Here is a 57,671-nt window from a genome sequence, read left to right on the forward strand (position 1 = left end):
AGGCCTCCCGCTGAAAACCGTATCCGTAAAGATAACAAGGGGATGGCATACCGCTTACATCGCTCTCGGCTCCAATCTGGGAGACAAGAAGGCATACCTGGACATGGCAGTGGAGGAGCTTGACAAGACGACAGGCTGCAAGGTCTTAAAAGTCTCAGATTACCTGGTGACAGCGCCCTACGGCGGTGTGGAACAGGATGACTTCCTGAACGCCTGCCTCAGTATGCGGACTCTGTACAATCCTCACGAGCTTCTGGATCGCATGCACGAGATCGAGCAGGCCGCCAAAAGAGAACGCCTGGTACACTGGGGGCCCAGAACGCTGGATCTGGATCTGCTGTTATTTGACGATGAGATCATAGATACAGAGGAACTGATCGTGCCTCATGTGGAAATGCATCTGCGGGATTTTGTGCTGAAGCCGCTGGCGCAGATCGCGCCATGGAAAAGGCATCCGGTGCTTCTGAAAACCATAAAAGAGCTGGAGGCTGAACTCAAATAAGCGAAAGCGGATGGACGGGCCATTCCACCTCTATTTCTCAAAAACGCAGTGGCAGAGAAAACCAGGGTTGTGTGGAGGGGGCGGGAGCACAGCCCCCTCCACACAACCCGTTCATTTCTTTATCCCCCTCCCGCCATCTGTCTTTTACCCCAGCAATTCTCCAAACGCCTCTATCAGCGCATCATTTTTCTCAGGACTCATAACACAAAATCTCACATAAGAAGAATCCAAAAACGGAAACGTAGAGCAGTCACGTATCATTAGTCCCTTCCGGATGCAGCAGTCAAACAGCATATCCGATGTCACATCCTCCTTCAATATTTTCATAAGGATAAAGTTCGTACAGGAAGGATACACCTTCACAGTATCCCAGGCAGAAAGTATTTTGAGAAGACGTTCCCGCTCCGTAGTGATGAGGGTGCGGGTCTTTTCAATGTATTCTTTGTCGGAGAACATGATACAGCCCGCGATCTCGGCCAGGCTGTTGATCGTCCAGGGGTTCTTTTTGGTGTTGATGTATTTCAAAAGATCAGGGTTTCCCGTGACTGCATAGCCCAGCCTGAGACCGGGAGCGGCAAAAAATTTGGAGATACCGCGCAGGACGATCAGGTTGTTGTAATTGTTGGTAAGGGGAATGGAAGAAATCTTCCTGTCATCAGGGGCGAACTCTGCATAGGTCTCGTCCACCATGACAGCAATGCCGAACTGCAGGGCAGCGTCCAGAATCTTGCGCATGTCTTTTCTGGAGATGGCAGAAGCTGTGGGATTGTTGGGGTTGCAGAGTACCAGCAGGTCCAGGCCGTCTTTCATCTGAGCACACAGGTCGTTTACATCCATCTGGAAGTTATTTTCCTCCTTCAGGGGGTAATAGAGCGTGTGGCCTCCTTCCAGGGCAATCTCGCGCTCATATTCTGAATAGGTGGGGCCCAGGATCAGCGCTTTTTCTGGGTGTGTGGTCTGTATGAACAGGGAAATAAGCTCAGTGGAGCCGTTGCCCACAATGATGTTCTCGAACTGGGCGCCGGTGTATGCACAGATACTTTTGCGCAGCTTTGTGTAGTCTCTGTCCGGGTAGGTGGTGATGGCGTCCACGTGGCTTGCCAGTGTCTCCCGCAGGAGGGGAGAGATGCCGAGGGGGTTTACATTTGCGGAAAAACTGGTGATGTCTTCTTTTTTGATTCCGTAGATTTCTTCGATTTTTTCCAGGTCGCTGCCGTGAAAATGGTCTTTATGTTTCAGCATGAAAATGCCTCCGTTTCCTTTGATTTTCCTATTTATAGAGTTGTTGAAGGGGCGGCAGAGGTTGCACCCCTTGCATTTGTAGTGTATAATTGTACTATTCAGGACTCTGTCCTGAAATAATATATACTAACACATATTATAGCGGGATATAGAAAATAGTTCAACAAGATAAATAATAGTAACAGTTCAGACAAGCTGAACTGTTACGCATCCATCCATTAAAAATCGCTTCGCGATGGGCTGGATGCCTGCCAGCACTACATATTCGTACGGTCAGCGCAGTAAATGCGCAGACCTGCCTGAACTGTTACAAATAATAATCAATCGGAGATTCTCCCGCCCTTTCCGGGCAGGGAGATAACGGGGTAGAATACATTGAAGAGAAGAATAGAACAACTGATAAATGGAAGATTTGAATACGAGGTTCCGGGTCTTTTGCTGTCCAGGGAAGATATCAGGGAGAGCACAAAGGCCGGGGAAAATATCAGGGGAGAGCTGATTATAGCAGCAGAGAATGGGAGCCGGATAAAAGGGATCGCCTATTCCTCCCATCGCCGTTTTCTTCTGGGAAAAGAGCGTTTTACCGGGGAGAAGATAGAGATTCCCTACGGGGCAGATGTAAAGGGCCTGAACCCCGGAGATTCCTTTGAGGGAGAGCTGGTTCTCAGCACCAGCATCGGAGAGTACAGGGTTCCCTTTGCCATACAGGTGGAACCGTGCCGGATCAAGACATCTGCAGGCTCCATCAGGGATTTGGATGCCTTTGCGGAGCTGGCGAAAAAAGATTTTAAGGAGGCGTACCATCTGTTCCTGGATGATTCCTTTCCGGAGCTTCTGAAAGAAGAGCAGGAGGTACTGCCCTATTATTATGCCATGGCGAAAAATCCTGTGACCTGGCAGCATCTGGAGGAATTTCTCATCGGCACGGGAAAAAAGGACCCTGTGAAGCTGCATCTGGAACAGGAGAATCTGGAGATCTATGAGGTGCAGAGTTCCCTTATGGATACTGTCCGGGTGCGCAGAAGCGGCTGGGGCTATCTGAAAGCAAGTGTGACCGTGGAGGGCGATTTCCTGGAAGTAGAGAAAAAGTCCATACGGGACGAGGATTTCATCGGCAGTGTATATGAGCTGCAGTATATTATCCGCAGAGAGAATCTGGGAAAAGGCAGAAATTACGGAAGAATCTGTATCAAAACCGTTTACCAGACCCTTGTTTATGAAGTGATGGCCTCCAAAAGCGGTAAGATCCAGGTAAATGTTGCGGCATACGAGAAGAAAAAGAAACTGGAGCTTTTGAGAGATTACCTGGACTACAGTCTGGAGAAGCTGTCAAAGAGCCAGTGGGAGAGCAGGACACTGGGACTTCTCACAGAACTGCGGGAGACCGGGCATTACACCACGGAGCACCAGTTGTTTGAGGTCTGGTTCTACCATGAATGCGGGGAGGACAGCAGAGCAAAGGACGCCCTGGATAAGTTAAAAGACAACAGCCGGATTCAGGCGGAGGAGGAGCTGGAGGGCGTATATCTCTACCTGGAGGATGTGCTGGGATGCGGTCAGGAGATCCGGGAGAAGATGGTGGTGCGCCTCCATCAGCTTTACCAGCGCAGGGAGGACAGCTTCCTTCTGTTATATATTCTTCTGAAAACAGATTCCGAGCAGGTGCGTACCCAGTCAAAGAAGATCTATCTGCTGGAGGAGCAGTACAGAACCGGCTGCAGAAGCCCGTTTCTGTATCTGGAAGCATGCCGGATAGCAGCAGCGGACGGAGCGCTGCTCAGGAGGATCAGTCCCTTCACCATTCAGGTGCTGCTCTTTGCCATGCGGCATGATATTATGACAGAGGAGATGGCCTTCCGCGCCACAGACCTGGCGGGGCAGATGAAGGATTTCAGCCAGAAGGTATATGAGATACTGGAATACATCTACGAAAAATATCCCTCCACAGCCGTGGTGCGCTCTATCTGTATGCTGATCATGAAGGGCGACCCCAGGAAGAAGGAATATTTCCGGTGGTATGAGCTGGCAGTGGAGAAAGAGCTGAAGATCACAAGGCTGTACGAGTATTATATTGAGACCATGAGCCGCAATTACCAGAAAATGCTGCCACGCATGATACGCATGTATTTCAGTTATAACAATACGCTGAGCGACGCGAAAAAGGCATTTGTGTACAGCAATGTGATACGTAACAAGGAAGTGGATAAAACTACTTATTTAAGCTATAAAAGCAGTATGGAACAGTTCGCCTGTGAGAAGCTCAAGGAAGGCAGGATGAATGAGGACTTTGCTGTGGTGTACCAGGAGTTCTGCTTAAGCTCCCATGATCCTGCAGTTAAGAGAGCCCTTGCGAAGGTGCTTTTCACCCACAGGCTTTACTGTGATGATCCCAAGATACGGCGGGTGATTGTCCGCCATGCGGCATTTTGTGAAGAACAGACGTATACCTGTACGGATAAAGTGGCCTATGTGTCCATTTACACACCGGACGCCAGGATTGTCTTTGAGGATGACAGGCAGAGGCGCTATATCCAGACCATAGATTACAATATCCAGCCGCTTTTGGAGAGAAAAGAGCTGGCAAGGCAGCTTCTGGCGGAGGGAATCCGGACACCGGGGCTTCTCCTCTATACCTGCGGGGAACTGAACCATGAGAACCCCATAACAAGAGAAAATATCTCCTGTATCCAGGATGTGTCCGGGGAGGACTGCTTTTCTGAGGATTACAGGCAGAGGGTGCGCAGGCGCCTGCTTCTCTACTATGAGGAGCATATGGATAATGACAATCTGAAGGATTACCTTCGGGAGATGGATTTTCACAGCTTTGCAAAAGTCAACAAGAGCCTTCTCATCACCATTTTGATCAAACAGGGCATGTATGTGGGGGCCTATGACCTGCTGTGTGAGTACGGCTATGAAGAGATCGACCCAAGAGACCTGTTAAGGCTGTGCAGCCGCATGATCCTCAATCTGGAGTTTGAATATGAGGAGGAGCTTCTTCTTCTGGCTCACCATATATTTAAGGAGAACACCTATGATGAGGTGGTTCTCGAATATCTGACCAAGTATTTTGAGGGACCTGTGGATGAGATGATTCGGGTGTGGGAGCGCTCCATGGGATTTTCCATAGAGGCCTACGAGCTGGAGGAGGACATCCTGACCTACAGCATGTTCACAAGAATCTACCATCCGGGGGATGCGGCGGTTCTGAAGGACTATGTAAAATTAAGCGGTAAGGAACAGGTGATACTGGCTTACCTGACCTTTGCATCCTTCCAGTATTTTATCGGGGGAAAAGAGGCGGAGACGTTTATTTTCCGCTCGCTGGAGCATGTGAGGAAAAAAGGATGGGAGTATGATATTATCTGTGACCTGGCCCTTCTCAAATATTATGCACAGGAAAAGAAATGGGAGGAAACCAGGCTGGAGACGGCCCGCGCCATCTTATCCGTATGTGCCAGGACAGGGCTTAAATTTGCCTTTTTCCAGGAGCTTCCCAGAACCCTTCTGCAGAGTATGCAGCTTGAGGACAAGGTGTTTGCCCAGTGCCAGGCCAGTCCCAGGGCGGATGTGACCATTCACTACCGCATGCTGCAGCCGGACAGGGAGCCGGGAGAGTTCAAAAGCGAACCGCTGAAAAATCTGTATCAGGGTATCTACAATAAAGAATTTATCCTGTTTTACGGGGAGGTACTGGAGTACTATTTCACTGTGGCAGGCCGCGGAGAGATACAGCAGACGGAAAAGAACAGGCTCACCGTTCCCGAGGCAAAGCTGGAGGGGACTACAAAATACCAGATGATCAACCGTATGCTGGCGGCGAAACAGCAGGGAAGAGAACAGGAGCTTATGGAACTGCTGGGACAGTACAGACAGCAGGAAGCGTGGGTTTCCTCTCTCTTTGAACTGATAGAATAAGGAGGCAGACAAGGGCATGAATGAGACAAGAAATATTATCGCGGGCCTGGAACTGGGGAAGGAGTTTTCCCAGATCTGCTATTATGACAGAAAAGAAAAAGAACCGGTCTCTCTTTCCGTGAAGACAGGAAGCAATCAGTATACATTTTCCACCAGACTTTCCAAAAGGCCCAGGACAGAAGTGTGGCACTTCGGTATGGAGGCGGATTATTTCTCCATGCACGAGGGGGAAATCCCGGTGGATAACCTGCTGGAGATCTGGGGCCAGGGGGAACCGGTGGAGATTGACGGCGGCTGGTACAGGCCGGAGGAGCTGCTGGAGATCTACTTAAAAGGCTGTCTGTCCGTGCTTGGCGTGGCAGAGCCGGCGAGACAGATCAAGACCCTGATGATCACGGTTCCGGACCTGAACCGGGTGCTGGTGCGCAAGCTGCAGAGAGTGTGCAGCCGCCTGAAATTTACTTCCGGGCAGGTGCTTCTGCAGGATTACGAGGAGAGCTTTTACTATTATGTGATGAGCAAGAGACTGGATAACTGGAACCGTATGACAGGACTCTTCACATTTGATAAAGGAAAAGTATCTTTTTCCCGCATGGTGGTGGACAGCCAGAAAAAGCCCATGCTGGTCACAGTGGAACACGGCAAGACCATAACCCTGCCGGAAGACCCGGACCAGAAGGACGTAGACTTTTACCAGTTGATTGCAGATTCCTGCGGAAATGATACATACGCGGGGATTTACCTGGTAGGGGATGGATTTTCCAAGGACTGGGCTGTAAGGAGTGTACCGCTTCTGTGCAAGAACCAGCGCCATGTATACTATGGAAACAACATGTATGTGAAAGGGGCCTGCTATGCGGCAAGGGAGCGGACCGAGGAGAAGCTTCTGGGCACATATCTGTATGTGGGAAATGCCCTGGTCCAGAACCATGTGAGCATGGAAATGCTCATCCAGGGGAAAAAGAAGAACTATACCGTTGCTGAGGCCGGAAGAAACTGGTATGAGACAGAGCACGAATTTGAACTGCTTCTGGACGGCAGGGAGAACCTGGAATTCATGGTGAAGCCCATGGACGGCGGGGAAGTAAGACATTACTGCATGAAGCTGCCGGGGCTTCCGAAAAGGCCTGACAGGACCACGAGGCTTCGTGTGCACATTATGTATGAATCAGCGGATACCTGCATTATTCTGGTACAGGATCTGGGATTCGGGGAGATGTTCCCCTCAAGCGGCCTGATGTGGACCGAGAGAGCAGCGTGGTAGGAGGAAACAGATGAGCGGATACATATTATGTCAGATAAAACGGGCTTCCCTTCCGTTTTATATTGAAAACATCAGCACAAATATCTACAGTATAGAAGAATTATGTTATTATCTCTACCACAACATCTATCTGCTGGACGAGACGATCATCAATGAACATCTCTGTGACTGGATAAAAAACGAGCTGGGACTTTTAAAGCTCTACCAGAAACTGTATCGGATTCTGGAGGAAGAGCGTGGGGCAGGGGATTTCATCCTGGCTGTTTTCAGGGAGATCAATTACCTGACCCATGAGCAGTTTAAAAAATTAAATGAGGAGCTTGTGGTCCTGGAACAGCTTCCCGAAGTGGCCCGCAAGAAGAAAAAGGGCGACTATCTGGTGGACAACCGGATGTATGTGAATGCCATCCGCATTTACGAGGATGCCCTAAGAAGTGTGGATACCGGAGGTCTTGGCGGACAGTATGAGGGGGAGATCTTCCACAATATGGGCTGTGCCTATCTGCACCTCTTCCAGATAGAGGAGGCTAAGGAATGCTTTGAAAAGGCATATGAAAAGCTTCACACCAAGCTGATCCTGAAGCATTACCTGTGCGCCTGCAGGATGCTGATGGAGGAAGCCCAGTGGCAGGGAGAATGTGCCAGAATGGGTGCGGATCTGGATACCTGCAGAGAGATCCAGAAAGAGATGGAAGCCAAAAAGCCGGATGCTTCCCGGGAAAAACAGGAAGACATGGGGGCTCTTTTGGAAAAATACACAAAAGAATATCACAGAAGTACCGGATTTTAGGCTTGTGTTTTGAAAACCGATGTTATATAATTCCTTGTGTATCGTAACGTTTCTCTTTTGAGAGAACTCAATATTATGGAAAAAGGACAGGTGTACGAAGGTGAAGAAGTTAGAGCAGCTTTATGAAGGAAAAGCAAAGAAAGTATTTGCAACAGATGTAGACGGCGTAGTGATCGTAGATTACAAAGATGATGCCACGGCATTCAACGGCGAGAAAAAAGGCACGATCACAGGTAAAGGCGCTATCAACAACCGCATGACAAACTATGTTTTCCAGCAGCTGGAAAAGGAAGGCGTTCCGACTCACTTCGTAGAAGAACTGAGCGACCGCGAGACAGCCGTAAAAAAAGTGAGCATCGTTCCTTTAGAGGTAATTGTTCGTAACGTGGCTGCAGGAAGCTTCTCCAAGAGAATGGGAGTAGAAGAAGGAAAACAGCTTCTCTGCCCGATCTTAGAGTTCAGCTACAAAGATGATGACCTGGGCGACCCCTTCATCAATGATGACTATGCACTTGCATTAGGACTGGCTACGCAGGAAGAAATCGACACCATTAAAAATTATACAAGAAAAATCAACGAATTTTTGATCAAATATTTCCTGAACGCAGGAATGAAGTTGATCGACTTCAAAATCGAATTCGGTAAATTAGCAGACGGAACCATCATCCTGGCTGATGAGATCTCACCGGATACCTGCCGTCTGTGGGATGTAGAGACAAATGAGAAGCTGGACAAAGACCGTTTCAGAAGAGACATGGGCAACGTAGAAGAGGCATATAACGAAGTGTTCAAACGTCTGGGCCTGGCTTAAATCAGAGGGGTGCCCGGGACACCTTCCGGCTCGGAAGGCGCCTCGCGGCGCCCTTTTTTGTGTTTACTTCAATATAAAATAAAAAGGAGAATTCAAATGAGTACAGACAGATATCAAAGTCCATTATCTGAGCGCTATGCCAGCAAAGAGATGCAGTATATTTTCTCCCCGGACATGAAATTCCGCACATGGAGAAAACTGTGGATCGCCCTGGCAGAGACAGAGAAAGAGCTGGGATTAAATATTACCCAGGAACAGATCGACGAGCTGAAAGCCCACGCAGAAGACATCAATTATGACGTGGCAAAAGAGAGAGAAAAACAGGTGCGCCATGATGTAATGTCCCATGTATACGCATACGGCGTGCAGTGTCCGAAGGCAAAAGGAATCATCCATCTGGGTGCTACATCCTGTTATGTGGGTGACAACACAGACATCATTGTGATGACAGAGGCCCTGAAGCTTGTGAAGAAAAAACTGGTCAACGTCATCGCAGAGCTTTCCAAATTTGCGGATGAGCATAAAGCGCTTCCAACCCTGGCTTTCACACATTTCCAGCCTGCACAGCCCACTACGGTAGGCAAGAGAGCAACTCTTTGGATGCAGGAGTTTATGCTGGATCTGGAAGACCTGGATTATGTGATCAGCACTATGAAACTGCTGGGTTCCAAGGGTACAACCGGAACACAGGCCAGCTTCCTGGAATTGTTTGACGGTGACCAGGAGACCATTGACAAGATCGATCCCATGATCGCGGAGAAAATGGGATTTAAGGAGTGCTATCCGGTATCCGGACAGACCTATTCCAGAAAAGTGGACACCAGAGTGCTGAACGTACTGGCAGGCATTGCAGCCAGTGCCCACAAGTTCTCCAATGACATCAGGCTTCTGCAGCACTTAAAAGAAGTGGAAGAGCCGTTTGAGAAGAGCCAGATCGGTTCCTCCGCCATGGCTTACAAGAGAAACCCGATGAGAAGTGAGCGTATCGCGTCCCTGTCACGTTTCGTTATGGTGGATGCCCTGAACCCGGCCATCACTTCCGCTACCCAGTGGTTTGAGAGAACACTGGATGACTCTGCCAACAAACGTCTCTCCGTTCCGGAAGGTTTCCTGGCTATTGACGGTATCCTGGACCTGTGTCTGAACGTGGTGGACGGACTTGTCGTGTATCCTAAGGTTATTGAGAAACGTCTGAGAAGCGAGCTTCCGTTCATGGCTACAGAGAATATCATGATGGATGCCGTGAAGGCAGGCGGGGACCGCCAGGAGCTGCATGAGAGAATCCGTGAGCTGTCCATGGAGGCAGGCAGGAACGTGAAGGTGGAAGGCAAAGAGAACAACCTTCTGGAGCTTATTGCCGCTGATCCCGCATTTAACATGAGTCTGGAAGACCTGCAGAAGACCATGGAGCCGTCCCGCTACACAGGACGTGCCCAGGTACAGGTGGAGGCGTTCCTGAAAAATGTGGTACAGCCGGTACTGGATGAAAATAAAGAGATCCTGGGAATGACTGCAGAGATCAACGTATAATAAAAATACAGTTCGGAGGTTTTTACATGAAGGAGCAAAAGAGGGGGAATCCCATAGCGCTTTTGCCGATTGGGGTGTTTCTGATCATTTTTATCGGAGCGGGTATCCTGTTCCATGACTTTTATACCATGCCCGCCATTGTGGGATTTTTGATCGCGCTTACCGTGGCATTTTTTCAGAACCGGAAAGTAGGGTTTCAGGAAAAGGTGGCAATTATCTCAAAGGGCATCGGTGAGGAAAATATTGTAACCATGTGCCTGATCTTCCTGGCAGCCGGAGCCTTTTCCGGTTCCATAAAGGCGGCAGGCGGGGTGGAGAGCACGGTCAATCTGGGGCTTTCCATTATGCCGTCCTCCATTGCAGTGGTGGGGCTGTTTATCATCGGCTGTTTTATTTCCATTTCCATGGGAACCAGTGTGGGCACTATTACCGCTATGGCACCCATCGGCGTGGGAATTGCCGAGAAGACAGGCATTCCTCTCCCGATCTGCATGGGAGCCATTGTGTGCGGCGCCATGTTCGGTGACAACCTGTCCATGATTTCCGATACCACGATTGCGGCGGTGAGGACACAGGGGTGTGAGATGAAGGACAAATTCAGGGAGAACTTTTTTATTGTTCTGCCTGCAGCCATCATCACGGCTGTGATCTTCTTCGTGATCGCCAGGGGAAATGCAGGAGTCATTGATGATGACCTGAAGTTTCAGATCATCAAGGTGATTCCATACCTGGTGGTCCTGATCGGTGCGCTCATCGGCATCAATGTGTTCATTGTTCTTATAACCGGTACTGTACTGTCCCTCATTGTGGGAGTAGGCACAGGGGCGTTTGCTGTCAGTGAGATGTTCCAGAAGATGGGAGACGGCATCACCGGAATGTATGATATCACAGTGATCTCCATTATCGTTGCTGCCATCGTGGCTCTGGTAAAGGAACACGGAGGGATTGAGTATATTCTGAATGTGATCAAGAAGAAGATCAACGGGGAGCGCGGCGGAGAGTTCGGTATCTCCGTTCTGGCCCTGCTCGTGGACTGCTGTACAGCCAACAATACGGTGGCTATCGTTATGGCAGGCCCCATTGCAAAAGAGATCAGCGAGGAATTCCGGGTAAGCCCCAAAAGGAGCGCGTCCCTTTTGGATATCTTCGCATCCGTAGGCCAGGGAATGATTCCCTACGGTGCCCAGCTTCTGGCCGCGGCCAGTCTGTCCGGGCTTACGCCTATAGCGATCATGCCGTATCTGTTCTATCCTATTTTGATGGGGGTATCGGCAATTATATTTATAATTTTCCGCAGGAGAGAAGTGGCGGAATAAAAAATATGGATGAGGCAGCTGTATTCTTTTGGGAATATAGCTGCCTTTTTCTGTTATCTCCGAATATATCTTTGATTTCTGCTTCTTGGTTTTTCCGGTACAGTCATTTCGACCAGATTAAGTTCCATTGCCGGATTTAAGTAATTTTTACGAAAGGTTTCCTTTGATTTTAATCCCAGTTTCTTCATAAGGCAGGTTGCTGTATATGAAGTATCCATTTCCATTGCGGACAAAAGCTTCTTTACATATTCTGTCATCTGTTCTGTATCATCCGATATCTGTTTGGAGATATCATCAAGAACCATATCAATCTGTTTGAGCATAAATTCAATGAAGATATTGGAAGTCCCTTCTGAATGACATTGGGCAATTGCCTGATAGTAACCATCCTGAAATTTTTCAATCTGACTTTCAATCGGGATGTACTCAAAAATCGGTTTCCATTTGGAAAGAATCGCCGTATGCCACAGCCTTGCCATCCTGCCGTTTCCGTCTGAAAAAGGGTGAATGAATACAAATTCATAATGAAAGACTGAGGACAGGATAAGAGGGTGTACGGATGCCTGTTCTCGAGACATCCAGTCGAACAATTCTTCCATAAGCCCCGGTACCAATCTTGCCGGAGGTGCGATGAAAATACATTTATCCCCATTAAACACACCTTCTTCTCCTTTACGGAATACGCCGGACTCATCTACCGTATATTGGGTCATGACTCCATGCAGCTTTTTTAAGTCTTTCAAACTATATGGATTGATCTCAGGCAATTTTTCGTAAGCAGCGTAAGCGTTTTTTACTTCCTGAATTTCCTTTTGCTCACCCAGAACCATGTGCCCGGCAAGCACATCCCTGACCTGTCCAAGTGACAAGGAATTAGCCTCAATTTTCAGGGAAGAATGAATGGACTTGATTCTGTTGTTACGCCTTAGATAGGGGCGGGATTCCATCTTCTGCAGCATACTGATCCTGCCGAGTTTTTCCGATATGGATGAGACATATATCAGCATGGTATTATTAATGGTAAACGGCGGTTGATAACGGTTCATATATTTTCACCTCCAAATTAACTTGCTTATTAACTTGCTTATTATCTTAGCATGTTCCGGCACTGAAGTAAACAGAAAAGTGGATTTTCATATTGCAGCCCTTCCCCCAAACAATTTATAATATTTTTATCAGAACCTTTTTATCACCCCGGGTATCTAATAGATAACAAAAGAGATAAAACAGAAAAAGGAGGAGCCCATGCAGCAGCAGGAATTTATACAGGCCGTCAGGGACGCAGAAGCTACCCTGTACCATGTTGCAATGTCCATTTTAAGGAATGATGCGGACAGTGCGGATGCTGTACAGGAAGCGCTTTTGAAGGCTTTTGAAAAATTAGATACCCTGAAGGAAAAAAAATACTTTAAAACATGGCTGATACGCATTCTTATCCATGAGTGCTACCAAATGAAACGCAGAAGTAAACGTCTGGTTCCTTACGAGGAGTATGTGGAGAACGCACCGGGGAAGGAGGACAAGCTGTATACAGACCTCTATGCAGCCATAGATGATCTGCCGGAGGACCTCCGCATTGCGGTTACCTTATTTTATATAGAAGGTTTCTCCATTGCGGAGATCGCGGAGATGCTGGAGACCAGGGAAAATACAGTGAAAACACGGCTTTACAGGGGAAGAAATCAGCTTAGAAAAAGTCTTGGTGATAAGGAGGAAGCATTATGTTAGAACAGGGAAAATGGAAAGACGGGGCACCGGTACCTTCAAAGGAATTTCATGACAGATTTGAGGAGAGTTTGAAACTGATAGAGAAAAAAGCAGGGGAGAAGGCACCGGCAGGTGCCGAGATCATCCGAATGAACAGGAAGACAAAGCGCAGGGGCAGGCATCTGAAGAAAGCAGTTGTGGGTTGTACAGCCGCCGCAGCCGCTATGGCAGTCTTTATCGGAGCCTGCTATCAGAATCCGGTATGGGCTTCCAATCTGCCGCTGATCGGGCACATATTTGAGCGCATGGAAGGACAGCTTTCTTTTGGGGAAGATTACAAGGATTATGCAGAACCACTGGATAAGGAAGCAGCACAAAACCGGGAAGGCGGCGGGCAAGACAGCGGCGATGAGGGAAATACCGGTGCGGGAGCCTTCCGTCAAACGGTTGGCGGCACTACAGTTACCATGTCTGAGAGTTATTGCAGCGGCTCGGCCCTGTACCTTTCCCTTATCATAGAATCAGAAGAGCCATTTCAGGATACCCGTCTGGATGGGAACGGACAGCCATCGATCAGTGTGAAAACGAAGGAAAATTACAGCTTCAATCCTCAGGAACAGAATGATCTTGTCTATCTGGAAGGCGAGTTTCTGGATAAAAATACCTACACAGGGGTTATGCGTATAGACCTGAACATGAAGAATACAGATGACAGCGGGCTGCAGGCAAAGCAGGCAGAGGCTGAGGCAAACGGGGAAGAATTTATAGTTGACGCGGAAGTACTGGATCAGTACAGCACCAAAATAGAGATACCGGAACAGTTCACCCTGAATCTGGACATCAGCCAGATCATAGGGGATTTGGCTGATCCCGATACCTTCAGTACAGGGTACACGGCGGAGGAACTGGAAGCCATGTCCGATGAAGAGTGGAACCGGGTCATGACAGAAGCGGAAGACGAAGGCGGCTGGGACAGCTTCCCCAACAGCCATGAAAACTGGTGGATGGACGGCTCCTGGCAGTTTGAGCTTAATATCAACGCAGACTACTCCAGAACACAGACTGCCGAAGTGAATGAGATGAATGAGGATGGCGCAGGCATTGCATCTGTTGTCAAAACTCCATTTGAGATCACAGTCAATGAGTCATATGATGATAAAACGAAAAGAGCAGATTATTTCCCGGTGATCCTGGATGCCCAGGGCAAAGTTATGGATGTCACAGGGGGAAGTGTAAATACCGTATCCGTGAAAAACCATGACACATCTACCGTCTATGTTTATTTATGCGATTATGATGAATATATGGATGAGCTGAAGGGGTCCAGAAATGAGGATGGATTCAAGACATTGATGGATGAAAGGGCAAAATTTGCCGCAGAAGTGCATTTTGACTAACAGTTTTTGATAAAAAACGGTAGAATGAGAACCCCAATTTTTATTCTGCCCGGATGCAGGAGCCGTTTTCAGTCGCCAAAACGCGGGGAAAACGGCTCCTTTCCCATGAAAATCCGCAATTTTTCGTCCGAATTTACAAATTAGAACTTTATTTCTTAAAAGAAATGTAGTATGATACATGGGTACAAAAAGTTCATTAGGAGGAATGAAAAATGGTAAAAGCAGTAGTAGGGGCTAACTGGGGAGATGAAGGTAAGGGCAAAATCACTGACATGCTCGCACAGGAATCCGATATCATCGTAAGATTCCAGGGCGGTGCCAATGCGGGCCACACAATTGTAAACAATTACGGAAAATTTGCGCTCCATACTCTTCCGTCCGGTGTGTTCTACGACCACACAACCAGTGTCATCGGAAACGGTGTTGCGCTTAATATCCCGGTACTGTTTAAAGAGATTCAGTCTATTGTGGACAAGGGTGTACCAGCACCGAAGATCAAAGTCTCCGACCGTGCGCAGATGGTAATGTCCTATCATATCAAATTCGATGAGTATGAGGAAGAGCGCCTGGCAGGAAAATCTTTTGGTTCCACCAAGTCTGGAATCGCACCGTTTTATTCTGATAAATATGCAAAGATCGGTTTCCAGGTCAGCGAGCTTTTCGATGATGACGCGGCACTGAGAGATAAAGTGGAGCGTGTATGCGAGACAAAGAATGTGACTTTGGAGCATTTATACCACAAACCGCTTCTGAACCCGGATGACATCATGAAAGAGCTGGCGGAATATAAAGAGATGATTGCTCCTTATGTGTGTGATGTTTCTCTGTATCTGTGGAACGCTCTGAAAGAAGGTAAGGAAGTGCTTCTGGAAGGACAGTTAGGTTCCCTGAAAGATCCGGATCACGGTATCTATCCCATGGTAACCTCTTCCTCCACACTGGCTGCCTACGGTGCAGTTGGTGCAGGGATTCCGCCATATGAGATCAAAAAGATCATCACAGTCTGCAAGGCATACTCCAGTGCAGTAGGTGCAGGCGCATTTGTATCTGAAATCTTCGGCGATGAGGCAGATGAATTGAGAAGACGCGGCGGAGACGGCGGAGAGTTCGGCGCTACCACAGGACGCCCGAGACGTATGGGATGGTTTGACTGTGTGGCATCTAAATACGGCTGCCGTATGCAGGGAACTACGGATGTAGCTTTCACGGTCCTGGATGTACTTGGATATCTGGAGGAGATTCCGGTGTGCGTGGCATACGATATTGACGGTGAGATTACAACAGAATTCCCCACAACCGGCAGGCTGGAAAAGGCAAAACCGGTTCTGGAGACGCTTCCGGGCTGGAACTGTGACATCCGCGGCATCAAAAACTACGATGACCTTCCCGTAAACTGCCGCAGATATATTGAATTTGTGGAAGAGAAGATTGGCTTCCCCATCACCATGGTTTCCAATGGTCCGAGCCGTGAGGATATTATCTACCGCAATAAATAAAACAATAAGACAACGCTCCATTGGTTTTTATAATGGAGCGTTGTCTTATTTTGGGTGCACTTATTTTTACTGCACATCGTATTCTTCCAATAATTTTTGGATTGTCTCTTTCCGACCTTTAAAATGGACAGCATGAATACCCTGGGAGCGGGCTTCCGCCACATTTTCCAGGACATCGTCAATAAATACAGCTTTTTCAGGTTTAATATGAAAATCTTTCAGCAGTTTCTGATAGAATTCAGGTTCCGGCTTCAGCATTTTTACCTGCCAGGACATGTAGCCGCCGTCCATCAGATCCAGAAAGGCCATTTCCTCCCTGCAGCGTTCATAGAGCGGCTGTGAAAAGTTGGACAGGTAATAAATTTTGTACCCTCTTTTTTTCAGATATTTCAGCCAGTCCACTGTGTAAGAGTAGGTATGTATGACACCGCTCATTTTGGCAAATGTCTCGCGTATTTCTTTTTCGTATTCCGGGTCATTATCAATAAAGGCCTGGAGAATTTCCTCTTCATTCCGCACACCACGGTCAGCATCCACCCAGTCAGGGCTGTCAAACACAGCATCGCCCACAGCCTGAATTGTTTCCCCACTGTACTTCATGCTTTTTAAAAATGATTTCCAGTCATAACGGACCAGCACATTTCCAAGGTCAAAGATAAAGGTATCCACAGAGGAATTGGCATCTATCCTGGGAATACCGTTTTTCTGCCTTGTGTAGCGGTATACGAGCAGGCAGGCATACAAAAACACGGGAACAAGTACCGTGCAGTAGATTGCGGCCAGCAGCATATTACCGGCATTTGGGCTGTGCGAAAGAGAAAAAATAAAAGCCAGGACGTACATGCCAAGCAGCAGTACGGCTCCAACCAGTGCAGCAATTTGTTTCAGCTTCTTCACTTCTTATTCTCCCTCCCATAGAATATCTTTAATTATAATGAGTTTTGAGGTATCCGTCAATGTGCATAAATGCCCGAAATCAAAGAGAAAATCGACAATTTGTCCAATTTTCAGGCTACACTTACCGAGAAATGGAGAATGATTTGCACATATTTTCCAAAATTTTCAAAGGAATTATGGAAGTTCAAACAGTTGGTGATACGGTGGACGGCAGGAAACTATATCACGTGCGTATGGGGGATGAAAACGCGGCTGACAAGGTTCTGATCTTCGCGGGAATCCATGGAAGAGAATATATGACCACTCAGCTTGTCATGGAACAGTTGGGGGAATTTGTGGAGAATCTGCTTCATGAGGACAGAACCTACAAGGGATACTCTTACAGCGAGCTGTTGAGAGATCGGGCTCTGCATATTATCCCCATGGCGAATCCGGACGGTGTGACAGTGAGCCAGTTCGGAGCCGAGGGTATGCGGTCTCCCGGAATCCGGGAACAGGTGTGGGAGATTGCGGACGAGGACGGCGCCAGAATGCCCTGGAAATCTTATTTCCGCCGCTGGAAGTCCAATGCGGAGGGCGTGGATGTGAACCGGAACTTTGATGCCCTGTGGGAAGAGTATGTGGATGGGATCGGCAGGCCTTCCAGAGAAAAATACAAGGGAACTGCGCCGGAGAGCACCAAAGAGGCACAGGCACTGGTAAATCTTACAAAAAAGGAACTGTTCTGCCGCACAGTCAGCTATCACTCCTCCGGCGGTGTCATATACTGGGCATTTGGACAGCAGGGAGAGCTGGCATCAAGGACCCAGACCTTTGCAAAACGCATTGCCGCTGTCACGGGCTATGAACCGGACGGCAATTATGAAGAACTGGACCCGGCGGGATACAAGGACTGGGCGCTGCTTAAGATGGGGATTCCCAGTCTAACTATAGAGATCGGCAGAGCGGATTCTCCCCTGCCGCAGTCTGCCTACCGGAGAATCCTCCGGGAGAACAGAGGCGTGTGGGAAGAAATCCTGCTGGATATCATAGAAGAGAAAAAAGATTAAAAGAAACCATTGACAAATGCGGACTATTGTAATAGTCTATATGTAGACGATTGCAATAGTCCAAAGGAGTTATGCTTATGAAATTATTTGAATCAGAACAGAAAGTAATGGAAGTCCTGTGGGAAGAAGGTGAGATACCGGCAAAAAGAGTTGTTGAAGTGCTGAGTGAGAGAGTCGGCTGGAACAAGAATACAACTTACACAGTCATCAAGAAATGTATAGAAAAAGGAGCCGTTCAGCGGTCAGAGCCGGGATTTCGGTGCAGGCCCCTGATCAACAGGCATGAATTTGAATCCTATGAAGTGAACGAATTGATCTCCAGGACCTTTAAAGGTTCCAAGAAAAATTTTATCTCAGCGTTCTTCGCGGAGCAGGATTTGACGAAGGAAGACCTGGAGGAGATTGAATCGCTGATTCAAAGGAAGCGGAGGTAGCATGGTATTTATAAAGATCAATGTGGTTCTTGCGGTAATGTGCCTTGTCTTCAGCATTTTCCGTCTGGCTTCAAAAAAGTTCGGAAGCAGCGATAAGTACAGGATGGACCGGATCTTCATCTGCATCGGTATCCTGGCACTGCCTTTGATGCTTGCGGTGGAGAGATATCCGGTGCGTGCTGTTTCAGCACAGACCATGGGAATCGTTTCCAGGATGTCTCCGCAGAAAGTGGCAGAGAGTTATCACTTTGTAAAGTGGGGAATGGCGGCCGCATTCGCTGTGGGCTGTGCGATATTTTTTATACTGTTTATCCGCTACTGCCGTGAGAGCAGTATTTTAAGAGAGGCTGTTCCGGTGCCGGGAGAGGCCGCACGGGAGCTGAGTTTTGAAGAACTGGGCCTGGACAGAAGAAGGATTCTGCTGAGTGACCGCATAAGTGCGCCGGTGACCTGGGGATTTTTCATGCCCAAAATACTGATTCCCTCTTATCTGAAGGATGAGGAGGAGGAAAAATATACACAGATTGTTTTGCATGAATTCATCCATGCCAAGAGAAGGGACAACCTGTGGAAATTCCTGGCGCTTTTTCTTTTATGTGCCTATTGGCAGCATCCGTATCTGTGGTTTTTTTATTTTACGTTTCTTAGAGAAGTGGAATTATCCTGTGACGAGGAGGTGCTTCGGCGCATAGGAGAGGACGGAAGGGCAGCCTATGCAGGCACACTTGTGGCTTTTGCGGGCCTGTACTGCCGTCTCAGCCGGATGACATCCCAGTTGTCAGCAGGAAGTCTGAAGAGGAGAGTGATCGCTATAATGAATTATAAAAAATCAAACAAAAGAACAGGAATCGCCGGGAAGATATTCATGGGGAGCATTGTATTTTCCTTTGCGCTGCTGCTGGGATTTTCAAACCAGATTTTTGCGGGAATGCGTGACGGTGAAACCATTGTAAAAAGCAGTGAAGAGTCAAAAGAGAGTAGGGAAAAGCCGCAGTTGAATGTGATAGAAGAGGCCAGAGAAATTGAAGAGAATAAGGCCCAATCGAATGCGGAAGAAACACAGGAAATCCCCGAAAATGGTGCAGTGGAAGAGATAACAGAAATTCCGGAAGAAAATGCTTATGGAGAAGCACAGGAAATTCCGGAAGTAAGTGCTTATGGGGAAGCGGAAGATATAATTTTAAGAGAAACAACGGAAGCAGAAGCGTCAGTGAACGGAGAAACACAGAATATGAATGAAAATAACCTTGCAGAGGCAGAGGACTATTCTTCAGGCACAGAGGTACCAAGTGAAGCTGTTGATCAATCACTGCTTCAGGAAGAAAATGCGAGTGTGAGATAAAAGAGGCTGCGGGACCGTTTCATTCGTATGAAAGATGATATAGATAAGGGTTTTCAGGAATATTCCTGAGAACCCTTTTTTTGCTCCTGTACCGGTACGCTTTCCGGCTGTCTGCCGGGAGTTTCCCGGCACAGGCGTATGAATTCCCTGACATAGGGCAGAGTGGTTCTGTCTGGCAGTTTTACGGGAAAGCATATATAAAAAAGACAGTTGCAGACATTACAGAAAGTGGTATAATTCAAGTTGTACAATTCTTCCGGCCTTTAAAAAAAGGATGGAAGAATCCTTGAATAAAACAGCAGCGCAGGTGCTGCAGCCGATCCGGTTTTATAATAAAAACCCGGAAGGCAATGGAAAGAAATCGGGAGAAATGGGGCGTAAAAGATGAAGATTAGAAAGCATTTTATACTGACCGGTATGGTACAGGGGGTGGGGCTCAGATACCGGGCACAGCATTTGGCGAGGCTGCTGCAGCTGACAGGCTGGGTGAAGAACACCTGGGACGGATGCGTGGAGCTTGAGCTTCAGGGCGGAGAGGAAGAGATATCCAATTTTCTGGACCGCCTGTCCATGGGGAATTTTATAAGGATTGAGGGCGTTGAAGCAAAACAGGTCCCTGTGGTAGAGGAGAATAGTTTTCAAGTTAAGGGGTAAAACCGGATATTTTCTAAGTGCCTGCAGTAAAATGTTGACAACAGGAAGAAATTGGTCTAAGATATAGAAAAAATAAAAGTTGGAAAAAAGGTTCTCAAAGGCGAAAACCCACCTTTGGGGACCTTTTTGCATGGAGGATGAAGTATGATAAAAACAGAGATAGTAGAAAACATGTGTGGTGGTAAGGGCCATGTGATTATCAAGCACATTTTAGGGGAAAAAGAACTGAATGGAAAATGCGGACTGTACGCGGAAGTGATCATTGAGCCGGGATGTTCACTCGGATACCATGAGCATCACAAGGAGAGTGAGACATATTATATCCTGTCCGGGCAGGGCGATTATGATGACAATGGTGTGGTCCGCCCGGTCAAAGCCGGGGACGTTACGTTTACACCGGATGCTCATGGGCATGGATTGGTGAATACAGGGGATGTGGATCTGGTGTTTATGGCGCTGATTATTTTGGATTGATAAATAACCGCAAGGCAGTATATGCAGATGTTGTGTAATTCGTTGATTTTTATATACTGCCTATATCCTGGTAATCGGGCAGGGCGGCGGCAGAAGCTGTTATATGATTTCAGCAGATTAAGCTCCGGCACCGCCCTTGTTAGAAAAGATTTGTTATAGGTCAATTCAAGTGTTTTACCATTTTTAAATTTGTAAAGTATCTGCATATTTGAATGGAATCACATCTCTGGGAGCAGTTTCAATATATGCCTTTTCCCTGTGCATAAAAGAAATAATTTCTTTTTTTGTCATCTTGCCAAGTTTACAAATAACTGCATCAAGAATATTTTTATCTGCATCCGAAAGAGATGGGAAAGCAACGGCTCCTTTTAAAGAGAAATGATATGCATTCGTCTCTCCCATATCCACTTCCTCACATGGAACATCCTTCAAATCAATAATCGAGTTATGCCCTACCGGTACGGCTCCCATTGGCAGAGCCTGATAAATCAAACCTGTTATTGCAAAACCCCTATTCTTATAAGAGAGAGCATCTGCATACCACATCAGCTTCATAAGCTTAACTATATAAAGATCGGTTATCTGCGCAGATGCTGCGAAATAGCGGATAACATCAACAACTTTATCTAGAGAAAGTTCTGTATTCCCGTGAAATATCTGATTTCCCTGAAATCCAGCATAAATTGCCTCAATGGCCTTACGCATATAAGAATCCTGAGCTTTCTCATATAAAGCAGTAGCTGTATCAAAATATTTCTGATAAGATTCGGCTGACAGATTACTTTTTGCATTATTTAATAATGATAAGAACCATTCCGGATCCTGATCAATTTTCTTTAATATCGTGTCGTGTGCCTTGTCCTGCACTTGATGACTCTCATACCTTGTAATGGTCTTGCCGCCCCAGCCAAGAAGAGTGCAAAAATCGCTTTGACTGATTCCATACTTTGCACGGATACCGCTGATTTCGGCGGATGTCAAAAGTCCTTCTGCTCTCCTGTAGGCATCCTTAAGGCGCATATCATTTTCCTGCATCTGCTGCCCATCCATATAAAGTTCATCTGCCGCATCACAATACAAATAAGAAGCGTCATAATCAACTTTTAAATTCTTAAAAGTAGCCCTGTCTTTCACAAGAACTGTCTTCACTTCATGTTCTTCCATGCAGCATGTGCACAAACGTTTTTCCTTTTTAATAATCTTCATATCCATGGAAACACCTCCTCTATTTCTTCCTATATGGAAACATCTCCGGTGTAAATGCCTTTTCCGCAAAATGGAAAGACATTACAAATGTTGCGGGGGTGCCATATGTTCCAAGAAGTTCTACCCTTATTTTAATATATACGTCATCTTTACTATTGTAAACCTTACCAAACTCACGCATTTCACTTCTTTTGGGAAAACGAATGTCTTTGACTGTCTGCATATAGTCTTCCACACTTAATGCTAATAACTCCCTCCTTAGCGCGTCTACCGGATTTTCATCCGGGAACAGGGTATTTACAGTATATTGATTTGTATACTTTTCTTCTCTATTATCATCTACACGTCTTTTGGCCTGAAACTGTATTTCGGCTCCATTGTTAAGTGCAAATTTTAAATTCTGTATGTAAGCCTTTATCTCTAATTCACTTTCAATCCGTATCTTTGTTCCATGTGTCAAATTTTTATCCTCTGATAAGGTATCAATTGATACTTATATTTTATGACAGATGTTCCATTTTGTCAATAGATGCTGTGAAATTTTGAATTTGCGGGGATTTCGCCCGCTTGTTCTTACGGTATCAGACTAATGTTACCCGAAAATAAATGACTTTGTTATAGGCTTATGATAGAATAGGACTAACAAATACACAGGAAAACAGATAGTATGTCTCCTACGATTCCCCTATCTGGCAACACACAAAGACGAACCAGAATCAGAATATCAAGAGGTGATATCTATGAAAAATATATTAGTAATCCAGGGCGGCGGGCGTCCGAACGGAAATACCAGCCAACTGGCAGATGCCTTCCTAAAAGGAGCTTTAGAAGCAGGCCATAAAACAGAAAAAATATCCTTGAACAAGTTCGAGGTAAAAGGCTGTATCGGCTGCAATGCATGCCGCTACGGGAAACCCTGTATACAAAAGGATGATTTCAACAAAATAGTCCCCAAAATAAAAGAAGCGGATCTGCTTGTTTTCGCATCACCGCTTTTGTTCTGGACAATATCCTCTAAATTAAAGGCATTTATAGAAAGATTCTACTGCATAGCAGAGGAGGACCCGAATCCTCCCTATGGCCGATATGAAAGATATCCGGTAAAAGATGCTGCTTTACTGATGACATCGGCAGATGATTTTTTCTGGACATATGAGCAGGCTGTGTCATACTATAAGTTTGCCGTCATCAATTACATGGGTTTCAAGGACAAAGGCATGCTGCTTGCAGGCGGATGTGGAGATACAAACGGCAGGCCGCAGATTGACAAAACAGATCATCTGCAGAAGGCATACGATTTTGGAAAAAATATCTACAAGGAGTAATAGAAACGCCATTCCATTACAGTATCCGCTTACCCATAAAATTCCCATATCGTATAATCCCCGTATTTTTCCCTGCAGCTCTCCCGCAGCGTATGCAGAAGCAGCATACTGTCCCCGGCTGTAAAGATATTCTGTGTATTGGAAGCAGCCTGCCTGTCCGCGCGGGCAGGTCCCGGCCGTTTCTGGCGCAGTTCGGAGGCGGGGCAGCCGTAATATTTCTGGCAGAGCTGATTTAAATATCTGACATCAGAAAAACCGCTCTCAATACTCACGGTAAGCACCTTTTTATCTGTATTCTGCAGAAGACGGCAGGCGTATTCAAAACGTTTCAGATTCAGATATTCCTGAAAGGACAGGTTTAATTCATCGCGGAACAGATGTGACAGATAGGTCAGCGACAGATTTTCGTGCTCTGCAATGTCCTTCAGCAGCAGTTTCTGCCGGAAATTTTTTTCTATATAGTCTGTAATGCGGCTCATGCGTTCCTGCCTGTGCCTGCGGGCCGTCATCTCCGCGTCTGTATATATTTTCTCGGGAACATAGGTGTGAAGGCTGTACAGAATCATATTCAGCAGACTCATGCATTTATATTCATAATTGGCAAACTGCCCGAAGTAGTTGTAGGCCAGCTCAATAAGCAGACCTTTCATAATTTCGTAGCGTGTCTCATGCCGGGAGAAGAAGGGGCGCACACAGTTCTCCAGAAAACATGTATTTTCATCGTGCTGAAAATAGGATGTGACAAGCTGCCGGGACATCTGAATGGCAAGAATCAGGGCGCTGCCATCCAGTCCGCGTATCTCATGGAGGTCCATGGGGTTCAGCAGATACATGTCACCGCTGTGAAGCAGGTTTGTATTTCCGTTTACTGTAAATTCCACATTTCCGTCGAGAACAAGCCCGATTTCCATCTCCCTGTGTGCGTGCGGCGCACGGGAAAAAAGGCGTACCAGTATAGCACTGAACGCGTGGATCTGCGGGTGTGCGATCAATTCAAATTCTTTATCCATTTCCGTCACTGCCTTCTCATAATTTCTTATTTTCTATTCTAATGTCATTTCAGAAAAGAGGCAAGAACTGTCTCAAGATATTCACGAAAACAACAAACTAATCGTTGATAAACAGCAAATAAATCGAGCCTGTGGAACGGATAATTAGCTGAACTTCCCATAAAATAAGCCTTGCAGCCAAGAAATCAACCAGCGCAGGATAATCGCCGTATTTTCACAAACATGGAAATGCCCCGCAGAGAAAAAACGATTAAACTGAAGATAGTTTATAAAGAAATTTTCTGCGCAGAAAATGCAGACTTTTCGTTTTACAGCGAGAGCAAAAGTAAACGTGACAGTTCAGAAAAAGGGTGATCGTATGGGTAAAAAAGTAATTGTAGCAGGACATGCCTGTCTGGATATTACCCCTCTCTTTCCTCATAATCAGCAGGCAGCGAAATTAGGAAATATCCTGTCGCCGGGAAAGCTGATACAGATGGAGGGTGTTGATATCCATGCAGGAGGTGCGGTATCCAACACGGGTATGGCAATGAAAATGCTGGGGGCAGACGTATGTCTCATGGCAAAGACAGGCAGCGATGAATTCGGAAAGATCATTTCCGATATTTATGCCGCACAGGGCGCAGATTCCGGAATCATTGTGCAGGAAGGGCAGAATACCTCCTATTCGGTGGTCCTTGCACTTCCGGGTATAGACAGGATATTTCTTCATGATCCGGGGTGCAACCACACTTTTTCCTTTGAAGATCTGCCGAAGGAAAAGCTTTTGGGGACAGACCTGTTCCACTTCGGCTATCCCCCGCTGATGAAGAAAATGTATGAGGACACCGGAAGCGAACTGGTGCGGATGATGAAATATATGAAAGCCCAGGGGACGGCAACTTCCCTTGATCTGGCTTTTGTGGACGGGGAGTCAGATGCAGGAGCGGCGGACTGGAAGGAGATTCTAAGCCGGGTGCTGCCGTATGTAGACTTTTTTGTGCCCAGTATCGAAGAACTCTGTTTTATGCTGGACCGTGACAGATATGAGGCTTGGAAGACAAAAGCAGGGGATGAAGACATTTCTTTCTCCCTGGATGTTCAGAGAGATATCAGGCCTCTGGCAGATAAGTGCATGGAATTAGGGGCAAAGGTCCTTCTGCTGAAATGCGGAGCTCCCGGCCTGTATTACAGGACCACAGAAGTAAAACGTCTGGAAGGACTGGAGACAGCCCTTGGGATCTCTGCAGAGGACTGGTCGGACAGAGAGGGATTTGAGGCCAGCTATCAGCCAGAGAGGGTGCTGTCAGGTACAGGCGCGGGCGACACCACCATTGCGGCATTTTTGACAGCTATGCTTGAGGGGTATCCTTTTGAAATGTGTATCCATCTGGCAGCGGCAGAAGGGGCCTCCTGTGTGGAGGCTTATGACGCACTGGGCGGAATCCGGCCGCTTAAGGAACTGGCGTCCAGGATTGAAAAGGGATGGAAAAAACAGAATTTCAGAAGATAAGGAGCATGGAAAATGTTAGCAAATTTAAATGAGGTATTACTTCCGGCCAGGCAGAATGGCTATGGGGTGGGACTGTTCAATACCGTGAATCTGGAACTGGCAAGAGGCGTGCTGAGGGCTGCGGAGGAACTCAGGTCCCCGGTTATCATCGGTACAGCGGAGATTCTGCTTCCCAGCGGGCCGCTGGAGGATCTGGCACCACTGATCGTTTCCATGGCAGATAGAGCATCAGTCCCTGTTGTGGTCCATTATGACCACGGACTTACATTTGAGAAATGCATGGAGGCGCTGAAGCTGGGATTCACTTCGGTTATGTATGACTGCTCCACGGACAGCTATGAAGAAAATGTGAGAAAGGTTGCGGAGCTTGCAAAGATTGCCCACTGCTTCGGTGCAACTGTGGAGGCTGAACTGGGACATGTGGGGGATAACCAGGAGGCAGGAGGCCGGGAGGCGGAAATGCCGGAAGCATACTATACAGACCCGGCCCAGGCAAAGGATTTTATAGAGAAAACTCAGGCGGATGCCCTTGCCATAGCCGTTGGGACGGCCCACGGAGCTTACAAATTCAAACCAAAGCTGGATTTTGAAAGAATCCGGACAATCGCGGATATGGTGCATGTCCCTCTGGTGCTCCACGGAGGTTCCGGGCTGTCGGAGGAGGACTTTAAAAAATCAATTGGCTGCGGGATCAGCAAAGTAAATATCTTCACGGATATCAATATAGCGGCGGCAAAAGCGGCAGAGCAGGCATGGAAAGAGGGAAAAACCTGCCTGACAGACATCATTCCCTATCAGGTGGAAGCCGTGTCAGCGGCGGCAAAGGTAAAGATGAGGATTTTCGGGTCGGAAAACAGAAGCCGGGAAGTCTGATTCTTACTTGTATTTGCTTTGGAGGCATAGTATATTTACCTTAACACATATAGAAGCGTAAAGGATGACCACTATGCCAAAATTGATGCAAACATACTTTGTAGATGTAAACTACAGCCAGAATCACGCTCATATGCTGCACAAGCATCCCGATGTACTGGAAATTCTGTACATTGACAGCGGGGAAGGGCGGTATATTGTGGGAAAAAGGGAATATGCGGTATCTGCCGGGGATGTAGTGATCTGCAATGCCGGCATGATACACGGGGAGGCCCCTTTTCAAAAACATGAGATCCAGACATACTGCTGTGCGCTTTCGCAGGTGATGATTCCCGGACTTCCGGAAAATTGTCTGATGGATTCCAGATATAAACCGGTACTTGCTATGGGAAACGCTGCAGGGCATATGGGATGTCTCATGCGTACCATGCATGAGCTGTTCACAGAAAATATGTATAAAAAAGACGTTTGTCAGCATCTGGCCCAGGCAGTGTACCTTCTTGTAAAGGAACGCCTGGAGCAGTACAAGGACAGCGGCAGGGAGGTGGAGGACCAGAAAAAGGAATTTCTGGTGAGGCAGATCACAGACTATATTGACAGACATTACACAGAACCGCTGACTTTGAAAGAACTCAGTGACAGATTTTACATCAGCCCCTCCAGCATTTCGCATATATATAAGAGAGAGACAGGAGTGTCACCCATGCAGTACGTGATACACCGCAGGATCGGGGAGGCGCAGACGCTGTTGATGGATACCCACATTCCCATCCATATGATAGAGGAACGGCTTGGGTTTGGCAGCAGCTGTCACTTCAGCGCTATGTTCAAAAAATATGTGGGAATCTCCCCAAAAGAGTTTCGCAGCCATTTTAAATGAAAGCAGTTTATAATAACAGGACATCCATTGTCCGTGTCAGAATCATTTTCATGAATCATGATTCCGGTGCGGGCAATGGATGTCTTTTTTTTAACATATTTGCAAGATTTTATAACAAAATCTCATAGAGGGCGAAAAAAGGCAGGAAATACAGCAAGAAAATAATAACGGATTTTAGCCGGATTTGATATGATTAATATAGTTAAAGTTCATGAACGGGCAACGCAAATATAGCAAAAACAGGGAAATACTGGTCATAATAGACATGGAGGTGATGAAAAAAGAGCTATAATACGGCAAAGTGGCAGAAAGCTTATGACACAGATATCAGAACCTGAAGATAGGTTGGAACAGAAAAAAACAGAAGGCAATTTTATATAATTTTCGGTGAAAAAATGAAAAACAGGAGAGGTGATTATGAACAGAGAAATAACAGGAGAAAGACAGACAGCCGCAGTGAGCGGAGTTGTCAAACTAAATTGGGGAAACAGGATAGCATACGGATGCGGAGATACAGCATGTAATATCGTCTGCGGCATGATCAATGCTCTGCTGACTTTGTTTTACACAGATTATGCGGGAATCCCCATTGCGACAGTGGGGTTGGTCATGCTGATATCAAGAGTATTTGACGGCTCCTCAGACATTATCATGGGAGTCATTGTAGGGAAAACAAAATCAAAATGGGGGAAATCAAGGCCGTGGCTTTTGTGGATGGCGGTTCCCTATGTGCTCTGTGCCATAGCTATGTTTACGGTCCCCCAGACGAACGAGACGATACAGTTCTGGTACATTTTTGTCACATATAATTTGTGCACCACGGTGTGCTACACAGCCATTAATGTGCCATACGGAACACTGTCCACCATGATGACAAGGTCATCTCACGAGAGGGACCTGCTTTCCATTGTGCGCATGTCCATGGCTCCGGTGGGAAGGCTCATTGCAGTAACTTTCACCATGCCGGTGGTGAAATTATTCGGAGATACACAGGCAGCCTGGGTGAAAGCCATGATGCTGTGGTGTGTGATCGCGTTTGTCATGCTGCTTATCTGTTTTGCAAACTGTAAAGAACACGTACATATTGAAGTAAAGAAAGAAACACCGAAGGCGTCCTTCGGTAAAAATGTAAAGGCTCTTGTGGGAAATATTTATTTCTGGGCAACGCTGATCCTCTGGACTATCACCTGTGTGCACCAGACACTTGTGGGAGCTGTACTGCCTTATTACTGCAAATATATTTTCGGAAATGACAGTTGGATGTACAGCACACTGTACATGGCAGAGGCCGTCACACTGATTGCAGGGGCACTGATCTGCCCTGTACTTCTGAAGAAATTCAACAAAAGGGATCTGTCCCTGGCCGGATGCGTTCTGGCAGTGGCGGCACAGATGGTATTCTTTATGAACCCTCACAGTTTTGGCCTGGCAATGGGAACTACCATTGTAAGAGCGCTGGGGGAGGCACCCCTTACGGCGGTGGTCTTCGGCATGATGGGAGATGTCATTGAGTATGGACAGTGGAAGAGCCATATCCGCCAGGAAAGCCTTGTCTTTGGCGGCGGATCTCTGGGATTCAAACTGGGAGTAGGCCTGACAAGCGCTATCATCAGCGGCTTATTAAATGCCAGCGGCTACATCAGTTCCTCCACAGGCGGCGCTGTGCAGCCGGAAACGGCAAAGGCCATGATCATGAGTATTTACAAATACGGAACCACATTTATCTGGGTCATTGCAGTGGTGGTCCTTATTTTCTATAAACTGGATAAGATTTATCCCCGAATCATGAAGGAACTGGCAGAGCGGGAGCTGCGGGGAGAAATGTAACAAATTCAATCAATCAAAGATAAAGGAGAATAAAAAAATGGAAGAATTGAGAATTGGATTAGTAGGAACAGGTGCGATCGGACGCTCACACATTGAGCGGATCAACACCAGACTCCAGGGAGCGAAGGTTGTGGCATGTGCAGATGTGAATATGGACTTCTGCAGATCTGTAGCTGAGAAATACGGCATTCAGGCATATGACAGCGGAGAGGAAATGATCGCATCTGATGCAGTGGACGCGGTGATCGTCACCACGCTTGACCCCTTCCATGAGCAGTATGTGACGGCGGCCATCAAAGCAGGTAAATACGTGTTCTGTGAAAAGCCGCTGGCACCGGAGGCGGATGCCTGCAGACGTATTGTGGAAGCGGAGATGGCAGGTAAAAAACAATTGGTGCAGGTTGGTTTCATGCGCCGCTATGACCCGGGATACCGCCAGTTAAAAGCGCTGATCGACTCCGGAAAATACGGTCTGCCTCTGATGCTGCACTGTGCACACAGGAACTACGACGCACCGGGATTCACCACATCCATGCCGGTGGAGAACTCCATGATCCATGAGATAGATGTGCTTCGCTGGCTGCTGGGAGAGGATTATAAAACAGCAGAGGTAGTATTTCCAAAGACAACACGCAACGCGGAGGGAGAACTGCGCGACCCGCAGATCATGTATCTGACCACGGAATCAGGGGTTCGCATTGACGTGGAATCTTTTGTAAACTGCCGGTACGGATATGATATCAAGTGTGAGGTTGTCTGCGAGGAGGGTTCCCTGAACCTGCCTGAGCCGGCCAACACTATGGTGAGAAGCAATGATTCCCGCATCACACCTATCTGTCATGACTGGTCAGAGCGTTTTATCGACGCGTACAATATTGAATTCCAGGAATGGATCAATGCATGCCGGGAAGGAAGAGTTGACGGTCCAAGCGCCTGGGACGGTTATGTGGGACAGGTGACAGCGAAGGCAGCTTCCAAAGCCCGCGACACACAGACCGTGGTGAACATTGAATACGAAGAAATGCCGGAATTTTATAAAAAGTAATCTAAGACGGAGGAAATGAACATGAAACTTTCTATTTGCACAGATGTATTTGCAGAACTGAGTTACACGGAAATGTTGGATAAGGTAAAATCTCTGGGAATTGATGCGGTGGAGATGACAGCCGGAGGGTGGGGAGCCAGGACACACTGTCCCACAAAAGAACTGCTGGAGGATGACAGTAAACTTGCTGCCTATAAAGCGGAATTGGAAAAACGCGGAATGGAGATTGCAGCGCTGAACACCTCCTGCAACCAGCTCTGGCCCTGTGAACTGGGAAGGGAATATTCTGATTCCATGTATGACTGTGTTGTGCTTGCCAGTAAACTGGGCGTAAAGAAAATTGTCTGCATGTCAGGACTTCCTGCAGGCAGCGAACACGATACCACACCGAACTGGATCACCTCCAGCGTCACAATGACAGCTTATATGCAGCCCACGGTGGAGTACCAGTGGAAAACAACCATTGCCTGGTGGAAGGAATTTACCGTACATTGTAAAAAATACGGTATCGAGCAGGTAGCCATAGAGGAATTCCCCTGTCAGATGGTGTACAATCCAGAAACACTCTGGACACTGAGAAATGCAGTGGATCCTATTATCGGAATCAACCTGGACCCATCCCATCTGATCGCCTTGGGGGCAGACCCCATTGCCTCTGCCAGGGCACTGAAGGGGGCAATCTACCATCTGCACGGCAAGGATGCCAGAATTGAGAGAGGACTTGCCGAGATCAACGGACTGCCTGAGTGGAAAGCTGTCACAGAGGTGGCAGACCGTACCTGGAATTATGTGGCAGTGGGATGCGGAAAAGACCTGCAGTGGTGGAAGGAATTCTTCTCTGTATGCCGCATGATGGGATATGACGGATACGTTTCCCTGGAAATGGAAGACCTGACTATGAGCACCGAGGCAGGCGTTCTCACATCCATTGATGCATTGAAACAGACCATCAGTCTGTAAAACACAGAGGATGGGCAGGAAGAAAACAGAATCAGGTTCTTGTGGTTTGCCTGAGAAGAAAAGATTGAGAGAAAAACATTTGACGGATAAGAGAATTTGACGTAAAATAAAAATTGGGTGGACACCTACCGCAAACTAAGGTCATTAGTTTGCGGTTTTTTTATTTGAAAAAGCCTGATATTTACAGTGAAGGTCTGCATATACCGCCTGTTATATACAGTATATTGCCGGCCTTTGGTACGGTACATGATAGTGTTCAGGAATCAGAGAGGAGGAGAGAAGTATGTGGAATTACATCTGGCCGATTCTTTTGGTGATCGGCTCCAACACGGTCTATAACATCTGCGCCAAATCAACACCTGCAGAGGCAAATTCATTTGTATCACTTTCTATCACATATCTGGTAGGTGCGCTTTTGTCCATAGGCATGTTTTTTCTGACGTCAGCCGGAAAGGATTATTTTGTTGAGTTAAAAAAATTGAACTGGGCATCTGTTGTCCTGGGGGCATCTGTCGTTGCGCTGGAATTTGGATATATTGCAATATACAGGGCCGGATGGAAAGTCAGCGTCGGTTCTCTGGTCGCCAATATCGGCCTCGCAGTGATTTTGATATTGGTTGGTGTGATTTTTTACAAAGAACTGATAAGTATAAAACAAATCTGCGGAATCATGCTGTGTCTGGGTGGCCTGCTGCTGCTCAATACATAAACGTGCATGCCTTGCAAAAAGGCGTGCACGTGCCGCCTTGCTGTATATTTGGCCTCAATTCGATGAGCACAGCCCGCTGCTCTTCCTGTATTCGGAAGCAAATCTCTTGAAAACTATTATTGTTAAAATTATACAAAAATGAAATATGATATTAAGTAAAAATGTCAATGGACACAAAAGAAATAAAGTTGTATTATTAACTCATCAAAGAGAGCACGAGCTCGCAAGCGAGCAAAACAAGAGATAATGAGCAATATAACAAAAGAAAATTTACCTGCGGTGAAAGCCGCACTCTTTTTTACAAAAGTACGAGCACGAGCTCTTAACAACAAAAAACAATGTTCTCAGGAATGAAGAAAAGGAGATAAGATTATGGCTGGTAAAGATTTAAGAATTGGTGTTGTAGGAACAGGAGCAATCGGAAGAACACACATTGAGAGAATTAACAACAAACTGCAGGGTGCAAAAGTAGTTGCATGTGCAGATGTAAATGTGGATTTTGGAAAATCCGTAGCTGAAAAGTATGACTGCAAATTCTATGCAGACGGAGAAGAGATGATTGCATCGGACGATATTGATGCAGTGATCGTCACCACCATTGACCCATATCATGAGCAGTATGTAATGGCAGCGATCAAAGCAGGAAAATATGTATTCTGTGAAAAACCTCTGGCACCTGAGGCAGAAGCCTGCAAGAGAATCGTGGAGGCAGAGGTTGCAGGCGGAAAACAGCTTGTACAGGTCGGCTTCATGAGAAGATACGATACCGGATACCGTCAGTTAAAGGCAGCGATTGAGAACCGCACCTACGGAGAACCCCTGATGCTGCACTGCGCACATAGAAATCCGGCTGTGGATGAGAGTTATGACACACCTATGGCAGTAGAAAACTCCATGATCCATGAAATCGACGTTCTCCGCTGGCTGCTGAACGAAGATTACGCAACCGCAGAGGTTGTATTTGCCAAGAACACCCGCAGAACCCACGCAAACCTTATGGACCCGCAGATCATGATCCTGACAACAAAATCAGGTGTCCGCATCGATGTGGAGGCTTTTGTCAACACAGGTCACTGCTATGATATTAAATGTGAGGTTGTCTGCGAGGATGCCATCCTGAATCTGCCGGAGCCTTCCAATATTGAAGTATGTGCCAATGCCACAAGAGGCCATGCAATCCACAGTGACTGGTCCACCAGATTCGTGGATGCCTACAACACGGAAATCCAGGAATGGATCGATGCCACAAAGGAAGGAAGAGTAGACGGCCCTACAGCTTGGGACGGATATGTGGGACAGGTAACTGCAAAAGCAGCTTCCAAAGCACGTGATGAGAAAAAAGTAGTGGAAATAACCTTCGACGAAATGCCTGAATTCTATAAAAAATAAAAAGTCCGCCAGGGAGAATTTTGGAAGACAATTGCGGAAAAGAAATCTCATTTATTTTTACCTGGAAGAGAGCACGAACTCTTAAATCCATAGGAGGATACAGAATATGAAAATAGCATTTGATGTAGATGTACTGGCAAAGCAGATGGACATCAACCGCATGGTCCATCAGGTAGCTGACTGGGGATACAAATACATTGAGCAGTCCCCACACCCGAGGATCAATCCCTTTTACAAACACCCGTTATTCTCGAAAGAATGCGAGCAGGAATACAGACAGGCATTAAAAGAGACCGGTGTAGAAATTTCATCCTTTATTGTTGTATACCGCTGGTCAGGTCCTACTGAGGAGCAGAGACAGTTCGCGGTTGCCAACTGGAAACGTATGATCGAGATTGCAGTGGACATGGGCGTCCAGGTCATCAACACCGAGTTGTCCGGAGACCCTAATCAGCAGGAAATCTGTAATGGCATGTGGTTCAAGTCCATGGAGGAGCTTCTTCCTATCATAGAGAGAGAAGGCATCCGTGTGGAAATCCAGTCCCACCCTTATGATTTTTGTGAGCTGAATAACGAAACCTGTGATCTGGTAAAATCCTTCCGCTCAAAGAATCTCGGATATGTATACTCTTCCCCCCACGGCTTTTTCTATGACGAGGGCAAAGGGGATGTGCGTTCCATGTTGAGATACGCAGGCGACGAGCTGACTCATGTATTGTTCGCGGATACCTTTAACCAGACCCTGGACTGCCGCTATATTGCCAATCCCCCGTGGCTGAACGGACGTGGAAAAGCGGATGTGACCATTCATCAGCATCTGGCAATGGGTGAGGGAGACGTGGATTTTGACGGTATTTTTGAGACCCTTCGTGACATGGATTTTGCAAATAAACAGCTGCAGGAAAATGCCCCGAAAGTAGGCGGTGACAATATTGCCTGTGTTTCCATGTTTGGTTTCCCGGAAAAAATGGATAAACAGGCACCGGAAGCCAGAGAACGAATCGAAAGAGAACTTTTAGGCAGATAAAAATAGGAAAGAGAGAGGAAAAGATCATGAAATTATCACTTTGTACAGATGTTTTAGGCGATTTGTCTTTTACTGAGATGTTGGATAAGGTAAAATCATTAGGTATAGATGCAGTGGAAATGACAGCAGGAGGCTGGGGCGGCTGCAAACACGTTCCAACACAGGAGCTACTGGCAGATGAGAACAAATTAAAATCCTATAAGGCTGAGATCGAGAAAAGGGGTATGGAAATCGCGGCTCTCAACTGCTCCGGAAATCCTCTGTGTCCGGGTGAGATGGGAGAACTTCACACTAAGACGATTTACGATACAGCAGTGCTGGCAGGAAAACTGGGTGTGAAGAAACTTGTCATGATGTCAGGACTCCCGGCAGGCGGACCTGAGGACAAAACTCCTAACTGGATCACGTCAACTGTTTCATGGCCGGATTATATGGTGGAAACCGTAAGATACCAGTGGGAGGATGTGGCAATCCCCTGGTGGAAAAAATTCGTGGCTCACTGCAAGGAAAACGGTGTGGAACAGATTGCCATTGAAGAGTTCCCCTGCCAGCTTGTCTATAACCCGGAGACTCTCTGGAAGCTGAGAAATGCAGTAGACCCCATGATCGGAATGAATCTGGACCCGTCCCACCTGATGGTTATGGGAGCAGATCCCATCGCAGCAGCAAGAGCTTTAAAAGGCGCACTGTATCACATTCACGGCAAAGATGCCCGCATTGAGAGAGGTCTGTGCGATGTGAACGGGCTTCCTGAATCAAAACCGGTAACAGACTGTGAGAACAGAACATGGAACTATGTGGCAGTGGGATGCGGAAAAGACCTGCAGTGGTGGAAAGAATTCTTCTCAGTATGTCACATGATGGGATATGATGGATATGTTTCTCTGGAAATGGAAGACCTGACTATGAGTGTGGAAGCAGGCCTGAACACCTCCATCGACGCCCTGAATCAGACAATAAGCAAATAAGGAAAGAGGTGCCCGGATGAATCTCAACGGATTTAACAAACTGGTACAGAAAGACAGGGTAACAGGATTTGAAAAATTTGCATATGGCTGCGGTGAAATCTCCACAAACATCGTATTTACCATAGCGACAAGTCTCCTCGTCATGTTCTATACAGACGTGGCCCATGTATCTGCAGCCGTAATCGGCATGATCATTGCTATTTCCCAGGTATTCAACGGAGTATCGGACATAGCAGCCGGATTTATTATAGACAGGACACGTTCCAAATACGGACGTGCCCGTGTGTGGATGCTGCGCATGTCCGTTCCATATGCCATCGCAGCAGTGCTTCTGATAACCGTGCCTCAAATCGGGGCAATGGCGCAGGCTATCTACATTTTTATTACATACAACCTGATGCTGACAGTTGTTTACACACTGTTCCAGCTGCCCTTTGCCACGACCATGACTTATATGACACGTGACCAGAATGAGAGGGCAAAAATCAATATTATCCGTATGGCAATGAGCCCCATCGGAAATATTCTTGTAACTCTTCTCTTCACAAGAATTCTGGACATGATGCCCGGCGGCGGCATGGATTCTCAGAAGAACTGGATCATCCTGACGGCAATCTATGCAGTCGGCGCTGCAGCCCTGATGCTGTTCTGCTTTGCAACAGTCCGTGAGAGAGTCGTGGTAAAAGATGAGATGGGCGGCGAACAGATTCCTCTGAAAAAGGCCCTGCCTGCTCTGTTTAAGAATAAATACTTCATTATGTTGTTCCTGTTCTTTGTATTCTTTGCCATGTACCAGACCTTTGCGGGAACCATGGCTACCTATTACTGCAAATGGATCGTGGGTGATACAAAGATTATCGGAAATGTAAACACAGCCTGTTTCGGTATCACCATAGTTGCAACTCTGCTTTTAGGCAAGGTTATGCACCTGACAAGCAAGAGAAACTGGTGTATCGTAGGCGCGCTCTTTATCATCGCCGGTTCTCTGGTTCTGCTGGTCAACCCTACCAGCATTGCGGTTGTAACCTTCGGCGGCCTGCTTAGGGGAATCGGAATGACGCCTATTCTGGGCATGATCTTTACCATGATCGCAGATGCCATAGAATACGGACAGTGGAAGACCGGGCTGCGCACAGCCGGTGCCATACAATCAGCAGCCACATCCGGTCAGAAGTTCGGCCAGGGTATCGGCTCCGCGCTGATTGGCTTCATTATGGAAGCAAACCAGTACAATGGTGACCTTGGAACACAGTCCGCGCAGGCCCTGCATACCATTTCCAACCTGTTCATTTACGGTGTGACGATTCTGGGTGTAATCATGATCATCCTGCTGTTGTTCTATCACCTGGATAAGGAATATCCGACGATCATGAAAGAGCTTCTGGAAAGAGAGGCGCAGATTGATTTAAAGAAAAAGGCTGAGAATTAAAGACAGAATCAAAATAAATTTAAAATGGCATGTCTCAGATAACACGTCCGGGGCATGCCATTTTTCTCTTTTCATCTTCCGGATAATGCGCTATACTTAGTCTAAGAGTACGTTCTCTCTCAAAGCGTGTTTGAAAACCCATCACGGCAGTCAGCACGCTTTCGGAACCGGACAGACAGGAAAGAGGTTGATAAATATGGGAGTAACCATTAAACAGATAGCGGAAATGGCGGGCGTGCACCGGTCTACTGTCGACAAAGTGCTTCATAAGAGACCGGGCGTGAGTGATGATGTGCGTAAAAAGGTACAGAAGATCATAGATGAAAATAATTATGAGGCGAATCCGATCGGAAAAGCCCTTAAGATGCAGAACAGAGAGCTGCGTATTGCAGTGCTGCTCCTGAAGGTGGATGCGCTTCCCTATATCAGAGAGGGAATCGAGGAGAAGCTGAAAGAGTACAGTTCCTTTCAGGTGCATCTGGAGTTTCAGATCATTGCCTATTCCGATGTACAGAAGCAGGCGGATCTATTGGACCGGTATCGTGAGGAAAAGGTGGACGGCATCATTTTAAGTCCCATCAACGCACACGAGATCGTCGAAGCAATTGACCGCTGCACAGAGGAAAAGATTCCTGTGGTCACAGTCAATTCAGATATCAAGGGCAGCAGGCGTTTCTGCTTTATCGGACAGGACGGTTATAAAGCGGGAAAAGTGGCAGCCAGATTTATGGGCGAGTTTCTGGGTGGAAAAGGCAGAACCGTGGTCATAACCAGCGATGGGGATGAGCATCAGTCCTTCCCCTTCGGCACACGTGAGGGCGGGTTCCGCACAGTCATCACAGAGGCATATCCCAAGATAGAGATGCTTCCCAGTGTGACCACAAAAGAGGATCCGGCTATCATGCGGCGGGAGATGCAGAGAATCCTGCGGGAGGAAAAGGATATAGACGGCATACTGATCACCTGCGGATGTGTCCAGGCAGCAGGCGAGGAGCTGGAAGCCAGCGGCAGAAATAACGTGCGCCTCATCTGCTACGAGGATTATCCGGAAATTCTGGAGCTTATGAAAGAAGATATTGTGACCATGACACTGGGCAGCGGCCTTAGTGAGCAGGGGAAAAGAAGTATAGAGGTTCTGCTGGACAAACTGATCTACGACAGAAATCCTTACCGGAAACATTTGTATTCGGAGATTCATGTGATGGTGAAGGAGAGTCTGTAATCAGCGTTCCGGCCTGTATTTACGGTAGTCGGAAGGCGTCTGCCCGGTCAGTTTCTGAAAGACCTTTGAAAAGTGGCGGGTTCCCCGATATCCTACCTGTTCAGCAATTTCATTGACAGACAGTGTGCTGCTGGAAGTGAGCAGACGCCTGGCGTGACTGATACGGACCAGCGTCAGATAATCCATAAAGCGCAGTCCTTCCTTTTGGTGAAAGATCTTGCTGAGATAATTAGGGGTTATCCCATAAATGGAGGATATGGTATTAATTCCAATATCCTCCATATAGTGCTCCTCCACATACTGTTTGACCTTTTCGGTGATGTTCGGAGCGCTGTTTACAGGGGCTGTTTTATACATATCTTCTTTGCCCAGCAGCAGAAAATGGTACAGGGATGTAAAGTCATTTACCGTGCCGTTTAGCTGAAAATAGTGCTGCAGATATTTACGGACACCTTCCCAGTCCAGTTCTTTTTCCAGATAAGGATCAGAAAAGGAAAACGGATTCTGTAACAGCTTTTCATACTGGATGATGTCCCTGTCCTGATAGGCAAGCTGCAGATTTTCTATGGTTTCACTGAGGGTTAAAAGCTGCTTTTTCTTTGAAAAAGTCTGCAGTATTTTTTCATCCAGAAAGCCGCCGTATCCACAGAAGATCCTTAGAGAGAACAGATCCATGGCAGAGGTTATTTTATGGAATATTTCTTCCAAAGAACCTCCCTGAAGATAAAAGGTTGTTACAGGAACACCGAATGCAGAGGAAATTTTCTGCAAAATATCACTCGGACGGCGGGAGGACTGCGGCATTTTTATGATCAGGCATATTTCACCTTCCGGAAGATGGAACAGGGAATAACGGCAGGAAAGACGGATTAAAGGGTTCAGATCCCGTTGGATATTTTTATACAGTTCCTTGTAAAATTGTTTCTGTGCTTCCGGTTCTTTGTAATCCACACAGAACAGATAGGCAGATAAACTGCCGGCAATATCCTGGTCGAGTTTTGGGAAAATACAGTATGTATTGAACTGTGCAACCGTTTCATAAAAAAAGACCTGATTATCTTCATATGTCTTTTGGGTTCTGTCTGCTTCTGCCTGTATGAAAATTTTCTTGATATCATCCAGAGAAGGCGGTTTCAGCAGATAATCGCGTGCGCCAAGCTGTATGGCTTTCTGTGCATAGGAGAAATCAGAATAGCCGCTTAGAATGATAAACTGTGTCCGGGGACAAAGGCCGGAAAGTTCTTCTATGGCAGTCAGTCCGTCCATCAGCGGCATGCGTATATCTACAAAAGCCAGTTCCGGCTGGTGTTCTTTACCAAGGGAAAACATCTCCTTTCCGTTTCGTGCCTCTAAAAACTCATGCATTCCGGGAAAGAGTTCTTCACACATACTGATAAAGCTTAAACGCACCATGCGTTCATCATCGGCAATCAATATTTTCATGTTGTCCATCCATCCTTTCTTTTATCAGACTGGTATTGATATTTCTGATAATCATATAACTTCCCGTATATTTTCCTACTGCGCTGTGTATTTCAAAAAAACTTTCCGTCTGGAAAAGCTGAAGGCGTTCCTGGATATTCAGCAGGCCCACACTGTTTTTTATATTCAGTTTCTTTTTATCAAATCCGGTTCCATTATCCATAACGGCCAGAAAAATGCATGTTCCGATTCCCTTTAAGGTAATCAGCGAAGCATCAACTTCTACACGTGTAGGCTTGTCATAATCCTCCATTCCATGGACGATGGCGTTTTCCACTAAAGGCTGTATAAGCAGACGGGGAATCAGGAAAGTTTCCGCCTCATGATCCAGATGCAGGGAAAATTCCAGCCTTTCCTCAAAACGGATTTTCTGGAGAAAAAGATAATGTTCTATAAATGAAAATTCTTCCTGTAATGTACTGTAGCCTGAATTTGAGCAGGTGTAATGGAAAATACGTGTAAGCTGAATAATGGAATCTTCCAGCAATTTACGTTCACCGATACGGTTCAGCGCAACGAAATTGTTTAAAGTATTATATAAAAAATGAGGGTTTATCTGTGCCTGCAATGCCTGATACTGTGCATTTTTCTGACTGATAACAGCCATAAATTCTTTCTTGATATGTTCATCCAGGCTTTCAATCATCCGGTTAAGCTGTATGGTGATCTGTTCAAATTCTTCATTCATAGGCAGGGTTTCATCCGCTCTTGCGTCCAGATTTCCATCCTCCGCTTCATGCATAATATATAGAATATTCTGCAGCGGTTTTGTAAAACGAGAAGATATTTTTCTGTAATTCCAGATGGAAAAAAGAAAAATAAGGATTCCGAAAACAAAAGAAACGAGAAGTGTTTCCAGAACAGGTTTATAAAATTCCGTGTAAGATATAAAATATAACATTTTCCATGCGTTCTTTTTCAGGGAATAGGAACATACTACTCCCGAGGAATCCGGATTGGATAGATAGGCATCCAAAAACGTTTTTCCTGTCGCTTCATTTGTAGCATAAATTATTTTATCTTGTTCTGACAATATGGTGATACATGACAGATCAGAAATGGATATTTCTGAAAATAAATGGTAAAACAATTTGGTAGACACATCTATTTTTAAGAAACCCACATCTTTTTTTGAATCCAGAACCCGAATCGGTTTTATAACAGAGAAAACGGAACAGTCTTTTTCATTTTCATAGTAAGAAACTGTGTGCGGCGCACAGTATGTTACATATTTATAAGCGGATGGTTCATAGGAAAACCAGGAGTCCAAAGGGTAGTCCTTGGCAGAAAATTCGTGAAGTCTGCAGTCGTTTTTTCGATAGACATATCCTTTGTCACTGTTTGGGCCTGTGGGAAAGAATGCAAGACCCAGAATTTCCGCAGAACTCAGGGCAGTCAGTCTCGTGGCTATGCGTTCATACTGTGTGACATAATGAGACCACCGGCTTGGAGAGGATTCGGAATGATTTCCCTGCGTACTGATATAGGTATAAAGATTCATCATATCGTCATACTGATATGGGCTTAGGGAAAGGCGTTCCATCTCTTCCAGATAAGATTCTATATTGCTGCCAAGAGAAGATAATACATTGTTATATTTCTGTGTCGTATCATCAGACAGTCTCAGAGAATAGAGGGATACATTGAGGAATGTATTAATCATAAGCGGAACGACTGCACATAACAGAAAGAGGAGAAAAATATTTTTTTGGAAGGAACGTTTTTTGTTTTTTATTTTCTTCATAAGTTACCTCCGTTTCAGTTAATAACCATCATAGCAGATTTGAAAATGATTACAATAATAAAAAGAACAAAAGGATATTTTTGTGCAGAATGTAAAAAGGATATGAGAAGAATTTTAATAATATGAATAAATGTACTGTAGAAAAAGGTACTTGGAGGATAGAAATAGTACATTTTAAAATACGAAGGGAGTTGTTATAATAAATTCATAAAACGGGCCCGATAAAAAAGGAGAAAAAAATGAAATACAGAAAATTATTGGCAGGAATTATGGCGGCTGTAATGACAGCGGCAGCAATCAGCGGATGTTCCCAGCGTCCACAGGAGAGCGGAAAGACAGAAAAAAGTGAAACAGAAACAAAGAAAGAAGACAATGCGTCAGACGATGGAGAGGCAGCAAAGAGTACAGGTGTCACACTGGAATTTCAGCACAATATGACAGGCGTAATCACGGATACGATCGAAGAGGTGTGTAATGATTTTACTAGGGAAACAGGAATAGCTGTTGAGGTATCTGCGCCGGGAACGTACGGTGAGATGATCAAAGCAAGAATGGCTTCCAATGATATGCCGGATTTATTCTCTACCCATGGATGGTCAACATCTTTATATGTTGAATATCTGGAACCCATCAATGACCAGCCATTTGCGGATAAGATTGTGGATTCCATTAAAGATATGATAACGGATGCAGAGGGAAATATGTATGTGCTTCCTGCAGATGCGGACTTGAGTGGAATGACTTTTAATAAGACGGTGTTGGATAATGCAGGTGTCAATGTGGATGATATCCAGACATGGGCCGATTTTGAAGAGGCGTGTCAAAAAGTAAAAGACAGCGGCAAAACGCCGATTCATGTGGGAGGAAAAGATAACTGGACAATCGGAACCATGCTGGATCTGATCGCACCAACGTTCCTTACAAATGATGAGGAAAAAGGATGGGGGAAAGCACTTCTGGATGGCAGTTTTGACTGGAATAACTGGGAACCTATCAGTGAAATGGTAAAAAAATGGAGCGATCAAGGATTTTTCAATGTAGACTGTCTGACTGCAGATTATATTACAAGCTGTAAAGCGCTGGCACAAGACGAAGCTGCATTCACCTTCTACACGGGAAAAGCGGTGGCTGAGGCCCTGCAGACAAATCCGAATGCTGATTTGGGAATTATGCCGATTCCGGCATCAGAAGAGGGACAGGAACCATGTATGATCGGCGGTGAAGATCTGGCCGTAGGCGTATGGAAAGACAGTCCTCATAAGAAAGAAGCATTGGAATTACTGAACTATATGGCCCGCCCTGAGGTATGTTCCAAATTAGCCGCAGCATGCGGTATGCCTGCAGGTCTGGAAGGTGTAGAGAGTGAGACAGGTATATTACAGCCTTATTATGAAAAATACATGAATGCGGGCATCTTAACGATTCCATACTTTGACAGAGTTTATCTGCCAAATGGGTTGTATGATGTAATGTGCACAACCGGAACAAGTATATTGGCCGGAGAAAAAGATGCAGTTGAAACTTCAGTAAATAATATGAAGCAGACTTACGAAGAAAAACTTGCACAGCAATAGTAAAATCAGATACAGGGGTGCTGTCTGTGACAGCGCCCTTTTTAAAAGGAGGGGAATGGCAAGATGAAAAAAGGCAGGAAATCTGTAATTAATATTTTTTACATTCCGGCTATACTGTTGTTTTTATTTTTTGTTATTTATCCGTTTGCAGAGGGAATCAGGATTTCATTTACCAACTGGAATGGCTATTCACAGAAATATACCTATGTGGAATTTGCAAATTATATAAAACTCATTCACGACAGTAATATATTAACAGCGCTGAAAAATACTCTGATTTATGGAATTGGCAGTACGATTATTCAAAATATTCTGGGATTAAGCTATGCAATATTGTTAAATACCAGAATCAAAGGAAGAACGATCATCCGTACAGTAGTGTATGCACCGGTTATGATATCAGGCCTGGTCATGGGATATATTATGTATTTCCTGGTGCAGTATGACGGCGGTGCGATCAATGATATTATGGCAGCTTTTGGACAGGCTCCGGTAGACTGGCTCAGCAGCGGCAGCAGGGCTGTGATCATAATGACATTGATTAACAGCATACAGTATGTGGGAATATCCATGGTAATCTATCTGGCCGGCCTGCAGAATATATCTTCCCAGTATTATGAAGCCGCAGCAATTGACGGTGTGAGCAGATGGCAGCAATTCCGTTACATAACCGTTCCGCTTCTGATTCCTGCTATTTCTTCCTCCGTAACCTTAAATCTCATCGGAGGGCTGAAGTTGTTTGATGTGATTCAGGCTCTGACAAAAGGAGGACCGGGATACTCTTCCCATTCACTTTCTACGCTTGTTGCAAATCAGTATTTCCAGGCTACAAATGCGGGATATTCTGCTACGATAGGGCTGTTCTCATTTTTACTGATCATGATACTGAGTAATGTGGTGACTTCTTATTTCAATAAGAAGGAGGTATATATGTAATGGAAAATAAAAAAATACGAAAAAGAAACTGGTGGCTCTATTTGATAGGCGCAGTAGTTATTATTGTACATATCATTCCTATCTATATCCTGGTGGGGGTGGCAGCCAAATCTTCCATGGATACCAGTTCCAGATGGATCATGCCCGCTTATATTGAATGGAATAATTTTAAAGAAGCCCTGGATGGAGGAAACATGCTGATGGCCTTAAAAAATACGGCTGTTATCACTGTGTTTTCTGTTGTGTTTATTACTTTGATCGGTGCCTTTTCCGCTTATCCCCTGGCAAGAAACCGTTCCAGATTCAATATGGGAGTAAAAGGATTTATTCTTGGCATTATGATGATACCGGGGCTGAGCATACTCGTACCCCTTTACAGCACTATGGTAAAAATACACGGGATCTCAACCTATTGGGGGATTATCATTGTATTAGTTACCTTTAATCTGCCTATGAGTATCTTCCTGTTTTCCAATTTTATTGCAGGGATACCGGAGGCATTGGAAGAAGCTGCCTTTATTGACGGATGCGGTCCTATTCAGGCTTTTTTCCGGATCATTCTGCCGCAGTTAAAGCCTGTGGTAGCCAGTGTTGTGATCCTGACAGGAGTTGGATGCTGGAATGATTACCAGTTTTCCTTATATTTTCTTCAGGCCCCCAAACTTAAAACAATTACCCTGGCAGTTGCCAGCTATTTTTCCCAGACAGCAAATAATATGAATGCGGCCGCAGCTTCTGCACTGCTGGGGGTATTGCCGGTTCTGGTGATTTTTGTATTTTTACAGAAGTATTTTATCCAGGGTATGGTCGACAGTGCAGTGAAATGATTGGAAACAGGAGAAGGAAAGTATGGAAAAATATATTGATGATAATTGGAAAATATCCAGTAATTTTCCGGCAGAGTATAAGACAGAGGTGCTCTGTAATGAAAAGAATGTAATCTGCAGGGAAGTGGAATTTTCCTATGCGCCGGAGAAAGAACAGCAGACAGAACGGAAAATCATGGTAGAGTTTTCATTTCCTGTTCTGGATATAAGCGGCAGATGGTATCCTGCCTGTGGGTTTGACAGGTCAATAAAGGCAGACTGGTTTCCGGGAGTGGAGTCTATGACCTCTATCTCTGCTCCTGTTATCTGTTTTTTTAACGGAAAAGGGAAGAACAGACATACCATAGCCTTGTCTGAAGTGAAACAGAAAGTAAACATGCAGTACGGCATTCATGAAGAAGATGGAACCATGTTATGCAGAATCAGTATGGTTCTCCCAAGAGGTTTGTTCCCGGAGAAATATAAGCTTAAAATATGGGAAAGCCGGGAGAACGAGCCATACTGGGATACACTGGCGGGAGTGAGAAAATGGTGGGAGAGCGCTCCCGGATGGCGTATGATGAAAGTCCCCGAGGCGGCAAGAAATCCCTTTTACTCTTTCTGGTATTCTCAGCACCAGTCGGTGAACGCAAAGAGTGTGGAGAAGGAGTGCAGAATGGCCGCAGCATTAGGATTTTCCACTGTTATCATAGATGATGGATGGCAGACGGATGATAATAACCGGGGTTATGCATTCTGCGGAGACTGGGAACCGGCAGCAGATAAATTTCCGGATTTTTCACAGCATGTAAAGAACGTTCAGGATATGGGACTCAAATATCTTATGTGGTTTTCTGTTCCGTATGTTGGAAAAATGTCGCGGGCATGGGAGTTATTTAAAGACAAATTACTGTATTGGAATGAATTTCAGCAGGCCGGAATTCTGGATATCCGATATCCCAAGGTGCGTGAATACCTGAAGGGTATTTATGGGAAAGCAGTGAAGGAATGGGGAATCGACGGACTAAAGTTGGATTTTATAGATGAATTTTATCTTCATCCGGATAGCCCGTCCTTTTCCGAAGGAATGGATTATGCGGATGTGCAGGAAGCGCTGGATGTCCTTTTGACAGAAGTAATGGAGGAGCTTACTTCTGTCCGGCCGGATATACTGATTGAGTTCCGCCAGAGATATATCGGTCCGCAGATCAGAAAGTATGGGAATCTGTTAAGGGTTTCCGATTGTCCGGGATCTGGCATCAGCAACCGGGTGGGAATTGTGGATTTGCGTCTTCTTTCAGGGAAGACAGCAGTTCATTCAGATATGTTGATGTGGCATGAGGCGGAAACCGCCCAGGATGCCGCGCTGCAAGTGCTGAGCTGTATTTTTTCCACGGTACAGATATCAGTAAGTTTGGATAAGCTTACCGAAGAAATGAAAAAAATGTTGCTATTCTGGATGGCGTTTATGCAGGAGCATAAACAGCTTTTACAGGAATCCCAGATCAAGCCTCAGGAACCTGAGAACCTTTATCCGCAGGTGATGGTGGAGGATGAGAAAATACAGATTTTGGTACAGTACAGCAGAGGCAGAACTGTTGATCTGCGCCGGCTTCATAAGTGTATGTATTATATTCATGCAGTAAAAGAGGAAGAAGTCTGTATACGGCTGGATGTCGATTCGAGAACTGTTTACGAGATACGAAATTGTATGGGAGGGATAGTAGAAGAAGGGGTCTGGGATGCTGTTCCTGTGACGGATATTGTGGTACCCACAGGGGGAATGGTTAAGTTTTTACATGAGAAATAAAGGACAGAAATAGAAGATTTAAAAGCCGGGGACTGCACGGAGCTGCTTATATGAGCTGCTGTGCAATCTCCGGTTTTTGTCTGTTTTTAATAAGGCAGAGACTATGCTTTTTCTATTGCACTGTAGAACAGATAAGTTCCTTTTGTTACCTGCTGTTCTTTTCCATCAATAACCACAACAGCATCCACCGGCGTAGTGATTTCATACCGCCATACATTTCCTGCCTTTTTCCATCCGGAATAGATTTTTCCGTGGCGTGTATCCAGAGTTACGGATAACCAGTCAAGTCTTTCATCAGGGACGGGTGCTATCTTTACCTTCTCATAACCCGGAAATTCAGGAATTCTCCGGATTCCCCCGGCTACACTGTAGATCCAGTCAGCCACGGAACCGTAGGCATAATGATTGAAGGAATTCATATCCGCACTCCAGAAGTTTCCGTCAGGCATGATCCCATCCCAATGTTCCCAGATTGTTGTTGCGCCTTTTGTGACCGGATACAGCCAGGAGGGGTATTCTTTTCTAAGCAGCAGGCTGTAGGCAAGTTCTGAATAGCCGTAATCACTCAGTACATGCAGGATATAGGGCGTACCGACGAAACCGGTCTGAAGCTTTACACCGCATTCTTTTATCATAGACGCAAGCTGATCAGCGGCAGCCCGGCAGTCTTCTGCAAGGTGGAAATGGGCAGCCAGAATACATTCCGTCTGTGTCTTGTACTCTGGATAGGCTGTCCGGAACGCAGCCACGATCTTAGTATACAGTTCTTCATACTCTGCCACATCTTCACCAAGCACTTTTCCGGCTTCGATCACCAGTGAAGTGGAATAGGCATAGAAAGCGGAAGCGATGAAATCCTCCCGCGTAGAGCCCTTATAGCTTCCGGATGGAGCGTCGAGACCCAGCCAGTCTCCGTAATGCGTTCCCCCTGTCCACAGATATTCTGTCTCTGTGTGAGTCGAAATATAGGAGATCCACTTCTTCATGAGGGTGAACTGAGAGGATAATAATTCCTTATTACCGTATGCAAGGTAGAGTTCCCATGGACAGATCGCTGCCGCGTCACCCCAGGCGGAACTTGCCGGTTCCTCAGAGAGCAGGTCGGGAATCACGTGGCCGACTCTTCCGTCCGGGCCCTGGTCTGCCATCATATCTGCAAGCCATTTGGTGTAGAATTTTTCCGCATCATAATTCATGCAGGCTGTGCGGATGAATACCTGTGCATCCCCGGTCCATCCAAGCCGCTCATCTCTCTGGGGGCAGTCTGTGGGCACATCCACAAAATTACCTTTCTGTCCCCAGATGACGTTGTCGAAGAGCTGGTTCAGCAAGGGATTAGAGCAGTTGAAATACCCGGTCCGACGCATAGCGGAGTGTATCACTACTGCTGTGAAATTTTCCGGTTTTGCAGCAGATGTACCGCCCGGGAACTGATCGATCCGTATATAGCGGAAGCCGAAGAAGGTAAGTTTTGGCTTGTAGGACTGTTGTCCGTCACGGCAGATATACAGGTATTGGGCTTTGGCTGTTCTGTAGTTTTCCGTATAAAAACAGCCTTCTTTATCCAGAACCTCGGCATGGGAGAGTTCAACCGTTTCCCCGGCTTTGGCAGTAAGATTGATTTCTACATAACCGGTGATATCCTGGCCGAAGTCAGCCACGATCTCTCCTTTCGGTGTGGTAAAGATACGGATAGGAGCCAGTCTTTCCTGTTCCCGGATCTCTTCACCCTGCTGGGGAATCAGGGTGTGTGTCGGGCCTTCAAATGCACATACAGGTTTGGCGGAACCGTAATCCCGGCTGCCGCTGCCTGCAGAAGAGCTGCCGCACTCCATTGAGGCGTCATAGATCTCCCCGTCGTAGATTTCCGAAAAGCGGACAGGGCTTTCCGTAAATGTCCAGGTCTCATCCGTTACTGTGTATTCCACAGAACCGTCCTCATAGGTGATCTCCAGTTGGGCGAGAAGTCCTGCAGGGCTTTTTTTCAATTCCTCCTGGACGGAGGATTTACTCCAGCCGGGCATAGGACTGCGGTACCAGCCTTTTCCCACGGTCACGGAAATATGATTATCTTTTTCCAGCAGATTTGTAATGTCATAAGCCTGATACTGAAGACGTTTTTCATAAGAAGTCCAGCCAGGGGCCAGGACAAATTCTCCCACGCGGCTTCCGTTCAATACCGCTTCGTATGTACCAAGGGCAGTTATAAAAAGTCTGGCAGTCTTTACCGGTTTTTCCAGAAAAAAATATTTTTGGAAAAGGGGGCAGACATCCCCTGTGTCCGTCTGTGGTTTGATCCATTTTGCATACCATTCCATTGAAGAAGTACCTCCGTTTTTCTTTTCTTGACTTTCATGATATCAGAGAATAAAATGGAAAGAAACACCTGTATTTTACTAAAATAGGGGGTGAATTTGTCTTTATGGATAAGTCGGTTACCATACATATCAGGGAAGTGTCAAAAGAGGAACAGGAGCGGCTGGTCATGATGCCATACCAGCAGATGGATATGGAAAGCCATAACCATGATTTTTTTGAGCTGGTTTATGTGATGAAGGGGACAGCTGTGCATACTCTGAATAAGGAGGAAGGGGTTCTGACAGAGGGCGATTATTTTATCATGGATTACGGCAGTGTACACAGTTACGCGAAAAGTGAAGATTTTACACTGGTCAACTGTATTTTCCTGCCTGAGGTCATAGATGAAACCATGACGGGGTGCCGTTCTCTGGATGAACTTCTTCATGGGTGTCTGATCCGATATTATGCATCCATATCCGGGGAGACTCCGGTAGACCGTATCTTTCATGATGAGGATGGCCGAATCAAACAATTGATCATGGGGATGCTGGAGGAATACCAGGAGAAAAAAGAAGGATATGCGGAGGTGTTCAGATGCAGGCTGATCGAGCTGTTGATCCTGACTCTTAGAAAAGGCATTCATAAGAAACCCAGGCATCCAAAACACAGAGCAGTTTTGGAAGTGATTCAGTACGTTGACAGAAATTATCAAAATTATGTTAACCTGGGAATGTTCTGCCGGCAATATCATTATACATTGTCTTATATCAGCAGAATATTCCGGCAGGATACAGGCCTGTCTTTTCGGGAGTATCTGCAGAAGGTCAGAATAGAGAAGAGCTGTCAATTGCTGGCGGGCAGTGATATGCGGATTGGGGAGATCGCCCGGGCAGTGGGATATGAGGATAAAAAGTTTTTTAACAGCATTTTCAGAAAAATTGTAAAAATGACGCCCAGGGAGTACAGAAGTCTTTCGGCAGTGAAAGGATAACTGCCTGTCTGCCCAATCTGTTTTTAATGTTTTTGCTGAAGAAACCCTTAAAAAGCTTACAAATTTGAAAGCTAACAAAACTGTAAGCATATAAAATTATATAAAATTGCAGCGATTTATGGAAAAGTCGCTGCAATTTTTATTTTGCTAAAAACAGTGATTTTAAGAGAAAAACAGACAATTTATGATACGAAAAATTGTATTTTGTTTAGGAAAATTGCAAAAAAATTGAGAAAAGTTGTTTAATGGGGTAATGCATATTGTAATGCAAAATAATGTAGAATCTCAAAACGACCGGATATTATTGAGTGGGAGAGGGAAAATCATGAGAAAATGGAAAATTGCGTTTATTGCATCCTCAGGGGGGCATCTGGAAGAAATATCAAAATTAAAGACAATTGAACAGCAAAATGACTGCTTTTTAATAACGGAAAAAAGTGACTTTGAATTAAAAAACTTTTGCAGCAGAAAATATATGACTTCCCAAACCAACAGAAAACAGCTCACCTTTCTGCCGAAATTTTTCTGGTTGTTTATAAAAGCAATTTATATACTTTTGATGGAAAAGCCGGATTTCATTATAACAACCGGAGCTTTGATCGCATATCCCTTTTGCGTAATAGGGAAACTGATGAGCACTAAAATAATATATGTGGAGTCTTTTGCAAGGGTCCAGACCCCCTCTTTGACAGGGAAACTCTTGTATAGCTTTACGGATTTGTTTATTGTCCAATGGGAAGATATGCTGAAATTATATCCGAAGGCCATGCTCGGAGGTGGGATATTTTGATTTTAGTTACATTGGGCACCCAGCAGTTCCAGATGAACCGGCTTGTAGAGGCGGTTGATAAGATCGCTCCTCAATTAGAGGAAGAAGTATTCATACAGACAGGTTCTTCTGCTTATGTACCGGTAAACTGCCGTTATGCAGATTTTGTTGACAGCGAAAAGTTTAATGGGATGATAGAGGAATGTTCCATTTTGATCACGCATTCAGGAGTAGGCTCCATTATGTCGGGTCTGTTAAAAGGAAAGCCGGTGATTGTTGTCCCACGGTTAGAAAAGTATCATGAACATGTGGATGATCATCAGCAGCAGATTGCAGAAGCATTTGCAGGCAAGGACTGTGTTTTATACTGCAGGGACCTGGACAGACTGCAGGAATATATAGAAGAAGCAAAAAACCATAAGTTTGCCCCTTATATAATTCAGGGTGGAAAAATTGAAGATATTATTCTTGATTACCTTAAAATTTTTGAATAGCGGGCAATTAAAAATAATGTTATAAGAGAGAAACTTGAATGAATAGAAAAAATAGCGGAGCAGAGACAAATGTACTGCAGATTTGTCTTGATATTGCGGTATTGGCAGGGGCCTTTGCAGTGGAATATTTTATTTTTTTTAACAAGATAAGTAAGACGGAGGCGCTATATTGCCTGACAATGGTAGAAGCGTTTGCAGTGATCTACATTCTGTCCAACAAGGAAGCACGTATTTATAATGTTACCTTGTTTTTTTATCTGGACAGGTTTTACCGGATCATAACAAAATCCTGGGGTCTGGCTGCCGTTACAACAGCCATGGTTTTGTTTGTCTTTAATCCGGGAAAGAATATCAGAAGATTCTATTTTGTTTTTCTGATGATTTCTTATTTTCTTCTGAGTATAAATATCATTTTCAGCAGACTGCTGCAGTTTGTAAAATGCAGCGCTCAGGCACCGCGTGCAGCTTTTGTAGGAGTCTTTGATGAATATAAGAAATTCACTTATTTTCTCAATAAGACCAGTATCAGGCTGAACGAAATAGGGTATATTCTGAGGGCCGGAGAAGAAGCAAACGGGATGTATAATGTTCTGGGATATTTAGAATCACTGGAGGAAATTATACGGACCCATGAAATTGACCAGATTTACTTTATTCAAAGGAATCATGAGAGTATATCTGAGATACAGCAGTATATTGATATATGTATGGAGATGGGAGTGACGGTCAAAGTAGTGATCGACTCTTCTGCACGGCGAAGGCTCAGCAGTTATGTCAGCTCGGTAGGCACCTATCCTGTAGTCACCTACCATACCATCACACTTAACAATTATGAACAGTTTTTGAAAAGAGTCATGGATATTGTAGTCAGTATATTGGGGATCATAGCAGCCTGTCCTGTTCTGCTTGTCACTGCGGCAGCCATAAAACTGGATTCACCGGGGCCTGTTATTTTTAAACAGGTACGCGTCGGGAAAAATGGCCGTCACTTTCATATGTATAAATTCCGCAGTATGTACACCGATGCGGAGGAGAAAAAAAGAGATTTATTGGAACAAAATGAGATGACAGGCGGAGTTATGTTTAAGATCAAGGATGATCCCAGAATAACAAGAGTGGGAAAATTCATCAGAAAAACCAGTATAGACGAACTTCCTCAGTTGTTCAACGTTTTACAGGGAAGAATGAGCCTTGTGGGAACAAGACCGCCTACACTTGATGAAGTGGGAAAATACCGAAGGAGCCAGTGGCGGAGAATCAGTATTAAACCGGGGATCACAGGAATGTGGCAGGTAAGCGGGAGAAATGATATAACGGATTTTGAACAGGTAGTAGAACTGGATTTGAAATATATCGACAACTGGTCCCTGTTATTGGATCTTAAAATATTGTTTTGCACCGTACATGTTTTATTTGAAAGAAAAGGTGCATATTGAACAGGAAAATAATAGGAGACGGCGTGAGATGAAAAATAGAATCATATTGGATTCACCGCTGATAGAGGGAAACCGTATTACATACAGCTATCATGCAGAGGGAGAATGGCAGAAGGTATTTCGGCCGGAACAACCGTTTTTTGTGGAATATTCTGCTGACATTTCAGAGATACCGGAGAGTATAGCAGTGATTCCGTTTTTATGTAACACACTGCCGATTTCCTGGGTCTGGAATGCGGAAATACAGGTCCCTTCCTGTGACTGGGATTTTTATCATTGTATAGAGGCAGTTAAGCAGGGATATAAGGATATGTATCCTTCGGTCAGGTTTGCCGGAACCTTCACTGCATACAACATTATAAAAAATGAAAATCCAAGGAATAAGGGCGCAGCCGCATTCTTCAGCGGAGGAGTGGATGCTTTTCATACACTGGTGGAGCATCTGGAAGAGAAACCGGTTCTGTTAACCGTATGGGGAGCAGACATAAAGTTTGAGGATGAAACCGGATGGCAGAAAGTGTTTCATCACCTGGAGAAAACAGCAGAGGAATTTCAGCTTGATTATGTGACTATTAAATCAAGCTTCAGGCTGTTTTTAAATGATGATGAATTAAATAAAAAAGTTGTGGAAAGTGGTGATGGCTGGTGGCATGGGTTTCAGCATGGAATTGGGATCATAGGCCATGCTGCACCTATTACCTGCCTGATGGGAAAATCCACAGTATATTTTGCATCTTCTTTTACAAGTAAGGAAAAAGGAATCATTACCTGTGCTTCGGATCCCACGATTGATAACCATCTGCGTTTTTGCCAAGTTAAGGTTGTTCATGATGGATATGAGTTTGACCGTCAGGATAAGGTACATAATATTACTTCTTTTTCCGGGAAAACAGGGATTGCCATTCCTCTGAGAGTATGCTGGCAGTCAGACGGCGGCGAAAATTGCTGTGAATGTGAGAAGTGCTGGAGAACGATTCTGGAGATTACCGCAGAAGGCGCGGACGCCAAAGAATATGGGTTTCCTTATACAAAAAAGCAGCTGAGACAATTTCCGAAAATCTATTATGACAAAAGAAATATTCCGCCCTATCGAAGAGACAGCGTTTACAAAAGGGCACAGGATACCATGAGACAAAAGATTGAAGTTACAGTACTGCCAAAAGAGCTGCAGTGGTTTTATAAGATGGATATAAAAAAATTAGGTTACCATCCAATCTATCAATTCCTGTCCGGATGTAAACGAAAAATAAAAACCATCATAAATATTAATAAGTAAAGGATGGATCGCGGAAGGTAAGAATGGGAACAAACAAAAAAACAATGATCAATGTTATCTGCAGCCTTATGGTTTTGGCTGCAAATGTGATAATCAATTTTTGGCTGTCTCCCTATATCGTAAAAAATATAGGAGTGGAGGCTAACGGATTTATAACACTGGCAAATAATTTTGTGACATATGCACAATTAGTGGCAGCGGCTCTGAACAGTATGGCAGCCCGCTTTATCTCTATTTCATATGTGCAGAAAGATTATAAAAAAGCAAATCTCTATTATAATTCAGTCTTTTGGGGGAATTTGATCATTACTGTGCTTTTTTTGATACCCGCAGTGTTTACGATTGCCAGACTGGAAGTCATGATCCGGATTCCTGAAAATATTATATTTGATGTTAAAGTGTTATTCAGCTTTGTGTTTTTTAACTTTTTGCTTACAACAGGGGTTCCGAACTGGGAATGCGGAACTTATATTGCCAACAGGCTGGACCGTTCCTATATTCCGCAGATGGGGACAGCGTTGTTCCGCTGCCTGTTTCTTTTCTTGATATTCACTGTCATGGCCCCAAAGGTTTATTATGTGGGCATGGCTTCTTCCGCGGTGACGGTGCTTCTGCTGCTGTTTAACTGGTATAATACGCACAAATTGACACCGGAGTTAAAAGTTTTTCTGCGTCCGAAGGAGATGATCTGTTCCAAAGATGCAATACAGAAACTTGTTGGCTCAGGAATCTGGAATACAATTTCTAATGTGGGAAATATACTTTTGAGTGGTTTGGACCTGATTATCTGTAATTTATTTCTAGGAGCAGCAGCTATGGGGATATTGTCTTTATCGAAAATACTGCCGAATTACATGCAGCAGTTATCGGCGGCTATTCGTGGTGCATTTGCCCCGGAGCTTACCATTAACTATGCAAAGGGCGATAAGACGGCAATCTTTCGTGACATGAACCGGGCCATGAAGCTGACTTCCATTGTCATGACCATACCCATTGCAGTCATAGTTGTTTTAGGGGACAAGTTCTTTCAATTATGGGTTCCTTCTCAGGATGCGGAATTATTGCAGATATTGTCAGTGCTGTCTATTTTAGGATACATGTTCACCAGTGGAATTCAGATACTTTACAATGTTTTTACAACAGTGAACAGAGTAAAAGAGAATGCGGCTGCCATGTTGATAAGCGGATGTATATCCTGTCTGATCACTCTTATATTCGTAAAATTTACGGATTTTGGTATTTATGCAGTGGCAGGGGTGAGTACGGTATGTAATTTGGCCAGAAATATGGTATTTACACTGCCGGCTGCATCAAAATATCTGGGTTTTAAGTGGAACAGATTTTATTCTCAGGTGGCTATGACAGTAGGGTCATCAGGAATTTTGATTTTCGTTGGTTTTTTAGTTAAGAGAATCCTTCCTGACGGCTCATGGCCAGGATTGATTTTTTCAGCGGTTGTTTTAGGCGGTATTGGTCTGCTTATAAACATTGCTGTTATTTTGGAAAAAGATGACCGGCAGTATTTGCTTGAATGGATCAGGAGTAAAATCTCCTGAAGCGGATGGCTGCCGGACATAGAGATAAGATCTATGGTGATCAATAAATGAAATCCAGCTCTTTCATTTTTTGAAGAAATTTTATAACAGCAGAAGTACATTCCTCTTCTGAGACTTCATAATCTTCCATAAGTCTCTTAATAATGTCCCCCACCGTAATTTCCGTCTGTATTAAATTCCAGATATCATTACCGGCACCTTTGATCATAAAATACTTTCCGGAATCAAAGTCTACCATGACTTTTTCACCGGATAAATCTGTTACATTCAATTTTTTCTTCAGTTGTATTATGGTATATTTATCCATTGTTTACCTCCATGTAAATGAATTTATTATAAAATTATTGTACCTTATTTTAAGAAAAGCGGCAAGGAATTAATTAGATAAAATAATAAAAAACAATAAAATTAGTGATAACATTACGAAAAACATTAAATTATCAATTAATTATTGCAAAGTAATGTTATTTGCTGCTGCCGGAAACGTTTCCAAAAGAGGAGGATCTTATGTCTGCAATATGTGGCGCTGTCAGTCTGAATGGTAAGAAGATCGGAGCAAAAGAGTGCAGTATCCTGAAAAGCGCATTTTCCGACTGTGTGATTGACCGGTGGGAAGAGATAAAAGAAGACGATATCTATATGGGGTGCGGAATACAGTATTTTACCAAAGAAGCTGTAAGTGAGCAGTTACCCATAAAAGCGCAGGAATTTTTTTTCGACGCGGACGTTATCCTGGATAACCGCAAAGCATTATTAAAGCGCCTTCATTTTGAAGAGCAGGATGCTGTGACAGATGGCAGACTGTTATACCTGATGCTTCAAAAATATGGGGAAAGCTGTCAAAATGATCTGCTGGGAGCATATGCTGCTGTCTGGTATGACAGGAGAAAAAAAGAAGTCACGGTTCTGGCAGATGCCGTTGGCTACAGGTATGTGTATTACCTGATCCGCGACGATGTGTTTTATTATTCTTCTCTGATGAGACCTTTGGAGGAGCTGTGCGGTGAGCTGAAAATAAATGACCGGTGGGTGGCAGATTACATAGGGCAGGATAATCTGAACGCATTTACAGAGGCGGAAGAGACACCGGTTTTGGGGATTTACCGTACGGCTCCGGCCGGATTCCTGAAAATTACGCAGAAAGATATTAAGAAACGCTGTTACTGGCAGCCTTATCAGAAAAAGAAAAAAACAGTGTATAAAAGTGATAAGGAGTATAAAAAGCATTTTCTGGATCTGTACAGAGAATGTACAGCCTGTCTTCTGCGTTCTCCGGGGGAAACAGCCGTTTTATTAAGCGGAGGTTATGATTCCACTTCGGTTGCCTGTCTGGCAGCAAAGGAACTGGAAAAGTGCGGAAAAAAGCTTTATTCCTTCACCTCTGTACCTTTTCACGGGTATGAACCGGACTTGGGGAAGGGCTATATCACGGACGAGACAGAACTTGTTCAAAAAACGGCAGATGTGGTGGAGAATCTGGAATGTACCTTTATGAACATGCCGGAAATGAACTGCTGGTATGACAGAAAAAAATATATGAGGATTTCGGAGATACCCTATAAGTCGCCTCAGAATATGCTTTGGATTTATGAGGGGATGAGACAGGCATACGAGAAAAATGCAAGGATTATGCTGGGCGGTATGTTTGGCAACGGAACGGTTTCTTTTGATAATGCGATGGTATATCTGGCCTGGCTTTTCAGGAGGGGAAGATGGATAACCCTGTACAGGGAAGTCTGCGGAATCAATAAAAAACTGCATTTTACGAAAAAAAGCGTTCTGCAGACAGCTGTGAAGGATTCTTTTCACAAAAAAGTGAAAAAGGCAGACAGAGAAGCCCTGTTCGGGAAATCTTTTGTCAGAAGGGACTATCTGAAAAAAAACGGCTCGGACAAAAGGCTGCTGCGGCTGGATAAAAAAATCCAGAAATGCTCCTATTCCCATAAGGCCTATCAGCAGGCATTCCTCACAGCAGATACTCTGCGTCATTACGGAGAGTATATGCAGAAAAATTCTCTGTTTACAGGAGTGATCATGCGGGACCCTACCAGGGATAAGAGGATGATCGAATTTGTGACCTCCCTGCCGTACGGACAGTTTACCCATAATGGTGTCAGGCGCCGTCTGATCGCTGAATATATGAAGGATATTGTGCCGGCTCATATTCTGAAAGAAAAGGGCATGGGAAGGCAGAGCGCAGATTTAAAACAACGCCTGCTTCCCTTCAGCAGTCAGATTGAAGAAGAGTGGAAGGAAAACTACAAAAAATTCTCCGGCAGCACCTGTATTGACTGCAAAAAGGCACTGACAG

At 45.3% G+C, this 57,671-nt stretch carries 49 protein-coding genes (2 of these 49 running past the window's edge); 39 read left to right on the forward strand and 10 right to left on the reverse strand.

Annotated elements, in window-relative coordinates:
* On the forward strand, nt 1–502 hold the 3' portion of the coding sequence (folK, locus tag V8Q34_RS19890; protein ID WP_199688303.1) for a 2-amino-4-hydroxy-6-hydroxymethyldihydropteridine diphosphokinase. 326 nt of this gene lie to the left of the window's left edge; the window shows 502 of its 828 coding nt (coding positions 327–828); the start codon falls outside the window, past its left edge; its stop codon occupies nt 500–502.
* 144 nt (nt 503–646) lie between these two features.
* Here folK and V8Q34_RS19895 read toward each other — a convergent pair whose 3' ends face one another.
* On the reverse strand, nt 647–1,744 hold the full coding sequence (locus tag V8Q34_RS19895) for a pyridoxal phosphate-dependent aminotransferase (RefSeq protein WP_103731260.1): 1,098 nt from the start codon (nt 1,742–1,744) through the stop codon (nt 647–649).
* A gap of 375 nt (nt 1,745–2,119) precedes the next feature.
* Between V8Q34_RS19895 and V8Q34_RS19900 the strand changes: the two genes are divergently transcribed.
* From V8Q34_RS19900 to V8Q34_RS19925, 6 genes are all read left to right on the forward strand, one after another.
* Nucleotides 2,120–5,662, forward strand: coding sequence for a DUF5717 family protein (locus V8Q34_RS19900; protein WP_197064102.1), 3,543 nt, complete (start codon nt 2,120–2,122; stop codon nt 5,660–5,662).
* A gap of 16 nt (nt 5,663–5,678) precedes the next feature.
* Complete coding sequence (locus V8Q34_RS19905) at nt 5,679–6,926, forward strand: DUF5716 family protein (RefSeq protein WP_033141074.1); 1,248 nt, start codon at nt 5,679–5,681, stop codon at nt 6,924–6,926.
* A 10-nt stretch (nt 6,927–6,936) separates the two neighbouring features.
* Nucleotides 6,937–7,716: a tetratricopeptide repeat protein gene (locus V8Q34_RS19910; protein ID WP_033141075.1), complete on the forward strand. Its 780-nt coding sequence runs from the start codon at nt 6,937–6,939 to the stop codon at nt 7,714–7,716.
* Between the two features lie 100 nt (nt 7,717–7,816).
* On the forward strand, nt 7,817–8,527 hold the full coding sequence (gene purC, locus V8Q34_RS19915; RefSeq protein ID WP_033141076.1) for a phosphoribosylaminoimidazolesuccinocarboxamide synthase: 711 nt from the start codon (nt 7,817–7,819) through the stop codon (nt 8,525–8,527).
* 96 nt (nt 8,528–8,623) lie between these two features.
* The gene (purB, locus tag V8Q34_RS19920) at nt 8,624–10,057 is read left to right on the forward strand and encodes an adenylosuccinate lyase (RefSeq protein WP_033141077.1); all 1,434 of its coding nucleotides are present in this window, start codon (nt 8,624–8,626) and stop codon (nt 10,055–10,057) included.
* 26 nt (nt 10,058–10,083) lie between these two features.
* Nucleotides 10,084–11,373 carry a Na+/H+ antiporter NhaC family protein gene (locus tag V8Q34_RS19925; RefSeq protein ID WP_033141078.1) on the forward strand — a complete coding sequence of 430 codons (1,290 nt, stop codon included), beginning with the start codon at nt 10,084–10,086 and terminating at the stop codon, nt 11,371–11,373.
* Between the two features lie 53 nt (nt 11,374–11,426).
* Here the strand turns inward: V8Q34_RS19925 and V8Q34_RS19930 are convergent, their stop codons facing one another.
* Nucleotides 11,427–12,419, reverse strand: a complete 993-nt coding sequence (locus V8Q34_RS19930; RefSeq protein ID WP_033141079.1) for a Fic family protein — start codon at nt 12,417–12,419, stop codon at nt 11,427–11,429.
* Nucleotides 12,420–12,618: 199 nt separating this feature from the next.
* On the opposite strand from V8Q34_RS19930, the gene V8Q34_RS19935 reads away from it, so the two are divergent.
* The 3 genes from V8Q34_RS19935 to V8Q34_RS19945 all read left to right on the forward strand — a co-directional run bounded on the left by V8Q34_RS19935 (nt 12,619) and on the right by V8Q34_RS19945 (nt 15,973).
* Nucleotides 12,619–13,101 (forward strand): RNA polymerase sigma factor, encoded by a 483-nt coding sequence (locus V8Q34_RS19935; RefSeq protein ID WP_033141080.1) that lies wholly within the window; start codon nt 12,619–12,621, stop codon nt 13,099–13,101.
* Nucleotides 13,095–14,477, forward strand: a complete 1,383-nt coding sequence (locus V8Q34_RS19940; RefSeq protein WP_335836174.1) for a DUF4179 domain-containing protein — start codon at nt 13,095–13,097, stop codon at nt 14,475–14,477. The genes V8Q34_RS19935 and V8Q34_RS19940 overlap by 7 nt, the downstream gene beginning before the upstream one ends.
* Nucleotides 14,478–14,689: 212 nt before the next feature.
* Nucleotides 14,690–15,973, forward strand: a complete 1,284-nt coding sequence (locus tag V8Q34_RS19945; protein ID WP_033141082.1) for an adenylosuccinate synthase — start codon at nt 14,690–14,692, stop codon at nt 15,971–15,973.
* Nucleotides 15,974–16,039: 66 nt separating this feature from the next.
* Here V8Q34_RS19945 and V8Q34_RS19950 read toward each other — a convergent pair whose 3' ends face one another.
* Entirely contained in the window at nt 16,040–16,870 is an 831-nt protein-coding gene (locus tag V8Q34_RS19950) for an HAD family hydrolase (RefSeq protein ID WP_033141083.1), read from the reverse strand.
* A gap of 131 nt (nt 16,871–17,001) precedes the next feature.
* Here V8Q34_RS19950 and V8Q34_RS19955 point away from each other — a divergent pair, with 131 nt between their 5' ends.
* The 5 genes from V8Q34_RS19955 to V8Q34_RS19975 all read left to right on the forward strand — a co-directional run bounded on the left by V8Q34_RS19955 (nt 17,002) and on the right by V8Q34_RS19975 (nt 20,823).
* Entirely contained in the window at nt 17,002–17,919 is a 918-nt protein-coding gene (locus tag V8Q34_RS19955) for a M14 family zinc carboxypeptidase (protein ID WP_225305377.1), read from the forward strand.
* A 77-nt stretch (nt 17,920–17,996) separates the two neighbouring features.
* The gene (locus V8Q34_RS19960; protein WP_335836175.1) at nt 17,997–18,353 is read left to right on the forward strand and encodes a BlaI/MecI/CopY family transcriptional regulator; all 357 of its coding nucleotides are present in this window, start codon (nt 17,997–17,999) and stop codon (nt 18,351–18,353) included.
* 1 nt (nt 18,354) lies between these two features.
* Nucleotides 18,355–19,695, forward strand: a complete 1,341-nt coding sequence (locus tag V8Q34_RS19965; RefSeq protein ID WP_118743298.1) for a M56 family metallopeptidase — start codon at nt 18,355–18,357, stop codon at nt 19,693–19,695.
* 384 nt (nt 19,696–20,079) lie between these two features.
* Nucleotides 20,080–20,349 (forward strand): acylphosphatase, encoded by a 270-nt coding sequence (locus V8Q34_RS19970; RefSeq protein WP_335836176.1) that lies wholly within the window; start codon nt 20,080–20,082, stop codon nt 20,347–20,349.
* Nucleotides 20,350–20,493: 144 nt separating this feature from the next.
* Nucleotides 20,494–20,823, forward strand: coding sequence for a cupin domain-containing protein (locus tag V8Q34_RS19975; RefSeq protein WP_227211072.1), 330 nt, complete (start codon nt 20,494–20,496; stop codon nt 20,821–20,823).
* Nucleotides 20,824–21,006: 183 nt separating this feature from the next.
* Here the strand turns inward: V8Q34_RS19975 and V8Q34_RS19980 are convergent, their stop codons facing one another.
* Both V8Q34_RS19980 and V8Q34_RS19985 read right to left on the reverse strand, forming a co-directional pair.
* Nucleotides 21,007–22,035 carry a type II TA system antitoxin MqsA family protein gene (locus V8Q34_RS19980; RefSeq protein WP_335836177.1) on the reverse strand — a complete coding sequence of 343 codons (1,029 nt, stop codon included), beginning with the start codon at nt 22,033–22,035 and terminating at the stop codon, nt 21,007–21,009.
* A gap of 13 nt (nt 22,036–22,048) precedes the next feature.
* Nucleotides 22,049–22,489, reverse strand: a complete 441-nt coding sequence (locus tag V8Q34_RS19985) for a hypothetical protein (protein ID WP_054352087.1) — start codon at nt 22,487–22,489, stop codon at nt 22,049–22,051.
* A gap of 280 nt (nt 22,490–22,769) precedes the next feature.
* Here V8Q34_RS19985 and V8Q34_RS19990 point away from each other — a divergent pair, with 280 nt between their 5' ends.
* Nucleotides 22,770–23,354 (forward strand): flavodoxin family protein, encoded by a 585-nt coding sequence (locus V8Q34_RS19990; RefSeq protein ID WP_335836178.1) that lies wholly within the window; start codon nt 22,770–22,772, stop codon nt 23,352–23,354.
* Between the two features lie 29 nt (nt 23,355–23,383).
* Here V8Q34_RS19990 and V8Q34_RS19995 read toward each other — a convergent pair whose 3' ends face one another.
* Complete coding sequence (locus tag V8Q34_RS19995; RefSeq protein WP_103731437.1) at nt 23,384–24,364, reverse strand: AraC family transcriptional regulator; 981 nt, start codon at nt 24,362–24,364, stop codon at nt 23,384–23,386.
* A 358-nt stretch (nt 24,365–24,722) separates the two neighbouring features.
* Here V8Q34_RS19995 and V8Q34_RS20000 point away from each other — a divergent pair, with 358 nt between their 5' ends.
* From V8Q34_RS20000 to V8Q34_RS20055, 12 genes are all read left to right on the forward strand, one after another.
* A complete protein-coding gene (locus V8Q34_RS20000) occupies nt 24,723–25,856 on the forward strand; it encodes a carbohydrate kinase family protein (RefSeq protein ID WP_335836179.1) in 1,134 nt (377 codons plus the stop codon).
* A 12-nt stretch (nt 25,857–25,868) separates the two neighbouring features.
* Entirely contained in the window at nt 25,869–26,729 is an 861-nt protein-coding gene (locus V8Q34_RS20005) for a class II fructose-bisphosphate aldolase (protein ID WP_335836180.1), read from the forward strand.
* Nucleotides 26,730–26,802: 73 nt separating this feature from the next.
* Nucleotides 26,803–27,609 (forward strand): AraC family transcriptional regulator, encoded by an 807-nt coding sequence (locus V8Q34_RS20010; protein WP_033141091.1) that lies wholly within the window; start codon nt 26,803–26,805, stop codon nt 27,607–27,609.
* Between the two features lie 417 nt (nt 27,610–28,026).
* On the forward strand, nt 28,027–29,436 hold the full coding sequence (locus tag V8Q34_RS20015; RefSeq protein ID WP_033141092.1) for an MFS transporter: 1,410 nt from the start codon (nt 28,027–28,029) through the stop codon (nt 29,434–29,436).
* A 37-nt stretch (nt 29,437–29,473) separates the two neighbouring features.
* Nucleotides 29,474–30,481, forward strand: coding sequence for a Gfo/Idh/MocA family protein (locus V8Q34_RS20020; protein ID WP_335836181.1), 1,008 nt, complete (start codon nt 29,474–29,476; stop codon nt 30,479–30,481).
* A 21-nt stretch (nt 30,482–30,502) separates the two neighbouring features.
* Nucleotides 30,503–31,441, forward strand: a complete 939-nt coding sequence (locus V8Q34_RS20025) for a sugar phosphate isomerase/epimerase family protein (RefSeq protein WP_335836182.1) — start codon at nt 30,503–30,505, stop codon at nt 31,439–31,441.
* A 283-nt stretch (nt 31,442–31,724) separates the two neighbouring features.
* The gene (locus tag V8Q34_RS20030; protein WP_033141095.1) at nt 31,725–32,150 is read left to right on the forward strand and encodes an EamA family transporter; all 426 of its coding nucleotides are present in this window, start codon (nt 31,725–31,727) and stop codon (nt 32,148–32,150) included.
* 372 nt (nt 32,151–32,522) lie between these two features.
* Nucleotides 32,523–33,539, forward strand: a complete 1,017-nt coding sequence (locus tag V8Q34_RS20035; protein ID WP_033141096.1) for a Gfo/Idh/MocA family protein — start codon at nt 32,523–32,525, stop codon at nt 33,537–33,539.
* Between the two features lie 106 nt (nt 33,540–33,645).
* Nucleotides 33,646–34,566 carry a sugar phosphate isomerase/epimerase family protein gene (locus V8Q34_RS20040; protein ID WP_033141097.1) on the forward strand — a complete coding sequence of 307 codons (921 nt, stop codon included), beginning with the start codon at nt 33,646–33,648 and terminating at the stop codon, nt 34,564–34,566.
* A gap of 26 nt (nt 34,567–34,592) precedes the next feature.
* Nucleotides 34,593–35,534, forward strand: coding sequence for a sugar phosphate isomerase/epimerase family protein (locus V8Q34_RS20045; protein ID WP_033141098.1), 942 nt, complete (start codon nt 34,593–34,595; stop codon nt 35,532–35,534).
* 16 nt (nt 35,535–35,550) lie between these two features.
* On the forward strand, nt 35,551–36,963 hold the full coding sequence (locus V8Q34_RS20050) for an MFS transporter (protein ID WP_052099411.1): 1,413 nt from the start codon (nt 35,551–35,553) through the stop codon (nt 36,961–36,963).
* A 196-nt stretch (nt 36,964–37,159) separates the two neighbouring features.
* Nucleotides 37,160–38,185 (forward strand): substrate-binding domain-containing protein, encoded by a 1,026-nt coding sequence (locus V8Q34_RS20055; RefSeq protein ID WP_033141099.1) that lies wholly within the window; start codon nt 37,160–37,162, stop codon nt 38,183–38,185.
* Here the strand turns inward: V8Q34_RS20055 and V8Q34_RS20060 are convergent, their stop codons facing one another.
* Both V8Q34_RS20060 and V8Q34_RS20065 read right to left on the reverse strand, forming a co-directional pair.
* Nucleotides 38,186–39,628: a helix-turn-helix domain-containing protein gene (locus V8Q34_RS20060; protein WP_335836183.1), complete on the reverse strand. Its 1,443-nt coding sequence runs from the start codon at nt 39,626–39,628 to the stop codon at nt 38,186–38,188.
* A complete protein-coding gene (locus V8Q34_RS20065) occupies nt 39,606–41,411 on the reverse strand; it encodes a histidine kinase (RefSeq protein ID WP_052099412.1) in 1,806 nt (601 codons plus the stop codon). Before V8Q34_RS20065 ends, V8Q34_RS20060 begins: the two co-directional genes overlap by 23 nt.
* Nucleotides 41,412–41,650: 239 nt before the next feature.
* On the opposite strand from V8Q34_RS20065, the gene V8Q34_RS20070 reads away from it, so the two are divergent.
* The 4 genes from V8Q34_RS20070 to V8Q34_RS20085 all read left to right on the forward strand — a co-directional run bounded on the left by V8Q34_RS20070 (nt 41,651) and on the right by V8Q34_RS20085 (nt 46,537).
* Nucleotides 41,651–42,985, forward strand: coding sequence for an ABC transporter substrate-binding protein (locus tag V8Q34_RS20070; protein ID WP_148392611.1), 1,335 nt, complete (start codon nt 41,651–41,653; stop codon nt 42,983–42,985).
* Nucleotides 42,986–43,048: 63 nt separating this feature from the next.
* On the forward strand, nt 43,049–43,921 hold the full coding sequence (locus V8Q34_RS20075) for a carbohydrate ABC transporter permease (protein WP_033141102.1): 873 nt from the start codon (nt 43,049–43,051) through the stop codon (nt 43,919–43,921).
* Nucleotides 43,921–44,748, forward strand: coding sequence for a carbohydrate ABC transporter permease (locus V8Q34_RS20080; RefSeq protein ID WP_033141103.1), 828 nt, complete (start codon nt 43,921–43,923; stop codon nt 44,746–44,748). Before V8Q34_RS20075 ends, V8Q34_RS20080 begins: the two co-directional genes overlap by 1 nt.
* A gap of 22 nt (nt 44,749–44,770) precedes the next feature.
* A complete protein-coding gene (locus V8Q34_RS20085) occupies nt 44,771–46,537 on the forward strand; it encodes an alpha-galactosidase (RefSeq protein WP_052099413.1) in 1,767 nt (588 codons plus the stop codon).
* Between the two features lie 101 nt (nt 46,538–46,638).
* Here V8Q34_RS20085 and V8Q34_RS20090 read toward each other — a convergent pair whose 3' ends face one another.
* Nucleotides 46,639–48,855, reverse strand: a complete 2,217-nt coding sequence (locus V8Q34_RS20090) for an alpha-L-rhamnosidase (protein WP_335836184.1) — start codon at nt 48,853–48,855, stop codon at nt 46,639–46,641.
* A gap of 104 nt (nt 48,856–48,959) precedes the next feature.
* Here V8Q34_RS20090 and V8Q34_RS20095 point away from each other — a divergent pair, with 104 nt between their 5' ends.
* The 6 genes from V8Q34_RS20095 (at nt 48,960) to V8Q34_RS20120 (ending at nt 55,360) form a co-directional block, all read left to right on the forward strand.
* Nucleotides 48,960–49,829, forward strand: coding sequence for a helix-turn-helix domain-containing protein (locus V8Q34_RS20095; RefSeq protein WP_335836185.1), 870 nt, complete (start codon nt 48,960–48,962; stop codon nt 49,827–49,829).
* A gap of 325 nt (nt 49,830–50,154) precedes the next feature.
* Nucleotides 50,155–50,619, forward strand: coding sequence for a PssD/Cps14F family polysaccharide biosynthesis glycosyltransferase (gene pssD / locus V8Q34_RS20100; protein WP_033141106.1), 465 nt, complete (start codon nt 50,155–50,157; stop codon nt 50,617–50,619).
* Complete coding sequence (gene pssE / locus V8Q34_RS20105) at nt 50,616–51,092, forward strand: PssE/Cps14G family polysaccharide biosynthesis glycosyltransferase (protein WP_103733254.1); 477 nt, start codon at nt 50,616–50,618, stop codon at nt 51,090–51,092. Before pssD ends, pssE begins: the two co-directional genes overlap by 4 nt.
* A gap of 38 nt (nt 51,093–51,130) precedes the next feature.
* Complete coding sequence (locus V8Q34_RS20110; protein WP_033139338.1) at nt 51,131–52,528, forward strand: sugar transferase; 1,398 nt, start codon at nt 51,131–51,133, stop codon at nt 52,526–52,528.
* A gap of 28 nt (nt 52,529–52,556) precedes the next feature.
* Entirely contained in the window at nt 52,557–53,804 is a 1,248-nt protein-coding gene (locus V8Q34_RS20115; protein ID WP_244805938.1) for a hypothetical protein, read from the forward strand.
* A gap of 23 nt (nt 53,805–53,827) precedes the next feature.
* Nucleotides 53,828–55,360, forward strand: a complete 1,533-nt coding sequence (locus V8Q34_RS20120) for a lipopolysaccharide biosynthesis protein (protein WP_335836186.1) — start codon at nt 53,828–53,830, stop codon at nt 55,358–55,360.
* Between the two features lie 40 nt (nt 55,361–55,400).
* Here the strand turns inward: V8Q34_RS20120 and V8Q34_RS20125 are convergent, their stop codons facing one another.
* The gene (locus V8Q34_RS20125) at nt 55,401–55,667 is read right to left on the reverse strand and encodes a PqqD family peptide modification chaperone (RefSeq protein ID WP_033139340.1); all 267 of its coding nucleotides are present in this window, start codon (nt 55,665–55,667) and stop codon (nt 55,401–55,403) included.
* Nucleotides 55,668–55,867: 200 nt separating this feature from the next.
* On the opposite strand from V8Q34_RS20125, the gene V8Q34_RS20130 reads away from it, so the two are divergent.
* Nucleotides 55,868–57,671: the 5' portion of an asparagine synthase-related protein gene (locus tag V8Q34_RS20130; RefSeq protein WP_118743308.1), read on the forward strand. 125 nt of this gene lie beyond the right edge of the window; the window shows 1,804 of its 1,929 coding nt (coding positions 1–1,804); the start codon lies at nt 55,868–55,870; its stop codon lies off the right edge, out of view.

Origin of the sequence: Blautia sp. JLR.GB0024 (assembly GCF_037000545.1) — a bacterium.
Taxonomy (GTDB): domain Bacteria; phylum Bacillota; class Clostridia; order Lachnospirales; family Lachnospiraceae; genus Blautia; species Blautia celeris.

Excerpts from the sequence above, each read along its gene's own strand:
- V8Q34_RS19940 (WP_335836174.1), top strand. The coding sequence starts at position 13,095 with ATGTTAGAACAGGGAAAATGGAAAGACGGGGCACCGGTACCTTCAAAG.
- V8Q34_RS19965 (WP_118743298.1), top strand. The coding sequence starts at position 18,355 with ATGGTATTTATAAAGATCAATGTGGTTCTTGCGGTAATGTGCCTTGTC.
- V8Q34_RS19995 (WP_103731437.1), bottom strand. The coding sequence starts at position 24,364 with ATGGATAAAGAATTTGAATTGATCGCACACCCGCAGATCCACGCGTTC.
- V8Q34_RS20060 (WP_335836183.1), bottom strand. The coding sequence starts at position 39,628 with ATGAAAATATTGATTGCCGATGATGAACGCATGGTGCGTTTAAGCTTT.
- V8Q34_RS19975 (WP_227211072.1), top strand. The coding sequence starts at position 20,494 with ATGATAAAAACAGAGATAGTAGAAAACATGTGTGGTGGTAAGGGCCAT.
- V8Q34_RS20000 (WP_335836179.1), top strand. The coding sequence starts at position 24,723 with ATGGGTAAAAAAGTAATTGTAGCAGGACATGCCTGTCTGGATATTACC.
- V8Q34_RS20055 (WP_033141099.1), top strand. The coding sequence starts at position 37,160 with ATGGGAGTAACCATTAAACAGATAGCGGAAATGGCGGGCGTGCACCGG.
- V8Q34_RS19960 (WP_335836175.1), top strand. The coding sequence starts at position 17,997 with ATGAAATTATTTGAATCAGAACAGAAAGTAATGGAAGTCCTGTGGGAA.
- V8Q34_RS19910 (WP_033141075.1), top strand. The coding sequence starts at position 6,937 with ATGAGCGGATACATATTATGTCAGATAAAACGGGCTTCCCTTCCGTTT.
- V8Q34_RS20110 (WP_033139338.1), top strand. The coding sequence starts at position 51,131 with ATGAATAGAAAAAATAGCGGAGCAGAGACAAATGTACTGCAGATTTGT.
- V8Q34_RS20075 (WP_033141102.1), top strand. The coding sequence starts at position 43,049 with ATGAAAAAAGGCAGGAAATCTGTAATTAATATTTTTTACATTCCGGCT.
- V8Q34_RS20035 (WP_033141096.1), top strand. The coding sequence starts at position 32,523 with ATGGCTGGTAAAGATTTAAGAATTGGTGTTGTAGGAACAGGAGCAATC.
- V8Q34_RS20005 (WP_335836180.1), top strand. The coding sequence starts at position 25,869 with ATGTTAGCAAATTTAAATGAGGTATTACTTCCGGCCAGGCAGAATGGC.
- V8Q34_RS19905 (WP_033141074.1), top strand. The coding sequence starts at position 5,679 with ATGAATGAGACAAGAAATATTATCGCGGGCCTGGAACTGGGGAAGGAG.
- V8Q34_RS19930 (WP_033141079.1), bottom strand. The coding sequence starts at position 12,419 with ATGAACCGTTATCAACCGCCGTTTACCATTAATAATACCATGCTGATA.
- V8Q34_RS20010 (WP_033141091.1), top strand. The coding sequence starts at position 26,803 with ATGCCAAAATTGATGCAAACATACTTTGTAGATGTAAACTACAGCCAG.
- V8Q34_RS19925 (WP_033141078.1), top strand. The coding sequence starts at position 10,084 with ATGAAGGAGCAAAAGAGGGGGAATCCCATAGCGCTTTTGCCGATTGGG.
- V8Q34_RS19990 (WP_335836178.1), top strand. The coding sequence starts at position 22,770 with ATGAAAAATATATTAGTAATCCAGGGCGGCGGGCGTCCGAACGGAAAT.
- V8Q34_RS20025 (WP_335836182.1), top strand. The coding sequence starts at position 30,503 with ATGAAACTTTCTATTTGCACAGATGTATTTGCAGAACTGAGTTACACG.
- V8Q34_RS20030 (WP_033141095.1), top strand. The coding sequence starts at position 31,725 with ATGTGGAATTACATCTGGCCGATTCTTTTGGTGATCGGCTCCAACACG.
- V8Q34_RS20080 (WP_033141103.1), top strand. The coding sequence starts at position 43,921 with ATGGAAAATAAAAAAATACGAAAAAGAAACTGGTGGCTCTATTTGATA.
- V8Q34_RS20040 (WP_033141097.1), top strand. The coding sequence starts at position 33,646 with ATGAAAATAGCATTTGATGTAGATGTACTGGCAAAGCAGATGGACATC.
- V8Q34_RS19895 (WP_103731260.1), bottom strand. The coding sequence starts at position 1,744 with ATGCTGAAACATAAAGACCATTTTCACGGCAGCGACCTGGAAAAAATC.
- V8Q34_RS20015 (WP_033141092.1), top strand. The coding sequence starts at position 28,027 with ATGAACAGAGAAATAACAGGAGAAAGACAGACAGCCGCAGTGAGCGGA.
- V8Q34_RS19955 (WP_225305377.1), top strand. The coding sequence starts at position 17,002 with ATGGAGAATGATTTGCACATATTTTCCAAAATTTTCAAAGGAATTATG.
- V8Q34_RS20070 (WP_148392611.1), top strand. The coding sequence starts at position 41,651 with ATGAAATACAGAAAATTATTGGCAGGAATTATGGCGGCTGTAATGACA.
- V8Q34_RS20045 (WP_033141098.1), top strand. The coding sequence starts at position 34,593 with ATGAAATTATCACTTTGTACAGATGTTTTAGGCGATTTGTCTTTTACT.
- V8Q34_RS20020 (WP_335836181.1), top strand. The coding sequence starts at position 29,474 with ATGGAAGAATTGAGAATTGGATTAGTAGGAACAGGTGCGATCGGACGC.
- purB (WP_033141077.1), top strand. The coding sequence starts at position 8,624 with ATGAGTACAGACAGATATCAAAGTCCATTATCTGAGCGCTATGCCAGC.
- V8Q34_RS19935 (WP_033141080.1), top strand. The coding sequence starts at position 12,619 with ATGCAGCAGCAGGAATTTATACAGGCCGTCAGGGACGCAGAAGCTACC.
- V8Q34_RS20065 (WP_052099412.1), bottom strand. The coding sequence starts at position 41,411 with ATGAAGAAAATAAAAAACAAAAAACGTTCCTTCCAAAAAAATATTTTT.
- V8Q34_RS19945 (WP_033141082.1), top strand. The coding sequence starts at position 14,690 with ATGGTAAAAGCAGTAGTAGGGGCTAACTGGGGAGATGAAGGTAAGGGC.
- pssD (WP_033141106.1), top strand. The coding sequence starts at position 50,155 with ATGAGAAAATGGAAAATTGCGTTTATTGCATCCTCAGGGGGGCATCTG.
- V8Q34_RS20120 (WP_335836186.1), top strand. The coding sequence starts at position 53,828 with ATGGGAACAAACAAAAAAACAATGATCAATGTTATCTGCAGCCTTATG.
- V8Q34_RS19980 (WP_335836177.1), bottom strand. The coding sequence starts at position 22,035 with ATGGATATGAAGATTATTAAAAAGGAAAAACGTTTGTGCACATGCTGC.
- V8Q34_RS20115 (WP_244805938.1), top strand. The coding sequence starts at position 52,557 with ATGAAAAATAGAATCATATTGGATTCACCGCTGATAGAGGGAAACCGT.
- V8Q34_RS20050 (WP_052099411.1), top strand. The coding sequence starts at position 35,551 with ATGAATCTCAACGGATTTAACAAACTGGTACAGAAAGACAGGGTAACA.
- V8Q34_RS20125 (WP_033139340.1), bottom strand. The coding sequence starts at position 55,667 with ATGGATAAATATACCATAATACAACTGAAGAAAAAATTGAATGTAACA.
- V8Q34_RS20095 (WP_335836185.1), top strand. The coding sequence starts at position 48,960 with ATGGATAAGTCGGTTACCATACATATCAGGGAAGTGTCAAAAGAGGAA.
- V8Q34_RS20085 (WP_052099413.1), top strand. The coding sequence starts at position 44,771 with ATGGAAAAATATATTGATGATAATTGGAAAATATCCAGTAATTTTCCG.
- V8Q34_RS19970 (WP_335836176.1), top strand. The coding sequence starts at position 20,080 with ATGAAGATTAGAAAGCATTTTATACTGACCGGTATGGTACAGGGGGTG.
- V8Q34_RS20090 (WP_335836184.1), bottom strand. The coding sequence starts at position 48,855 with ATGGAATGGTATGCAAAATGGATCAAACCACAGACGGACACAGGGGAT.